Origin of the sequence: Ochrobactrum sp. P6BSIII (genome assembly GCF_014138065.1) — a bacterium.
GTDB lineage: Bacteria > Pseudomonadota > Alphaproteobacteria > Rhizobiales > Rhizobiaceae > Brucella.
Genome location: NZ_JACGXB010000005.1, coordinates 230,686 through 286,546, shown reverse-complemented (window position 1 = coordinate 286,546; position 55,861 = coordinate 230,686). Strand labels below are relative to the sequence as shown.

Here is a 55,861-nt window from a genome sequence, read left to right as displayed (position 1 = left end):
TTCATGGCTGCCAATAACGGTCCGGACCATTATGAAACCTTCCGCCCGAAGCTTGATGATCCGTTCGTTCCGGCCATCAAGAACGAAAAGGGTGAATATGTTGCCAATGAGGCCTATAAGAATGTGCCGGGCGCAGTGTTTGTGCAGGGCAACATCCCGAAGGACGAGGATACCGGCGTTCATGCGGTAGACGATATCGTTCTTCAGGCGACTGGTCCGGGCTCCGAAGGGCTGCGCGGCTATATGGAACAGAGCGACGTGTATCGCGCCCTTGCCGATGCCTTTGCTCTCGGCAAGCCGAAGTCCGAGTAAGCACGGTCTATCCTGAAACAGGGCAGGCGGCTTGCGCCGCTTGCCCGCAATTGATGGAGCGTCCGATGTCCAACCGGAACGATTTCAGCCGCCGACAGGTGATGCTTGGCGCACTTGCCATGCCGCTGGTGGCAGGTCTCCCGCAAGCGCGGGCTGCCGAGCAACTCGGCTTCAACAATCTCTATAAGAGCTTCGGCGTGCTGGGCCTTGAGTTTTCCGATCAGGTCAAGCAGTCGGCTGGCAAGCAAGTTGCCATCAGCGGCTTTATGGCGCCGCCCTTGAAGGCCGAAGCCAATTTCTTCGTGCTGACCGAAATACCAATGTCGATCTGCCCGTTCTGCTCGTCGGATTCCGACTGGCCAGACAATATCGTTGTGGTTTATCTCGCGGCGAAGCAGACTTTTGTGCAGTTCAACGCGCCGATCCTCACGCGGGGCACACTTGAATATGGTTCGTGGACTGATCCTGAAACGGGATTTGTTAGCCAGCTACGCATGCGCGATGCTTCATTCACAACGGTCTGACATGCTGACTGAACAACGGTCCGGCCTGTCGCTGGACATTTCTGCGCTGGAAGTCCGCTTTCCCGGCCTTCCAGAGCCTGCGCTCGCCATTGAGACGTTTCATCTGCCGCAAGGCGAACATCTGGCCGTCGCCGGTGCGTCGGGGTCCGGGAAAAGCACACTGATCAATGCGATCACCGGCCTTGAAGGTGTTCGAACGGGACATGTCTCCTGGAATGGCGAGGCCTTCAGCAGCCTGTCGGCTTTTCAGCGCGATGCGTTTCGAGCCCGCAATATCGGGCTGGTCATGCAGGATTTCCATCTCTTCCCGGGCCTTTCGGCCATTGCCAATGTTCTGCTACCTGCAAAACTGAGCCGGGCGGTGAAGCCGGTGCGGCGCGAGCGGGCGCTCGAACTTCTCACAACAGTGGGAATTGCAAGACCCGACCAGCATATCGAAACGCTGTCCCGCGGCGAGATGCAGCGGGTGGCTATCGCGCGTGCGCTTTTCCCCGCGCCGCGGGTCATCATTGCCGACGAGCCGACCGCCAGCCTCGATCAGAAAACCGGCGGGGAGATTGCCGAACTCCTGGTGCAGCTTGCCGGTGCGCAGGGGGCGACGCTGATTGCCGTCACGCATGATCCGCAATTGATGAAGCGACTGCGGCGGCAGATTTTTCTGGAAGGCGGACGCATAACGAAAGACACCACAGGACACGGCGCGACATGATCACATTCATTCTTGCCGATCTTCGCCGGTTCTGGAGCGGAGCCGTTGCGGTGATTATCCTGCTGGCGCTGTCCGTGGCCTTGAGCACGGTGGTGACATTACAGGAGCGGGCCGTGCGTCTTGGCACCGCGCGCGCATCGGAGAAATTCGATCTTGTGGTGGGTGCAGCCGGAAGCGACACGCAGCTGACCTTGTCCTCGGTGTTTCTACAGCCGTCGCCTTTGCCGCTGATGTCGGGTGCGATGCTTGGCAAGCTTACCGCCGACCCGCGCGTGGCCTTCGCCGCGCCGATTGGCTTTGGCGATAGCGCGATGGGCTTTCCCATCGTCGGGACAACGACCCAGCTGATCGCGGCCTTGTCGCCCGAACTGGCGGAAGGCAAAGTTTTTGCCCGGTTGGGCGAGGCGGTTATCGGATCAGCGGTGGATCTGCCGATAGGCAGCCGGGTCAATCCGATGCATGGCACCGTTGAAACCGGCGGTCATGCGCATACGGAGCTGAGCTATCATGTCAGCGGCAAGATGGCCCCGACGGGAACCGCGTGGGATCGCTCGATCCTTGTGCCCATTCGTGCGGTCTGGCAATTGCATGGCATGAAGGGTCATGACCACGATGACGCGGATGCGGATGCCCATGAGGAAGCGCCAAAGGCGCAAGGCTCGCTCGCGGTGATTGGACCGATCGATACACACGATCACAATGCCCGGATCGATGTCGATGCGCCGCTTGATGAGCATTTCGATGCCAGCAGCCCCGGAATTCCGGCGGTTCTGGTCAAGCCGAACACCATCGCCGATGCCTATCGGCTGCGGCAGGAATATCGCTCTGAAACGACATTGTCGATTTTCCCGGCGGAAGTGCTGACGCGGCTCTATTCCACGCTGGGCGATGCCCGCAAACTTTTGCTCGGTATCGCTGTCGGCACGCAGGTGATTGTCGTCTTCGCTTTGCTGCTGGTTGCCGTCATGCATATTGGCGCGCGCAAGCGCCAGATTGGTGCTTTGCGGGCCTTTGGTGCACCGGTCAGTGCGGTGATGACGATTGTCTGGGGTGAGCTGTTCTTCCTGCTGGTGCTTGGCATCCTGCTCGGCCTCGCCATTGGCTACGCAGCCGCCCATGTCATCACGGCATGGCTGACGGCGACAACGGCAGTGAGAATGCCCGTCGAGTTTTCGACGGATGATCTTTACGGCGCTGGCGGATTTATCCTTGTCGCGGCCATTGTGTCTCTGGTGCCAGCACTGCTCACATTGCGTATGAGCCCGGCGACGGCGCTGCGTTCCTAACGTTTGACTAAAAGAAAAGCCCCCATCCGGATCACCCGGATGGGGGCTTTTTTCGTTAGCGCTCGTGGATGATCTTACGAGCGGGGAGGCAGGATCGGCAGAGGCTCTGCACGTCCAACAATGAACGCGTAGGAGAATGCGCCGACGACAGCCATGATGGCGGCCATCAGGAAGGACGGCGTATAGCTGCCGTTGAACTGATCCAGCAGGAAGCCGAACAGGAACGGGCTGATGATGCCTGCAATGTTCGAAGCAAAGTTCTGGATGCCGCCAATCGATGCCACATGGCGCGAGCTTGGTGCAACGTCGGCTGGCAGGGACCAGATTGCGGTCGCTGCGATGGCAAGGCTGCTATAGGAAATCGCCAAGAAGAACAAAGCTGCATAGAGCGATTCAACCAGCGCTGCCGGAAGGATAGCTGCGCCGCCCAGCATGCCGCCGACCATGACGATCTTACGCACGGTGGTGACATTCGCGCCGCCGCGAATGGCGCGGTCGGCCAGAAGGCCGGCGATCCATGCGGTGACGACAGCGGCGATGCCCGGCAGCATACCATAAAGGCCGAGTTCTGCGAGGTTCAGGCCGCGTGCGGTCTTCAGATAGGTCGGGAACCAGGTCAGGAAGAAGTAGATGACGAAGTTCAGGCAGAAGAAGCCGAGCATCATGCCCCAGACGGTGCGGTAGCGGAACAGGTCTGCCCAACGGATCTTCTGTGCTTCTTCGCTGTCATTGTCGTCGGTGCGGGCGCCATTCTGGATGATGTACTGACGTTCCAGATCGTTGGCGCGCGGATGTTCCGACGGATCGCGATAGGTGACGTACCAGAAGAATGCCCAGACGAGGCCGACAGCACCCAGAATGACGAAGGAATAGTGCCAGGTCGCGAAAGCGATGATCGAGGTCACGATCGGCAGCGCCAGAACCGTGCCGACGCGCGAACCGGAATCGATCACTGCCGTTGCAAAGGCGCGTTCGCTTCTCGGGAACCAGCGCGAAGCCGCCTTGGTTGCTGCCGGATAGGCGGGTGCTTCACCAGCGCCGAGGAAGAAACGGACGGTGAAGAAAGACCAGAAGCTGTTGGCGAGCGGGGTGACGGCGGTGAATATCGACCACCAGATGGCGGCGAGCGAGAAGCTCTTGCGCGCACCCAGCTTGTCGGTGATCCAGCCCGCAAACAGCATCATGCCGTCATAGGCCCAGAAAAACGCGCCAAGGATGAGACCCTTCTGCGTGTTCGTCAGGTTCAGGCCCAGTTCGGAATCGATGAAGGGCAGTGCAACGCTCATATTGGCGCGATCGAGATAGTTGATCGCGATGCCGATAAAACACATGAAAAGTATGAAATACCGGAAGCGGCTGGCGCCGAAAGGCGCCTTGTTTGAAGTGTTCATTCCCAATGTCCTCCCGGGATATGTCTTCGCGGTTCGAATGGTAATCAGAGCGGCTGCATTGCTGTAACCGCTCTGACGGGTTGTTTATGCGTATGTGACCTGCAAGGTCAGGCGGGCAGGGCCACGCCGTATTTTTCTGCCATTTCACCGAATGACTGCCATGTTACTGGGTCGATGGTGACACCGGTCTGTTCGCGCTCTTCGGCAACGCGCCATTCGCGGTCGCCCGGAGCCATAACGGTGCAGCCTTCGCGCGCTGGTGAGTTGCGCAATGTTTCGAGATAACGGGTCATGCCTGCGTCGAAGACATCGCGCTCGATAAAGGCTTCCGGCTTGATCGCCAGAACGAAAGCGCCCATGCCGCGCGGCGTCGCAAAATCCGGGCCGCCCATCGGGGCGATATCGAAGCTGAGCTTCATGCCGGTCAGAACGGCACTGAGAATTTCCGCAACACCGGCAAGCGCTGCGCCCTTGAAGCCGAACTCGCCGCCCAGCGGCGCAAGCATTTCGACCGCTTCTGCGTCGCGCGTGTCCACACCGTTGAGATCGGAGGCAACGCCCTGCGGCAGCTCGACGCCGAGGCTGCGATAGAGCATGACGCGGTTATAGGGGATCGAGCTTGTGGCCATATCGAGTAGCCATGGATTTTCGTCGGTGGTCGGCACGCCGACCGAAATCGGATTGGTGCCGTGAAACCGCATTGCGCCATCATGAAGGCGCACGAAACTGTCGGAATTGCAGACGGCCACGCCGATCCGGCCCTGCCGCGCGGCTTCCAGTGCATAGGCACCGGCGGCGGCAAAATGCGAGCTGTTGCGAATGGCGACCGCGCCGATGCCGAACTGATCGGACAGGGCGACGGCACGATCCATGGCGGTATAAGCCGCCAGAGCGCCATGGGCATCGTCAGCATCGAGCGTTTCGATAGCGCCGAAGCTGCGGACGGCCTTGAGGTTGGGTGTCTTGTTGACGCGACCGCCAACGAGAGCCGTCACATAATGCGCGAGAAGTCGAACGCCGTGGCTGTCTACGCCGTAGCGGGTGCCGTGCATCATGGCGCGCGTTGCCGCATCGGCGGTCGCGGCATCTGCTCCACATGCTGAAAAAACCTCACGGCAGAACCGTTCTAGCGATGCGAGCGAGAACGTGGCCTGGTCAACTGCCTGTTGCACTATGAAACTCCTCCAGCCATAATGTATTGTGCATGCACTATACGAATTAATGGGGAGACGCAATCCGGGATGTATTAGCGGGCAGCGCTGGTAGGGAGGATTGGAAGAATTGGGGCCTTTTAGAGCATCCCTTCACCGTTCACGTAGATGAACCATCAATCCATAAACCATACTGGACTCAATGGGTTGCATATGAGCTTATCCGTCCCGACATAGGCGGGAGCATGCCTGTGGGTATCTGGGGGATATCGCGGGGCTGGCCGGACAAAATAACAAAAAGCCGGACGCATTCAGGGGAGGAAATCGACATTATGCGGAACATCGCACCCAAACTTTATCAGCGCGCACGTGACAGTCTGGCGGCTGATATTGCCAATGGCGCCATCCCGGCGACCAGGCGACTGACGGAAAGCTGGGTCGCGGAACTGTTCGGCATCAGCCGGGCACCAGCGCGCCAAGCCTTGGCGGAACTGGAACAGCGCGGTCTCATTCGCAAGGCGGATGGGCGCGGCTATGCGATTGCCGAGGAAGCGGCGAGAAACGGGCCTGGCCGTTCAAACGGTGACCCCCTCGTCAGGCAGAGCAAGGACAGCCGCATGCAATTCATGCCCAGCTGGCAGCTCATCTATACCGAAATCGAAAGCGAGATTTTCGCCCGCACATCGCTGGACGGTTGGCGCGTCAACGAGCTGGCCTTGGCAAAGCACTATGGTGTCAGCCGCACGGTGGCGCATGACGTCATGGCCCGGTTGCAGCAGCGCGGCGTTATCCAGAAGGATGCGCGTGGCCGCTGGTTGGCACCGGCGCTGACTGACAAGCACATCCACGACCTGTTCGAGTTGCGATGGGTGCTAGAGCCGCTCGCGCTTGAAAAGGCTCTGCCGCGTTTGCCCGAGGGACTTCTGGAAAGGGTCCGCCGGAATCTGGATGAAGCGGTCGCCTCTCCATTGGTCGCGGGCGAAACGCTGGATCGGCTGGAACAGGAACTGCATGTCGAGCTGCTTGGCCATTGCGACAGCGCCTCCCTGCTGGAGGCGGTGCGTCTGCCGCAGACCCTGCTCGTCGCGCACCATTTCCTGTATCAGTGGACGTCAGGACTTTTCGCGTCAGAACCATTTCTGCCGGAGCATGTTGAAATCGTCTCGTGTCTTCAGACCAACAATCTGGCCGGGGCACAGCGCGCGCTCGTGCATCATCTGCAAATCTCGCACGAACGCGCTATGCTGCGCATCAATACGCTGGCCAGCACAATCCGGCCGCGTGAACTGCCTTATCTCGAACGGCAGTCAGGGTGCTGATTTAGCCCTGAACCAGCGCCAGCGCCCGCACTGGCGATCCCGTACCAGCGACGAACTTCAACGGTGCGGCGATCAGGATCGCGCCTTTTGCCGGAAGCTGGTCGAGATTGCTCAGGCTTGCGAGGCCGTAGCGATTGGCTTCGTGCAGCAGATGATGGGCCGGGAAGGGCGGGGTCATGCCGCCTGCCGAACCGGCATCGGTGCCGATGGTTTCCTGACCCCAGCCGATGATCCCCTTGGACAGGAGGTAGCGGATCGCTTCCGCCGTTGGTCCGGGCGAATGCGGACCATTCTCGTCGGCATTCAGGAATGTTTCGGTCGAGCCATTGCGCTTGTACCAGTCGGTGCGCAGGATCACCCACGAGCCAGCTTCAATCTCGCCGTGCTCAGCTTCCCATTGCTGGATGCTTTCCATCGTGAGGAGATAATCCGGGTTGGCGGCTGCTTCCGAAGAGCGGTCGATCACATTGACCGGCGCAACGAAATTCTGCGGCGGGATGGTGTCGGTCGTGTTGTTGGAATGATCCTTGCCCGTGACCCAATGGCTCGGCGCGTCGAAATGGGTTCCCGTATGTTCACCCAGCTCGATCCAGTTCCAGGCCCAGAACGGACCGTCCTGATTATATTTGCTGATCTCGTGGATCTTCACATTCGGGGTGTTCTTGCCGAATTGCGGCGGAAGATAAAGCACCGGCGTGTCGGGTCCGAGCGGCGCGGTAATATCCACGACCTTGATCGATTGTGACACCAATGCGGATGCGAGACCGGTGAGAACGGATGTCTCTTTCATAGTTTCCCTCGTCTTTACCGCGCTCGACCCAGTGTGGGCGGAACTGCGGATTTGTGTAATGGCTTCTGTGAGCCTTGAGAGGAAAGCTATGCAATATCATATGACTTTGCAAGTAATTAAGCGGTCCGAAACGACTTTCCGTACAGGCTTATCGAGCCTGTAATCTCGCTTACTCGGACATTTTCTTGAATGCAGAAATCGCGGCTAGAACGAGAAATATATGCATTTAGAAATAAAATGCCGCTTGTGCTGCATTTCGTGCGGATGAAGGACAGTTTCCCTGTCCTCAATCGGCTGTCAGGTCAATTATTTAAGGCTTGAAATATTTTTCGGCAAACGCGAATCTTAAAGCACGGTGTGGCTCGATTCCTGAGCCTGACCAGCGTGCGGTTGAACAAAGGAAATTGGCGTGTCGGTGGATTTCGAGATCATAGTCAGCGAGGATCATGAAAGCGAAAAGCCGGAATTGCGCCTCTGGCTGCGCATGTTGTCCACGACCAAGCTGATCTCGCAGGAAATCAGGCGGCGTCTGCGCAACGAATTCGGCGCAACACTCCCACAATTCGATTTGCTGGCGCAGCTTTATCGCGAACCGGAGGGTTTGCGGCTGGGGGAATTGTCACGCCGCACGATGGTGACCAATGGCAATGTCACCGGGCTGGTGGAGCGACTGGAGACCGAAGGTCTGGTCAAGCGCGAAACGCCGGGTGCTGATCGCCGCGTCACGGTTGCCCGTCTCACGGATCAGGGTATTTCGGTTTTCAGCCAGATGGCCAGCGCCCATGAAGGCTGGTTGCGGGAAATGATGGCCGACGTCGATCACGATGTCATCCAGATCTTGCTGGCCGATCTCGATCCGCTGAAGAAGTCGGTGCGAAACCATCTTTCCGGAGCGGAAGACGAGTAAGCCGCCTTCCGCCTGCCGGTTTGTTACTTCGCCTGATCGCCTGTTGCGAACATTGTTGCAAACAGGGGGCCGCCCTTGATCGAGGGAAAGCCGTAGCCATTGACCAGAACAAGGTCAATGTCGTCGGAATGGCGCGCGATGCCTTCTTCAAGCAGCGCTTTTCCTTCATTCGCCATGGCGGCGAGCAGGCGTTTCATGATCGCTTCATCGCTGAAACGGCAAGGGACAATGGCGTTGCGTGCGCGGTAATCGTCGATCAGCGCGTGAACGTCCGGGTCGCTGGCGCGAACACCGTCCGCATAGCGATACCAGCCGAGACCGGCCTTGCGCCCGAAACGACCGGCTTCGCATAATTTGTCGGCAACATCGAAATAGGGCAGGTTGGGATCGCGGCTTGCCGCTGCTCTCTTGCGCCGCGCCCAGGCAATTTCCAGCCCGGCCATGTCGTAAACAGCGAAGAGTCCCATCGGAAAGCCATAGGCTTCCATGGCGCGGTCGATATCTTCGGGATAAGCGCCTTCGGCCAATATTTTCTCGGCCTCTGTACGATAGGCTGAAAACATCCGGTTGCCGATAAAGCCTTCGCAGACGCCGGTAACGATGGGCAGCTTCTTGATCTTGCGGGCGAAGGCGATGCCGGTTGCCAGCGTCTCGTCGGAGGTCTCCGCGCAGCGCACCACTTCCAGAAGCCGCATGATATTGGCTGGCGAGAAGAAATGCAGACCCAGCACCCGGTCGGCGCGGCTTGTCACGGCAGCCAGTTCATCCGAATTGAGATAGCTTGTATTGGTCGCGAGAATGGTTGTGGCAGGCAGCAACGCATCAAGCTCGCGGAACAGCGACGCCTTCACAGTGAAATCATCGAACACGGCCTCGATGACGAGATCGGCATCCGCCAGTGCAGCCATATTGGCACTGACAGTGAGCTTTGCACGTTGCGCGTCTGCGGCTTCGGTGGAAAGCCTGCCCGTATCGACGGCCTTCTGGATCATGTCGCTGATCCGCGCATGGCCCTTGGCGGCTGCTTCCGCAGTCGTTTCATAGCCGATGACCTTATAGCCAGCAGCAAGACAGGCGACGGCGATGCCCGACCCCATCAGGCCGGTCCCGGCAATGCCGATGGTGGAAAGCGCCCGAGGCTTCGCCTCAATACCTTCCACTTTTCCAGCGGCGCGTTCGGCGAAAAACAGATGCCGCAAGGCGGCCGCTTCCGCGCTGTCGCGCAGGCGAATGAAGGTTGTCCGTTCTTCGGCCAGACCTTCGGCAATCGCGGTTGTTGTCGAGAGTTGGACCAGCCGCGCCGCTTCACCGGGAGCGGTCGCGCCGCGCGCCTTTTTCAGGATTTTGGCCTTGGCCTGTTCAAAGGCGCTAGCATCGGGCGCGGTAATGGGCAGATCGCCGGTCCGGCGGAACGGCTTGCCGACCAGCGCATTGGCGAGCGCGATAGCGTCGGCCACGAGATCGCCGACCGATATCTGGTCGATGAGGCCCAATTGCAGCGCTTCATCCGGGGCAATCTGGCGTCCGGTGGCGATCATTTCGAGTGCTGCGAGCGGCCCGATTAGTCGGGGCAGGCGCTGCGTGCCGCCAGCGCCGGGCACGATCCCAAGCTTGACTTCCGGCAAGGCGAAGGAGGCGCTGGTCGATGCGACACGGGCATGCGCCGCAAGCGCAACTTCAAGCCCGCCGCCCAAAGCGGGGCCGTTGATCGCGGCCACCACCGGTTTGTCGGCGCTTTCGATGATCGTGATAACATCCGGCAATGTCGGTTCGACCGGCGGTTTGCCGAATTCGCGAATGTCCGCCCCGCCGATGAAGATCTTGCCTGCGCCGCTCAGCACGGTCGCGCGGATCGCTGCTTCGGCAGAAGCATGGCGAATGGCTGCGGCAAAGCCTTTGCGCACATCAGCGGATGTGGCGTTGACCGGCGGGTTGTTGACCGTGACGACAAGAATGCCGTCAACAACCGTGCCTGTCACAGCGGGGGAGAATTCGCCTCTATCGGCCATGGTTGCCTCAGTCCGGTATAACGGCAAAAGCCTGTATTTCGATCTTGGCCCGGTCTTCGACCAGCGCGACAACCTGCACTGCCGCCATTGCGGGGAAGTGCTTGCCGATCACATCGCGATAGGCGCGGCCGATGCCTTTCAGATTGGCGGTATATTCAACCTTGTCGGTGAAATACCAGGTCATGGAGGCGATATGTTCCGGCCTGCCGCCAGCTTCCGCCAGAATGGCGACAATGTTCTTCAATGTCTGCTCGGTCTGCTCGACGAAATCGTCGGTCTCGAACTGTTGCTGTTCGTTCCAGCCGATCTGGCCGCCGATATAGACGGTGCGCCCGCGGGCTTCAACGCCGTTGGCATATCCGATGGGGCGGGCCCAGCCTTGCGGCTGAAGGGTCTTATGCATGTTGTATCTCCAGAAAATGCGCGCGGTGGCGGGCTTTAATTTGCCTTCAGTAGTTCGCGCGCGATAATGAGTTTCTGCACTTCCGTTGCGCCCTCATAGATGCGAAGTGCGCGGATCTCGCGATAAAGCCGCTCGACGATTTCGCCGCTTTTCACACCGCGACCGCCAAACATCTGCACGGCCTTGTCGATGGTTTGCTGGGCGTTTTCCGTCGCCACCATCTTGGCCATTGCGGCTTCCTTGGTCGTGTTCAGCTTCTGAACGTCGCGCCGCCATGCTGCGCGATAGGTCAGAAGCGCAGCGGCATCGATATCGGTCGCCATGTCTCCAAGCGTGGCCTGCGTCAGCTGCAAGTCGGCCAATGCGCCGCCGAACATCGGACGCGACCGTGCATGGGACAGCGCCTCGCTGGCTGCACGGCGCGCAAAGCCAAGTGCTGCTGCCGCAACCGATGCGCGGAAAATATCGAGCGTGCGCATGGCGATCTTGAAGCCTTCGCCCGGCGCGCCGAGGCGACGCGAGGCCGGGATGCGGCAATTGTCGAAGCGGATCGTGGCCAGCGGATGCGGCGCGATCACATCGATGCGTTCTGCAATGGAAAAGCCGGGATCGGTAGCGAAAACCACAAAGGCCGAAATGCCCCGCGTGCCGGGCGCTTCACCCGTGCGGGCAAAGACGGTGTAGACATCGGCGATGCCGCCATTGGAAATCCAGGTCTTTTCACCGTCGAGCACATAGTCAGCGCCGTCGGCTCTGGCGGCGCAGCTCATCGCGGCCACATCGGACCCCGCCAGTTTTTCCGAAAGGGCAAAAGCCGAAATCCATTCGCCGCTTGCCACTTTCGGCAGCACGGCCTGCTTGAGTTCGTCCGACGCGGTCAGGCTGATCGCGCCGGTGCCGAGGCCCTGCATGGCAAAAGCGAAATCGGCCAGACCGTCATGATAGGCCAGTGTCTCGCGGGCAATGCACAGCTTGCGGGAATCGATCCCTTCGCCGCCCGTCAGGCTGACCGCCGCTTCCAGCAGCCCGGCTTGGCCCAGCGCTTTCACCAAAGCGCGGCAGGCATTGTCAGTATCGCTGTGATCGACATCGGCCAGCGCCGTGCTCGCTGCAAAGGCATCGAGCTTCGCGGCCCAGTCGGTGTGGTTTTTGTCAAAAAACGGCCAGTCGAGATGCTCCCGCGCGAGCGGTTTTGCTGCGGAACTATCCATCGTCAGTTCCCCTCGAAAACGGGCTTCTGCTTGGCTGCGAAAGCCTCGAAGGCGCGACGGAAATCCTGCGTCGCCATGCAAATGGCCTGGGCTTGTGCTTCCGATTCCACCAGCTCTTCAATGCCCATTGCCCATTCCTGATTGAGCATGGTTTTGGTCATGCCATGCGCGAACCATGGGCCATCGGCGATGTTGCGCGCCAGCGCTTCGGCCTTGCCGAGCAGATCGCCCTGCGGATGCAGCGCATTGAAGAAGCCCCAGCGCTCGCCTTCGTCAGCGCTCATGAAACGGCCGGTATAAAGCAGTTCCGATGCGCGGCCCTGACCGATCAGTCGCGGGAGAATACCGCAGGCACCCATATCGGCGCCTGCGAGACCGACGCGGGTGAAGAGGAAGGCCGTTTTCGCTTCCGGTGTTGCGATGCGCAAATCCGAGGCCATGGCCAGAATAGCGCCTGCGCCTGCGCAAATGCCGTCAACGGCGGCAATGATCTGCTGCGGGCATTTACGCATGGCCTTGACGACATCGCCAGTCATGCGCGTGAAAGCCAGAAGGTCAGGCATCGCCATCTTGGTCAGCGGTTCGATGATCTCGAACACATCGCCGCCCGACGAGAAGTTTCCGCCAGCGCCGGTCAGCACGATGGTGCGCACGTCGGAGGCATAGACGAGATTGCGAAACAGGTCGCGAAGCTCGGCATAGCTTTCGAATGTCAGCGGATTTTTGCGGTCCGGGCGGTTCAGGGTCAGCGTTGCAACGCGCCCGTCTTCGCTGGTCTGCCACAGAAAATGCTCGGCCTGATAATCCTTGAAAGGCTTCAGATTACTCGCCATCGAAATTGTGCCGTCGTTCATCCTGCCATTACCTCCCCACCGGCGATTGCTATCGCCTGTCCAGTTATCGATTGCGCGCCGGGCGATGTGAGCCACAGCACGGTTTCAGCCACTTCCTCCGGCTGTATCAGGCGTCCCTGCGGGTTCGCCTTGACGAATTCTGCCAGAACATCGTCCTCCGACCGCCCGGTCTTCGCGACAATGGCCTGGATCGAACGAGCGATAATCGGCGTATCGGTAAAGCCCGGGCACACGGCATTGACCGTCACGCCCTTACGGGCCAGTTCCAGCGCCAGTGCTCTGGTCAACCCGACGACCCCATGCTTTGCAGCGCAATAGGCCGAGACATAGGAATAACCGCTCAGGCCCGCCGTCGACGCGATATTGATGATGCGTCCGCCCTTGCCGCCCGCCTTGATGTCATCAAGGGTCGCCTGCGTCACATTGAAGACGCCGGTCAGATCGACGTCGAGAACGCGGCTCCACATGTCGAGACTGGTTTTCTCGAAAGGTGCGCTCGGCGCTTCCCCGGCATTATTAACAAGAATGCTGACAGGCCCGAATGCGGCGCGCGCGCCGTTCAGGCCGGTCTCAATGGCTTCGCGGTTTGTCACATCGAAACCATCGGCAATGAAGCATCGCTGCCAGTCCAACAGGGCGGCAGTTGCTTCCAGCGGCTCGCGGCGGCGGCCCGCCAGGGTCACATTCGCCCCGGCGCGCGCTAGACCGACCGCGATAGCGGCGCCGATGCCGCTACCGGCACCGGTAACCAGCGCATGTTTGCCGGAAAGGGCAAGGTCAACTGCCGGATCGTTCATCGCAATCTCTCCGTTATCTCACCGGCTCTATTTCGCGCCTTGCGGTGCTGCGGCTGCGCGGGCGAGATTGGCTTCATACTGATACTTGCTGGAGCGATATTGCTTCGGCCACGCGATGGAGTTGATGCCGATCTTTGCCGCTTCATGCAGCGCCCATGCCGGATCGGCAAGATGCGGGCGTGCCACAGCACAGAGATCGGCGCGTCCAGCGGCGATGATCGAATTCGCATGATCAGCTTCCGAAATCGCACCGACGGCAATCGTCGGAATGTGGATTTCGTTGCGGATCTTGTCGGAGAACGGGGTCTGGAACAGACGGCCATAAACCGGCTTTTCTTCCTTCCAGACCTGACCCGACGAACAGTCGATCAGATCGGCGCCTGCGGCTTTGAACATATCCGCGAAGATGGCTGCATCTTCCGGTGTGTTGCCGCCTTCAAACCAGTCGTGGCAGGAAAGACGAACCGAGATCGGCTTATCCTGCGGCCAGACTTCGCGGACTGCGTGGAAGACTTCCAGCGGATAGCGCGCACGGTTTTCATAACTGCCGCCATATTCGTCCTCGCGCCGGTTGGTGAGCGGCGACAGGAAGCTCGACAGAAGATAGCCATGGGCACAGTGCAGTTCGAGCCAATCGACGCCAGCTTCCGCCGCACGTTTGGTGGCGGCGACGAAATCCGCTTTCACCCGATCCATGTCGGCGCGGTCCATCGCCTTCGGCGTCTGGCTGTGCTTGAGGTAGGGGAGGGCGGAGGCAGACAGCAGCGGCCACGCGCCGTCGTCCAGCGGCTGGTCAATGCCTTCCCATGCAAGCTTGGTCGCGCCTTTGCGTCCGGCATGGCCGATCTGCATGGCAACCTTGGCATTGCTGTTGCCGTGCACGAAATCGACAACGCGCTTCCAGCCTTCGGCCTGTGCATCGTTCCAGATGCCGAGACAGCCGGGGGTGATCCGCGCATCGGGTGACACGCAGGTCATTTCGGCGAAGACCAGTCCCGCGCCGCCCATGGCGCGGCTGCCCAGATGCACCATATGGAAATCGTCGATCAGGCCATCGGTTGCGGAATACATGGCCATTGGCGACACGACGATGCGGTTTGGCAGCGTCACGCCGCGCAGCGTGTAGGGCGTAAACATTGGCGGCAGGCAACGCTCGTCTTCCGTCACGTTCAGCCCCTGCTTGCGGGCAAACCAGCGCTCGTAGCCTTCGAGCCAGTTCTTGTCGCGCAGACGCAGATTTTCGTGGCTGATGCGCTGCGAACGCGTCAGCATGGAATACATGAACTGTTCCGGCTCCAGCGTGTCGGCATAACGTTGGCCGACGACCTCGAACCATTCCATGGCGTTGCGCGCAGCGTTCTGAATGCGTGCAACATCGACCCGGCGGATCTCCTCATAGGCATGCAGCACTTCAGGAATGCCTTCCTTGCCGTGACCGAGCTTCTGGAACTGGTTGGCCAGTTCAATCGCGTCGTCGATGGCAAGTTTGGTGCCCGATCCGATGGCGAAATGCGCGGTATGGGCTGCGTCACCCATCAAAACCACATGGGAATTGCCGTTGAAGTGGCTCCATTTTCCGCAGATCAGGCGGTTGAAGTTCAGCCAGGCCGAGCCGCGCATATGGCGCGCATTGGTCATCAGCGGTACGCCTTCCAGCGTTTCCGCAAAAAGCTTTTCGCAGAAATCGATGGAGGCAGTCTGGTCCATCTGGTCCAGCCCGTGCGCCAGATAGGCTTCCTCGGTGGTTTCGATGATGAAGGTCGAGGTCTTGTCGTCGAACTTGTAGATATGCGCCTGGAACCAGCCGTGGTCGGTCTTGCGGAAATCGAAGGTAAAGGCGTCGAACAGCTTTTCCGTGCCAAGCCAGATATAGCGATTGGGCCGCACGATCAGATCGGGTTCGAACACGTCCTCATAGCGATTGCGAATGCGGGAGTTCAGGCCGTCCGAAGCGATAATGAGATCGGCATCGGGGAAATCGAGATCGCTTTCCACGTCGGTTTCAAACTGAAGCTTCACGCCCAGCGCTTCGCAGCGCAGCTGAAGAATGTTGAGCAGGCGCTTGCGGCCGATGCCGACAAAACCATGACCGCTGGTGCGCTGGCGCGTGCCCTTGAACAGCACCTCGATATCGTCCCAGTGATTGAAGGCATCCTGAATTTCGGCTGCACTTTCCGGGTCCCAGACCTTCATGGATTCCATGGTGGCGTCGGAAAACACCACCCCCCAGCCGAAGGTGTCATAGGGGCGGTTCCGCTCCACAACCGTAATGTCATGCTCAGGATGAAGCTTCTTCATCAGAAGGCCGAAATAAAGGCCGGCCGGACCTCCTCCAATACACACGATACGCATGTTGAGTTCCCTTTCCGATTTGCTGCCGAGCGATATTCGCCGAACGGAGCCGGTTAATTATTTTAAGCTTAAAATATAATTGGGGGTTCTCGCACGTCAAGCGAAAAAATCGTGGCCATTCTCACATTCCGTCATGGAGCGCGGAAAACGCTTCAAACAGAAATATGCAAATGCAATAATTATAATCGTTCTGAAAAGCGCTATTGACACAGTTTAGAATTAGAAAATATGCTGATGCAAATGAATTGATATTCCGGCAAACGGAAAAGGGGAATTGTCATGGCGGAGCGCTCATTCGCCCGTGAAGTCGAGGATCTGAAGCTCGGCGAAGGCGATATTTTCAGCGGTGAAGGCATTCTCGCCATCACCAAGGCGCTGCTGCAATCGGGCGTTTCCTATGTCGGCGGCTATCAGGGTTCGCCGATTTCCCACCTCATGGACGTTCTCGCCGATGCGAAGGACGTGATGGAAGATCTGGGCGTTCATTTCGAATCGTCCGCATCGGAAGCTGCGGCTGCGGCCATGCTTTCCGCTTCCGTGATGTATCCGGTGCGCGGTGCGGTCACCTGGAAATCGACGGCTGGCACCAATGTCGCCTCCGACGCCCTGTCCAATCTCGCTTCCGGCGGTGTAACCGGCGGCGCGCTGGTCATCATCGGTGAGGATTACGGTGAAGGCTCCTCCATCATGCAGGAGCGCAGCCATGCCTATGCGATGAAATCGCAAATGTGGCTTTTGACGCCACGGCCCAATCTGCCTTCGATCGTGGAAGCCGTTGAAAAAGGCTTTGAATTGTCCGAAGCCTCCAACACGCCGGTCATGTTGCAGGTTGGCATTCGCAGCTGCCATGTGCATGGTCAGTTTGTTGCGAAGGATAACAAGCGGCCTGCCCACACGCTGGCCGAAGCGCTGGAAAATCCGAGGCGCGACGTGAACCGCATCGTCCTGCCGCCCGCGTCTTTCCTGCACGAGAAGGAAAAGCTGGAGAAGCGCTGGCCTGCTGCCGTCGAGTTTGTCAAAGCCAATCGTCTCAATGAATATTTCGGCCCTCAGGAGGGCGATGTCGGCATCATCCTGCAAGGCGGCCTTTACAACAGCGCTATGCGCGCCTTGCAGCAAATGGGACTGGCCGATGTTTACGGCGAAAGCCGGGTTCCTCTCTATGTGATGAATGTCGCCTATCCGATGATAGACGAGGAAGTCATAGACTTCGTTGCCGGCAAGAAAGCCGTGGTGATGCTGGAGGAGGGCGCGCCTGAATATATCGAGCAGGCGCTGCATACGCTGCTGCGCCGCCGCGATATCCAGACAAAACTGTCCGGCAAGGATGTGCTGCCGCTGGGCGGCGAATACACAACGCCTGTGCTTCTGAAGGGCCTGACGGCATTCTTCGATGCGCATGCGCCGCAATTGCTTGGCAACCGTCCGCCGCTGCCCGATCCATCGCCGGTTCTGGCCGATGAACGCGTCAAGGCGCTGGCCGAAGTGGTGCCGCCGCGCCCTGCCGGTTTCTGCACCGGTTGCCCGGAACGCCCGATCTTCGCCGCCATGAAGCTGGTGGAAAAGGAGCTGGGCGAGCATCACGTTTCAGCCGATATCGGCTGCCACCTGTTCTCCATTCTGCCGCCGTTCAATCTCGGTGGCACGACCATGGGTTACGGCCTTGGTCCGGCCTCGGCTTCCGCTTTCAATGTGCCTGCGGGTAAGCGCTCCATTTCGATGATGGGCGATGGTGGTTTCTGGCACAATGGTCTTGCCACTTCGGTCGGCAATGCCGTCTTCAACAAGCAGGATGGCGTCATCCTCGTGGTCGACAATTACTATTCGTCGGCGACGGGCGGTCAGGACGTAATGTCCTCCAGGGCGATCAATCCGCGTCGCAAGACCAACAATTCCATCGTCGATGCGGTCAAGGGAATTGGTGCAGGCTGGGTTCGCCAGATCGATCACACCTACGACGTTGCAAAGATGCGCGACACGCTGAAGGAAGCGCTGACGACGGAAGAAAAAGGCCCGAAGATCATTGTGGCGTCGTCGGAATGCATGCTCAACAAGCAGCGTCGTGTGAAGCCGCAGTTCGCCAAGGCGGTTAAAGACGGCAAGCGAATGGTCAAGCAGCGTTTCGGTGTCGATGAGGATGTGTGCACCGGCGATCACGCCTGTATTCGTCTGTCGGGCTGCCCTTCGCTTTCGGTGAAGCACACCGACGATCCGCTGAAGGACGATCCGGTCGCGGCTATCGATAATTCCTGCGTTGGTTGCGGCAATTGCGGCGAGGTTTCGGAAGCGGCGGTTCTGTGCCCGTCTTTCTATCGCGCCGATGTCATCCACAATCCGACGGGTTGGGACAAGTTCGTGCATCGTCTGCGCTCCGGCGTCATTGGCTGGCTGCAAAAGCGCCGCCGCGCATCGCGCATTGTCTTTGCGGATTGAGGAACAGGCTATGTCTACACTGAATGCATCGCCGTCCGCTCTTCTTTCGCAGGACAAACCGCTATCGATTGCCATTCTCGCCATGGGCGGGCAGGGCGGCGGCGTGCTGGCCGACTGGGTTGTGGCGCTGGCGGAAAATAATGGCTGGGTTGCGCAGACCACCTCCGTGCCCGGCGTGGCGCAGAGAACCGGCGCGACGATCTATTATCTTGAGCTGTTGCGGGCCCGTGAAGGGGCGCATCCGATCCTGTCGCTGATGCCGACACCCGGCGACGTCGATATCGTCATTGCGGCTGAACTGATGGAAGCGGGGCGCTCGGTGCTGCGCGGCCTCGTGACGCCGGACAAGACCTTGCTCATCACCTCCACCCATCGCTCTTTCGCGGTGGGCGAAAAGGAAAAGCCGGGTGACGGCATCGGCAATCCGGTGGTCGTTGAGGACGCGACAGCCTTTGCTGCGCGCAAAACCATCGCTTTTGATATGGAAGCGCTGGCAACGAAAAGCGGCAGCGTGGTGTCTTCGGCTTTGTTCGGCGCGCTTGCTGCTTCCGGTGCTTTGCCTTTCGACAAAGCCGCCTTTGAAACGACTATCAAGTCCGGCGGTAAAGGCATCGAGGCAAGTCTGAGAGCTTTTGAGGCCGCCTATCAGCGCGCACTTGGCGGCGCGAATGACAAGCTGGCGGCAACGCCCGCAAAGCGGCTGGATCCTCTGCCAGAGCGGGCCGAGCATCCAGCACTGGACGGGCTTATCAAGCGCATCCGCAATGAGTTTCCGGGCGAATGTCATCCGATGCTTTTCGCGGGCATCAAGAAACTGACCGAGTTTCAGGACCCGGCCTATGCCGATGAATATCTGAACCGTTGCGCCGCGATGCTCAAGGCCGATCTTGCCAATGGCGGCACGGCGCATGGCTTTGCCTTCACCGTACAGGCGGCGAAATATGTCGCTGTCGCCATGGCCTATGACGATGTGGTCCGGGTGGCCGATATCAAGGTGCGCGGCTCGCGGTTCGAGCGGGTGCGCAAGGAAATCGGCCTCAAGAAAGATCAGATCGCCTATACGACCGAGTATATGCATCCGCGCATGGAAGAAGTGTGCGGCACATTGCCGAGAGGTATCGGCGCCTGGATCGAAAATCGCCCGAAGCTCTTTGTATGGCTCGACAAGCGTGTCAGCAAGGGTCGCAGGGTGAATACGGGAACGCTGTTCTGGTTCACCGGGCTTTATGTCGTGTCGGGCCTGCGTCGTTTCCGGCGCGGCAGCCTGCGCCATCAGCGCGAGATGGAACATTGCGAGGCCTGGCTGGCACAGGCGCTGGCCGCCTTGCCCAAGAACTATGATCTCGCGGTTGAGGTTCTTGGCTGTCGCCGTCTGGTCAAGGGTTATTCCGATACGCATTCGCGTGGCCTGTCGAAATTCGACCGCGTCATGTCTGCCTTGCCCGCTCTAAGCGAGCGGGACGATGGCGCAGCCTGGCTGCGGCGTCTGCGACAAGCGGCCCTGCTGGATGAACAGGGCATTGCGCTCGATGGCGCGCTGAAAACAATCGCGACGCTCTGATCAAAGGGCGCGCCTCGCCAATTCAAAATAAAAGGGGAAAGCTATGTCTCAAGCCCAGAGCATAGACGCGCCGGCTATTGCCGGAAAGGAAATATCGGCAGGCAAAAGTCTGCTCGTCGTTGGCCTGTGCTGGCTTGCGATTTTCGCGGAAGGCTATGATGTCGGCGTTATCGGGGCCATTCTGCCCGCCTTGTCCGTCGATCCGGTCTGGCAGCTGACGCCGATCGAGCTTGGCGCCATCGGCAGCTATACGGTGATCGGCATGCTGATCGGCGGTATTCTGGCAGGCACGCTGAGTGAGCTTCATGGACGCAAGCCGCTGTTCGTCGCCTGCATCACCGTGTTTTCGCTGTGCATGATTGTCAGTGCCATGGCACCGACACCCTTCATCTTCGGATTGAGCCGGTTCATTTCGGGCATTGGTCTTGGCGGAATTATTCCGGTCGCCGCAGCGCTGACGGTTGAATATTCCCCGGTCAGGAAGAAGAGCTTCAATTACGGGCTCATGTATTCGGGTTATTCGATGGGATTGCTCGCCGCCGCGCTCTGCGGTCGCGGTTTTCTTGAAGCCCATGGCTGGCGCACCATCGTTTTGATTGGCGCGGTGCCGTTGCTGTTCGTTCCGATCTTCCTCGCATTCCTGCCGGAAAGCGTGGAATCGCTGGTCCAGCGCGGCAAGCATGATGCGGCGCGCAAGACGGCGCAGCGCATGGGCGTCGGTGTTCCGGCGGCGATTGTCCGCAAGCATGGCAAGGTTGGCTGGCGCACCGTTTTCGGTGAAATCTTCTCGCCGAAAAAGGCGTTCGAAACCGCCTGCTTCTGGATCGCGCTCTTCATGGGGCTGCTGCTGGTCTATGGTCTCGCGCAATGGCTGCCGCAGATCATGCGCAAGAACGGCTATGATCTCGGCAATAGCCTGCTGTTCCTTGCTGTTTTCAGCCTTAGCTCGGCAATCGGCGGTATCGTATTGGGCACATGGGCGGATCGCTTCGGCGTGCGCCGCACGGTAGCCTGTTCCTATGCGCTGGGTGCGCTCGGCATTGTGGCGCTTGCCTTCAAGGGCTCGCTGCTGATGAACTATGTGTTCGTTGCAATTGCCGGTTTCGGCACCGTATCGGCGTCGCTGGTGCTGACAGGTTTTCTGGCGCAGCGGCTTGATTCCTCAATCCGTTCTGCCGGAACCGGATGGGCGCTGAGCTTCTCCCGCATTGGCGCGCTGTCGGGCCCGCTTCTGGGTGGTTTGATCGCAAGCCTCAATGTCGGCCCGCAATGGAACTTCTACATCTTTGCCATCGTCGCCGCACTGGCAGCCGTGGCGACCGCGCTGATCCCGTCGCGCTCGACGGACTAGAGCGGTTCCGGTTAAAACGGAATCGTGGAACCGCTCTATCTATTTGTTTTTACGCATTATCCTACGCAAAACCGCTACGCACTTTTGCTGGAAATGCTCTAAGCAACAAAAAAGCCGATCCGCTTTCAAAAGCGGATCGGCCTATGATTCAGCATAATCTCAAAGTTCATTTTTACGGATATTGCGCAGCATTTTCTGCAAGGTGCCGACAAAGGCGCGGTGCTCGTCCTCATCAATGCCCTCAAACAACTGCAACAGCAGGTCATACATAGTCGGCCATGCTTCGTTGAAGATGTTGCGCCCTTCTTCAGTCATCGAAATATCGCGGATGCGCATGTCTTCGGCGCGCGCCTGACGGCGAATGTAACCCTGTTCTTCAAGCGAATCGAGCGTGCGGCTCATCGTCGATTGTTCGGTCACGGTAAACACCGCAAGCTCGTTGATCGTGGCCGAAGGGGTCACACTCAGGACGGCGAGCGTGCGCAGCTTGACCGTCGTGATCTGGCGGCCCTTCAGCCCATCCGCGAGGTTAGCGTTATAGCGCGCCATCAGGCGGTTCATCAGGTAGGGCGCAAAACTGTTCAGGCCGATCTCGCCCAGCGAACGCGCGGGATTCTCTTCCAGATGCTCGGAAGCCAGAACCGTACCTGAGAAGCGTTCCTCCATGAATTCCCTCGCTTTAGATCATGGTTGCAACAGTCATGCGCCCGATGCGGTTCGGCATCAGGCGCAACAAGGCGCTCTCATCGGTGTTAATATCGGTTGCGGAAAGAAGCCAGAGAAAAAGGCGGATGCGACCTGTCATTCGCATCCGCCACATCCGCAAAGGTCCTGGATTAGGAACGGGAGGCCTCGCCCGAAATGCCGTTACCGCTGGCGGCAATGGCGACCTTGTCGTCGTTCAGGCTGAAGCTCTCGCGGGTGACCACCAGAATGATGGCCAGAATGATCGCTTCCATGATGGCGAAGGTCAGGAAGGCGCTGACAAAAGACCCACCCGAAAACTTGATGACCACGCCCATGACCCAGGGTGAAATGAAGGTCGCAAGGATGGCGAAAATCTCGGCATAGCCAACCGCTGCCGTCGCCAGTTCTTCCGGATATTTTTCGCTCAGAAAGGCGAAGATCGCACCGCCGCCGAAAAGCGCTACGCCGCTCAAAAGCGCCATCAGGATAAGCCAGCCAAAGCCAAGCGGTACCGCCATGCCGAGGGTGAACATTGCCGCGACCAGAACGGCAAGCACGGTTCCGAATTTGATCATCCCCGTTTTGTTCAGGCGGTCGGCGGCGTAACCGCCGATGACGAGAAACACGACCTGCGACAGCCCCATCAAGGTGCCGATCAGGGCCGCGTCTTCCACCGGCAGCTGATGCACGGCAATATATCCGGGAATGACCCATGTCGCGGTTCCGGCAATGGCCATCGTGCAGGCCGAAATGCCGAGGCTGCCGACGATGATCCATTTCGAGCGGAAGATGCTGGCCAGCGATGCCGTGGAGGTCTGCTGTTTTTCCGGTTCCCAGCGAAAATCCTTAAAGCCGATATGGGCGGGATTGTTGCGGGTGAAGAGCAGCACGCCAGCCGCCGTCACCAGCGTACCGATGGCAAGAATGGCGAAGAAGGTGCGCCAGCCATAGGTGATGGAAAGCGGAATGCCAATCGCGAAGTCTAGCGTGATTGCAAGACTATAGGCCGCGAGGATCAAGCCGATCATGCTGCCGCGACGCTTCTGCGGGAACCAGCCGATGATGAGTTTCATATTGCCGAGGAAAATTGCCGCGTCGAAGAAACCGATGAACAGGCGCAGCGCAATCAGCTGGGCGTAGGTCTGGACATAGACTTGCGCCACCATGCCGATGGCGGTGCAGAACAGACCGATCAGCAGCAGCGACCGCGCATTCATGCGACGGCTCAATTGCGACCAGACAATCATGCCGAGACCATAGGTCAGCGCGAATATCCCCTGCGCCAGACCGGCCTGCGCGGAATCGAGCTGAAGTGTTTCCGAAATGAACGGTATCACTGCCGCAAAGGCGTACCAGTCGGCGGCGAGAAACATCTCGTATAACAGCGCCAGCGCCAGCATGCCCCATTGCCAGCGCTTTATTCTGGATTGATCGAAGTCCGATAGGCTTTCCCATTGCATGGTCTGGTTCCCCTTATTTTTACCTGCAACTTCATAATGCTCCCAAGCGGGAGCGTGCGGTGCCCAATGCTTGAAAACGGACCTCAGACCGTCGACAGGAAATCGCGCACAAGTGTCGCCGCCGCCGGCGTCTCTTCAAACAGCAGATGGCCGGTTGCGCCGAGCTTCTCCAGCCGTGCGCCGGCGATCCCGCGCTGCCATTCTTCGGCATATTGCGCGGGGATAACCCGGTCTTCCTCGCCCCAGAGGATCAGGGTCGGCATGTTCAGCCGGTGCAGCCAATGGCCAAGCTTTTGATTGCCGCGGCCGTCGGTTGCGTGGACCCGCGCCAGCGCACCCATTTCGCGTCCCAGTGCTGCATCGAACCGGTTGTCGGGCGCAGATGGGAAATAGCGGAGCGCGACCGCTGGATCGTGCGCCAGATGCGCAGGGATATCGGCAGGCGCGACCTGAAACAGATCGGGAAGAGGGATTGCCGGAAGGTCAAGACCGGCGGGTGCTGCCAGAAACAGCGCGGAGAGCCTGTCCGGCTGTCTGATCGCATATTCGGCGGCGATCCAGCCGCCCAGCGAAAAGCCGCCGAGGCTGAACTGGTCCAGCCCCAGCGTATCGAAGAAATCCATGTAATGGAGCACATAGTCGCCCATCTGCACGATATCGGCATCATCGTCGCTTTCACCAAAATTCGGATGAAACGGAATGATCAGCCGGTTTCGCGAAGCAATATCGGCGAGGCTGTCGAAGCCGGGAAATGTTCCGGTTCCATGCAGGAAGACGACATCCTTGCCTTCACCTTTCACGAGATAGGTGATGGTTTTGCCCCGGATTTCGACCGTGCGTTTTTCAAAACTGTTCGAGTAATTCAACATCTTTCCACCTTATGCCGCTGGCTTGGTGTGACTGGACCAATTGCTTTCTCATCTGGTCGACGGCGCTGTCGATCCGCGCTTCGAGGGCCGGAGGCAAAAGCCCGTCCGGTTCCAGTTCCGCCGAACAGGCATAAATGCCGGTTGCGACGGTTCCCGCTTCGAAAAAGCCGAAGAGCGGACGCAGATGATGCTCGACGACCAGCGCGTGACGATGCCCGCCGCCCACCGCGCACAGCACGGTCGGGCGACCGCGCAGCGCCAATGGATGCACGAGATCGAACACATGCTTGAAAAGGCCGGGATAGCTGCCCTGATAGACCGGGCAGCCGACGATCAAGGCATCGCAATGCTCGATCTCCGAAATGAGGCTTTCGGATTGCCGGTCGAGCGCCTTGCGATTGACGGTAAACAGGTTCGGCCCGGCATGCGACAGGTCCAGATGCGTGACCGACACATCGTCTTCCGCTTCCAGCCTTGCGGCAATCGCCTGGGTTAGCCGGTGAACTTTCGTCGGGCGATCACACCCGACGAAGCTGACAATATTTCTCGTCATGGCCGGTCTCAGTTTTCGCTGATGCCGAAAACGGTCCACCGTGCATCGGGGCCGGGCAGGCCGAGCAGACCCTTGCCGCATTCCTCGACGATCTGGTCGGCAAGCAGAATATGCTGGGTGCCGGAATGAATGTCGCGATAGAAACGCTGCATGGCCGTGTTGTGCAGCGATGCGCCGCGCGCCGCACGATGCGCAAATGTCGCCACATCGGAAACGATGTCGTGCATATAGCGCAGCGAGAGCTTTACCATCGTCATCTGGTCGAGGGTTGGAACACCGCCAGATGCGGTGGTCTGCGAGACATCTTCCCATGTTTCCATGGCAAGCGCCCGCGCCGCCCGATAGCGGGCTTCGGCATTGGCAAACTGGAACCGCAGGCTGGCGCTATCCGCACTCTTGCCGAACGGGTCCTGCCGCTGGCGGATCACCTTGGCGAGTTCGTCGAGTATCCGGCGACCAACGCCGATGGCCCAGCTCGTATGGGTGAGGGCGCTGTAGCCCGCCAGTCCGAGATGGCCCTGCGACTGACCGCGTTTCGGTGCGGATTGCGTGAAACTATAGACCATGGAATCCGGTACGAAGAGGTCTTCATCGGTTGCAAGCGTATAGTCGAAGCTGCCGGTCGCGCGCAGGCCCAGCACATCCCAGTTGCCGAGCAGCTGGATCGTCGAGCGCGGGTGATGCGCGACGATGATCTGCGGTGCGCCAGTTTCGTCTTTCAGCAACGCCTTGCCGCTCGGGTCCTTGGGATCGAGCAGGAAACAGCCGGAATGAATCCATTCCGCGTGGAAGATGGAGCTTCCATAGGCCCAGTTGCCGCGGATCATGTAACCGCCATCGACCTTGCGGGCAAAGCCGCGTGGCACGCCGTTGCCTGCAATGGTGACATCGACGCCGTCCTTGAACACATTGGCAATCCCCTCGTCGTCGAGGTAGATCGCCATGGTCGTGCCTTCCATATTGTTGACCATGGTGCACCAGCCGGATGAGGCATGGGCATAGGAAAGCGCCGACATGATTTTCATGGCATCGATCGGGCGCAGTTCCGCGCCGCCGACTTCCTTCGGAAACAGCATCGTGTAGAAGCCGCCCTTGCGCATCGCATCCACGACGTCATCATGCATCCGCCCGAGTTGTTCCGCTTCTTCCGCCTTTTCTTCAATCAAAGGTAGAATGGCTTGCAGACGGTCGTTGAAGCCCTGAATGACTGCGGAATAGTTGTCGGCGGTGTGAGCCCGGTGCACGCTGGTATCCAAAACGGTTCCCCTTGATTTAGTCGTTGTAAGCGGGAATGATACGAACAAGAGCGGGAACAAACATTCCCCCCGAATGGGGGGCTTGGGAATTCGGGAGAGAGAATGCCCAGGGAAATACTATCGATAGACGAGCGGGTCTCTGCAGCACTTTCTGTTGCGGAGAGCCGTAATTATGACGATTTTACAATCGCTTGCGATTATTTTGCGGCGCATGTTCTGCGCGTGCGCTCGCTTGGGATTTATTTGCTGGAGAATAATCGTCCGCGCCTTTTTCACAGCATCAACACGCCCACCGGCTTTCTTCTCGAATATCAGAACGGGCTGGCGGATTCAGATCCGATGATTGCGGCAGTTGTGCAGAATGCCAGTGCGGTTGCGGGCTCGCGATTGCCCCAGAATGCAGCGGGCAATGTGCCGCTGATGCGAACGCTGCTCTATCGATGGAACTACAACGATAACTTGTGCTGTCCGGTTTATGTTGGCGGTAATATTCAGGCGCTGATTTATGCCGCCGGTTTCGAGATGCACGCAACACAGCTCGAAGAGCAGGTGTCACTGCTGTGCCGCTCGTCGGCGCTTGCCTTGCGCAATATTCAGGAAGGCCGTCCGGCGAAGACGCCCGGCGCCAATCTGACCAGTCTGCCGCCGCGTCTTTCAACCGTCGCCCGGTTGCTGGCTGCGGGCAATACCAACAAGCAGATCGCACGGCATCTGGAACTTTCGCCCCATACGGTGAAGGATTATGTCGACGATCTGATCAAGCGTTTCGGTGTGCATAACAGAACCGAAGTGGCCGTGATGATCAACCGCATGAGCGGCGGGACAAAAGCCGAGCCAGCGGGGTTTGCCCTGTCCGGACACGAGCGGCGCGGCCTTCCGATAGAACATTTCTGAAAACGCTTTCCGTCATAAGCGAAAAGCGTTTCGTTTTCTCGGCCTTACGGACAGAGAAATTTAACGGCGCGGCTTTCGGGATCGCACAGCGTGTCGATCACATTGCAATGATGCGTGCCGTCGATTTCCCAGGCGCTGGTCTCGGTCCCCAATCCGTACCAGATGTTTGCCAGCAACGCATTTTGCCGCCGGAATTCCATCAGTTCGTCACCGCCGACACAGCAATGCACGGCAATATCAGCGCGTGGGCGCTGTAGCATGGCGCTTTCTGCGACGGCTTCTTCCGCATCCATGTGGAAAATGTCGTTCATCGCGGTTTTGAGCAGCGGGCGCAAATCATGTAACCCGCTGATCGAAAGAACACGGCTGATCCGTTCCGCTGTTGCCGCCGCAATGGGTGCGTTCTCGCAAGCCATGCGGCTGACCAGATGGCCGCCTGCGGAATGGCCGGTCAGCGCAATGTCGCCGTCCACTTCCTGCGCCAGCCGGTCGACAAAGCGACCGATTTCCAGCGTGATGCCGGAAATCCGCGCTTCGGGGCACAGCGTATAGCTCGGCATGGCCACGCGATAACCGCGCGTGAGCGCTCCCTGCGCCAGATGCGACCAGAAGCTTTTGTCCAGCCCCTTCCAATAGCCGCCATGAACATAGACGAGCGTACCCTTGGCCGTGCTTTCCGGCAGGAAGAGATCGTAATGGTTGCGCGCACCCTCGGCATAAGCGATGTCAGGGATCAGGCGGCCCTGATCGCGCATTTTTGCGCGAAAGCCGGAGGCCAGTTCCGCCCAGCGGGGCGGATACGTGGCGGAATCGCTGATGGCTTTCATGTTGTCATAGGCGGTATCGAAATCTTGAAGCACTGAAGTCTCCTGCATGTTTCATGCGTGAAGCCGCGTCAGGCGCGGGCTTCGGTTGCCGCCTGCGCGCGCAGGGCGGATCGCTGCAATTTTCCGGATTCTGTCTTGGGCAGGCTGGAAACCCAGCATATCAGGCGCGGATATTTATAGGGTGCGAGTTCGCTTTTGACATGGCGTTGCAGTGTTTCCTGCAAGCTCGCATCGCCATTATAGCCCTCGTTCAGCACCACATAGGCTTTTACGATGCAGCCCCGTTCCTCATCCGGCGCTGCCACCACGCCGCATTCCGCCACAGCCGGATGCGCGAGCAGGCTGGCCTCGACCTCCGGTCCGGCAATATTGTATCCGGCGGAAACGATCATGTCGTCGTTGCGGGCCTGATACCAGAAGTAGCCGTCCTCATCCATGACATAGGTATCGCCGGTGATGTTCCAGCCGTTCTCGACATATTTGGTCTGGCGCGGATCGGCCAGATATTTGCAGCCGAGCGGCCCGCGAACGGCAAGGCGTCCGGGGGTGCCGGGCGCGCATTCCTGCCCGTTGTCATCGATGACGCGTGCTTCATAGCCGGGGATTGGCTTGCCGGTCGCGCCGGGACGAATGTCGTTTTCCGGCGCGGAAATGAAAATATGCAGCATTTCCGTTGCACCGATGCCGTCTGCCAGCGAAAGCCCGGTCGCGCGCTTCCACGCTTCGAAAGTGGGGAGCGGCAAGGCTTCACCGGCTGAAACGCATTTGCGCAGTGAAGACAGATCATATTGATCAATTTTCGAAAGCATGGCGCGATAGGCCGTCGGCGCGGTAAAACAGACAGTCGGCTTATATTCGCCGATGGCGAGCGCCAGATCATGGGGCGCGGTCTTTGCCGGAAGTGCTGTCGAAGCACCAATCCTGAATGGAAAGAGAACCAGTCCGCCAAGACCGAATGTGAAAGCCAGCGGCGGCGAGCCGATGAAGATATCGTCTTCCGTCGCGTCCAATATGTGGTGCGCATAGCAGTCGCAGATGATCAGCAGGTCGCGGTGAAAATGGATCGTCGCTTTCGGCAAGCCCGTGGTGCCGGATGTGAAGCCGAGCAGGCAGGGATCATCCGCCCGCGTTGCCACTGCATCGAAAGCGCTGGATGCATCGGCCAGCAATGCGCCAAGTTCACCGCCCGCATTGTCCTCCCAGGTCACCAGTGTCTTGACGAAGCTGGTCTGCGCCACGGCATTTTGCATTTCGCCGATCAGCGCGTGATCGCAAAAGGCGATGCTGATCTCGGCCTTGTCGATGATCTGGACCAGCTCCCGGGCGCGCAAAAGCGGCATGGTCGCCACGACGACACCACCTGCCTTGATGATCGCCAGATAAAGCGCAATCTTGGTCGGGTTATTGCCCGAGCGGATCATGACGCGGTTGCCGGTTTTCATGCCGAGCTTGTCGGTCAGCACATTGGCGATCTTGTTGATCATGGCGGCAAGATCGCGATAGGTCCAGCGCACGCCCGGCGCCTGCAAGGCGATGCGGTCGCCTTTGCCGTTTGCCAGATGCGCATCCACCAGTTCATAGGTCGCGTTCAGCTGTTCCGGGTAGCCGAGTTCGTCGAGGTTGATGATATCCGGTAGAAGTTCCGCAGCCGGGAGATTATCCAGAACGAATGTGTCCACATGAGCGCTGGGGTGCATGCTCTTCTCCTGTCAATGCCAGTTTACGTTCGGCTGCTAGAGCGGCATCAGTGGAGGCTGAACCGTTGTAGCCGTTCTAACTATTTGTTTTTACGGACATTTTGTCCGAAAGGCGCATCGCCTGTTTCGGGATGTTCTCCCGGTCAAACGTGCAAGTAACGTTCCTTTATGTCCGGGGTGTTCAACAGCGCGGCGTTGTCACCGCTCCACACCACACGACCTTTTTCGATAACCACGTGACGGTCTGCAAAGCGCGCCAGCGCATCGACATTCTTGTCGATGACGAGGATCGCTTCGCCCTCATCCTTGATGTTGCGCAGGCAGGACCAGATCTCTTCGCGCATCAGCGGCGACAATCCTTCCGTCGCCTCGTCCAGCACGACCATTTTCGGATTGGTCATCAGGGCGCGGCCAACGGCCAGCATCTGCTGCTCACCGCCGGAAAGCTGGTTGCCCATATTGCGCCGCCGTTCTTTCAGGCGCGGGAACATCCGGTAGATGCTCTCCAGCGTCCATTTGGACGAGCGGGCATCCGAGCGCCGGGTGGCCAACAGGTTTTCCTCAACGCTGAGCGTTGGAAATATCTGCCGCCCTTCCGGCACCAGCCCCAGCCCCTCGCGTGCAATCGCATGGGGCGGCTTGCCGGTAACATCCTGGCCATTGACGAAAACCTTGCCGCCCTTCGGTGGCAGCAAGCCGAAGATCGACTTGATGGTTGTGGTTTTGCCCATGCCGTTTCTGCCGAGGATCGTAACGACCTCTCCCGCTCCGACTTCAAAGTCGATGCCGAACAGAATGCGGGACTGGCCATAGGCGTTCTGGAGCCCTTCGACTTTCAGCATTATGCGGCCTCCTCTTCACCGAGATAGGCGGCGCGCACGTCCGGATCGGAGCGCACGGCGTCGGGTGTTCCGGATGCGATCACGCGCCCGTAGACAAGCACACTCACCTGATCAGCCAGCGAGAAAACGGCATCCATGTCATGCTCGATCAGAACCAGCGTATGGGTCTGGCGCAGTGAGCGCATCAACTCGACCAGCACCACGGATTCCTCGTGGCTGGTGCCAGCCAGTGGCTCGTCGAGCAACAGCATCTGCGCTTCGGTGGCGAGCGCGATGGCAATCTCAAGCTGGCGCTTTTCGCCATGAGAAAGCGCTCCGGCCCGGCGATGGGCGCGGTCGTCCAGCCGCACGCGGGCGAGTGCTGCCATGGCTTGCTCGTTGATCCCGGCTTCCTTGCTTGCCGCCTGAAAGAAGCGGAAGCTTGAGCCTGATCGCGCCTGAACGGCCAGCGCAACATTTTCCAGCACGCTGAAGCCCTCCAGAACCGAGGTGATCTGGAACGAGCGCGCAAGCCCCAGATGAACACGATCGGGCATGGCGAGACTGGAAATATCGCGGCCATTGAAAATCACCGAGCCACGGTCGCTTTTCAGATTGCCCGAAAGCTGGTGGATCAATGTGGTCTTGCCTGCGCCGTTCGGGCCGATCAGCGCGTAAATTTCGCCGCGTTTGACGGTGAGATTGACACCGTCCGTGACCTTGAGCGCGCCAAAGCTTTTGTGCAGGTCATGGACCTGAAGAAGTTCATCCGACATCGGAACCTCCACGCAGCTTGCGGATCAGTCCGCCAATACCGTCGCGGCTGAACAGCACGACGAGAACGAGGAAAAGGCCGAGGCCGAGTTTCCAGTGCTCGGAAAAGTGAGCCAGTACTTCTTCCAGCACGATGAAGGCCGTTGCGCCGAGGACCGGGCCGATCAGCGTGCCCATGCCGCCCAGCACGACCATGACGATCAGTTCGCCGGAGCGCTGCCAGCTCATGAAGGCAGGTGAAACGAACTGGATCTGGTTGGCCAGCAGAACACCTGCAATGGCCGCCGCCACACCGGCGATGACATAGGCGGTGAGCTGAAACGAGAAGGGCGAGAAGCCGATGGCGCGCATACGCACCGGATTATCCCGCGTTCCGCGCAGCACGCGACCGAACCTTGAATGCACCAGCATGCGGAAGGTGAGAAACGCCCCGACAAGCAGCGCCAGCACGAAATAGAATAGCACCAGATTGCCGGAAAGCAGCGTGTTGCCGAACAGCGTGGAACGCGACGACAGCGTCATTCCATCATCGCCGCCAAAGGCCGACAGGGACACCATGAAGAAGAAGGCCATCTGACCAAAGGCCAGCGTGATCATGATGAAATAGACGCCGCTGGTTCTCAGCGAAATATAGCCTGTGACGAAGGCGAAGATCGCTGCGGCGACAACAGCCGCGACCAGCTGAAGGATAAGATCATCGATGCCATAGCTGGACAGGATGCCGACCGCATAAGCGCCGATCCCGATATAGGCCGCATGACCAAACGAGACGAGCGCGCCGTAACCCATGATGAAGTTGAGCGAAAGCGCTGCCAGCGCAAAGATCATGATGCGGGTGACGATCACCAGAAGAAAGCTGTCGCCGAGAGCGGACGCAAGAAGCGGAACGATTGCAAAGGCGGCGAAGACCAGCCACGGGCCTGCATCCAGCAAAGGCGATGGTCGGTTTTTGACCTTTTCCGGCATAGCGGTATCGCGGGTGCTGTTATGGGTAATCTCGCTCATCGCGTTCCTCCCTGTGCCGGGAAGAGACCGGTCGGGCGGAAATAGAGCACGGCTGCCATCAGAATATAGGTGAGCATCGGCACCAGCGTGCGGCCCATCTGGGAAGCGGCGGCCGGATCGAGCAGATTGCGGAGCAGCATAGGCCCGAAGGTGCGGCCGAGCGTATCGACGAGGCCGACAGCGATGGCCGCAACAAAAGCGCCGCGCACCGAACCGACGCCGCCGATCACGATGACGACGAAGGTGAGGATCAGGATGGAATCGCCCATGCCCGGATCGACCGAGAGGATGGGGGAGACCATGCCGCCAGCAAAACCGGCAAGCATTGCGCCAAGTCCGAAGACCACCATGAACAGGCGACGGATATTGATGCCGAGCGCCGAGACCATATCGCCATTGGTTGCTCCGGCGCGCAGCAGCATGCCGATGCGCGTGTGATTGACAAGGACATAGAGACCTGCCGCCGTGAGAAGGCCAGCCGCAATGATCAGCAGGCGATAGACGGGATAGCGCAGGTTTCCAAAAAGCTGGATGGAGCCAGACAGGGATTCGGGCATCGGCACGCTGAGCGGCGCTGCGCCCCAGATGATCTTCACCAGTTCATTCACGATCAGGATCAGGCCGAAAGTCGCCAGAACCTGATCGAGATGGCTGCGTTCGTATAATCGTCGAAAGACCAGCACTTCCAGCACGATGCCGATGACAAGCGTGACGGGAAGGGCGATCAGGATGCCGTAGAAGAAACTGCCGGTCATGGCAGTGAAGGTCGCGGTCAGATAGGCGCCGACCATATAAAGAACGCCATGCGCCAGATTGATGAGGTCCATGACGCCGAAGATCAGCGTCAGCCCGGCGGCGACGAGAAAGAGCAAAATGCCAAACTGAATCCCGTTAAGGGACTGCAGCAGAAAAAGATTGAGCATGGGGGATGTCCGGAACTCGTTGTACTGAAGCCCGGTTCACGCCAGACGGGCTGGCGTGAACTGTTTCAGACTTGGAAATTGAGAAGACTGGGCTCATCGGAGCGCCCTTCTTCCACCGGGTTACATCTTGCATTCAGCTGCGTAGTTGTCCTTGTAGTCGTTGAAGACCGTTTCAACGTAGGACGTGGCGAACTGGCCGTCATCGCGCTTGACGACTTTGGTCAGGTAGAAATTCTGGATCGGAAAGTGGTTGTCGCCAAAGCTGAATTCACCGCGCGGCGAGGTGAATTTTGCGTCCTTCATGGCGGCCCGCAAGGCGTCCTTGTCGGCCAGATTGCCATTGACCTGTTTGACCGCCGCATCGATCAGCATGGCGGCATCATAGGCCTGTACGGCAAAGGTCGCCGGAATGCGCTTGAACTTGGCCTCATAGGCGGCGGCGAATTCCTTGGCGGGTGCGGAATCGAGATCCGGCGCCCAGTTCGAACCGGCGAAGAAGCCAACCGCTGCATCCTGCTGCGCAGGCAAGGTTGTCTCGTCCACGGTGAATGCCGAGAGGAACGGCGTGCCTTCAAGGCCGGCCTGACGATACTGCTTGACGAAATTCACGCCCATGCCGCCGGGCAGGAAAGCATAGACCGCGTCCGGCTGTTCAGCGGCGATCTGCGCCAGTTCCGCCGAATAATCCAGCTGGCCGAGCGGCACATAGATTTCCTGTGCGACCTGGTTCTTATAGGAGTGTTTGAAACCGGCGAGCGCGTCCTTGCCGGCCTGATAGTTCGGGGCGATCAGGAACACGCGCTGGTAATTCTGCTTTTCGGCATATTTGCCGGAAACTTCATGCATCTGGTCGTTCTGATAGGACGTCACGAACAGATTGGGATTGCAGTCCTTGCCGGCCAGATTGGACGTGCCTGCATTGGTCGAGATCAGGAATGCACCGGATTCAGTTGCCGGCTTGACGATTGCGTTCAGGACATTGGAGAAAATCGGCCCGATGACGAAATCCACCTTGTCGCGCTGGATCATCTGCTGGACCTTGTTGACGCCGATATCCGGCTTCTGCTCATCGTCCTGAACGATGATTTCAGCATCGAGGCCGCCGAGCTTGTTGCCCAGCTTGTCCATGGCGAGCAGAAAACCGTCGCGGGACTGTTCGCCCAGCAAGGCCGATGGCCCGCTTAGCGTATAGATCAAACCGATCTTGATCTTGCCGTCTTCGGCCTGCGCGGTTCCGTTCAACATGGTTGCGGCGAGCAGCGCCAGGGCTGCTTTCGTCGAAATTTTCATTGTTCCACCTCGATTGCAGATTTTTGCTTTGTTTTCTTTTTCTTTCGCATTGTCCGACACAAAAGTGCGAAGCGCTTTTGCTCGAAATGCTTAATACCCGGCAGATGTACTCCCATACATCTGCCGGGCGGATGCATTATTCTGCTGGCGCGGGCAAAAATTCAACCTCATGAGCCGGTGCAACGCGAACTATTTCAGCTGGATCACCGACATTGTTGATGCGAACGAACAGGTCCCAGAGTTTTGCGGTTGGCGAAACCCAGAAAACGCACTTCACCGGCTGTTCGGATTTGTTGAAAATGCCGTGCGATATGTTGCGCGGCAGGCAGACGAGATCGCCAGCTTCGGCAACCGCGTCCTTGCCGTCGAGCAGCAGGTCGAGTCGGCCTTCCAGCACATAGATGAATTCTTCCTGCGTGGTGTGGATATGCGGCGGAACGAAGGTGCCGGGAGGGAAGGTTGCATGCCACGACATGGAGCTTTCGCAGACATGCTTGGGCACATAGGTCTGGCCCAGAATGTGCCAGACAACACCGTCCACAGAGGAACCGGATTTGGTCACGCCAGCTGGAAGATCAGTCACTTGGATTCCCTTTCATGTGAGCGCATCCCGAAAAGTGTGAAACGGTTTTCGGAAAAGATGCGCGTTTAGAAACTATTCAGACGCAAGCTTTCAGGCCGTCGCCCGGGTTACTTCCCGGTTGACCTGCTGTGTTGAAAAGCCTGCCTTTGCGGCATAGCCGCGAACAATCGCCTCGCGTTCGGCAAAGCTGATGACGCCATCCAGATCGGCAACACCGGATGGTGCGCGCCGTTCGACCTCATCGATGACGCCTTCCGGACCGCCCAGCCGGTTAAGCCGGACGATTTCCGCCGTCGCGGGCAGCCGGATGGCCTGATAGGCGGCAAGCGCTGCGCGACCGTGTTCGGCGGCGGCCAGATGATCGGCAAGCGTGCGTGCGTCGATGATGGCCTGGCTCGCGCCGTTGGACCCGACCGGATACATCGGATGGGCGGCATCGCCGATCAGCGCCACGCGGCCATCGGTCCACCAGCGGGCTGGATCGCGGTCGCACATGGGATATTCGAAGAATGTATCGGTTGCCCGCACCAGCGCGGCGAGATCCACCACATTGATGCCGAATTTCTCGACATGCGGCATCAGCTCTTCATGCGTGCCACGACGGCTCCAATCCTCGCGCTTCGGCGCAGGCGAACCGTCGGCGCCCGGACGATAGGTGACGACCCAGTTATTGAGGATTTTGCCGGGCGTCGAGCCCTTGGCAATTGGGTAAAGCACCAGCTTATAGGTGAAGCCGCCCGCGACGATCATTGTGCGACCGTCAAGGAACGGGTCGCTTTCAACCGCGCCGCGCCACATCATGACGCCGTTCCATTTAAGCCCCGCTTCGTTCGGGAACATCTGATGCCGGATGACGGAGTGAATACCATCCGCGCCGATGACAATGTCGCCAGTTGCAGAAGCGATCTTCGACCCTTCGGCGAAATGCACTGTCGCCGAACCTTCGCTCTGGGCATAGCCGACACAGCGCTGGTTGGCGACGATGGCGTCTGGGCCGAGACGTTCAATCACGGCATCATAGAGCAGTTTCTGCAAATAGCCGCGATGAATGGAAAACTGCGGCACATCATAGCCTGCATCCACGCCGCGCGGTTCGCGCCAGATTTCCTGGCCCTGCCGTGTGGCGTAAATCAGCTCGCGCGTGCGGATGCCGGTGGCGTCGAGTGCTGGCAGAAGACCGATCTCAGCCAGTTCGCGGATGGCGTGCGGAAGGACGTTGATACCAACGCCCAATTCGCGGACTTCAGGTGCTGCTTCGAAAATCTGGCAATCAATGCCCCGTGTATGCAGCATCAGTGCCATGGTGAGGCCGCCGATGCCTCCTCCGACGATAATCGCTTTCATTCGCGGTTCCTTTTCGTGGCTGCTCTCTGGCGCCTGGGACCAACGATAAAAGCGGGAATGGTGCTGTCTATCACCAAATCGCCATCCCTAACAGGAAACCGCCAGAAACGCGTTTTCCGGCAAAATTTTCACGGTGCTTGCGCTCTCGCTACGGCATGATACTTTAATCTTAAAATAAAATGCTCTCTAAATGAGATACGGGGAATATCGTGATGCTGACTACGAGCTATATGCACCGGCTTTCGCCGTCCATCGATTCGTTCCAGGACACCATGTCCGGGCTGCTCCGGCCTTGCCGCATCTCGAAAAAATCCAGCCGGACCTATCGCACGGAAGTCGCCCACGGGCGCATGCGGCCCTTCGGCCTGACGGCGATCCGCATTGGCGGCCACGCCCGCATCGAAGTTGAAGCGCATAACGATATGACTTTGTTGCAGGTTCCGTTGCAGGGCATCTTCGTTTCGCGCGACCGGCGCGGTGACGAGCTGCTGTATCAGTCGGGCATGAATGCCCAGCTGGTCGACGCGCATTCGGCAATCGACCTTGAGTTTCACCCGTCCACGCGCATGCTGATCTTCAGCCTGAACGATACCCAGATCGATATTCTGGGCGGCAAGGAATTCATCGAGCAGTTCACCCATAACAAGCGGGTTGTCTCGTTTGACACCCCGGTTGGCCATGCCTTCTATCAGCTGGCGCATTTCGTCATGAACGAGATCGAGAAGGACAAGGAAGCCTTCTTCCATGGCGGTCTGTCGGAGCGGCTGGAAGACAGCTTGATGGCGTCGCTTGCGGCGGCGCTGGATACACAGCCACGCGCGAGACCGATGATGAGCGCGGTGCCGAGCTATGTCCAGCGCGCTGAAAAATTCATGCTCGACAATCTCGACAAGCAACTGACCTTGCAGGAGCTTGTCGACGCAACGGGCACCAGTGCCCGTACCTTGCACCGCACCTTCCGCAGTGTCCGGGGCAACACGCCGCTCGGCGTGTTCAAGAATATGCGGCTGGACAAGGTGCATGCAGAGCTTGCCCGTGGATATGCCGGGCCCGGCGATATTACACGCATCGCCATGGCCTGGGCGTTCAACCATATGGGCCTGTTTTCGGCCGATTACCGCCAGCGTTTCGGCTATCTTCCGTCTGAAACCGTGCGCCGCGCGCAGTAAAGCTTCTAGCCGCTATCTGCGATTTGCCAGCGCCTGATTGGGCTGGCGCAGGCTCGGATCGAACGGGCTGATCTTGTGGGAAATGATCGCCGCTTCCCGGCGCAGCAGTTCCACGACGGTTTGCAGCCGCTGTTCGGTCAGGCGTGAGGCCAGCGTGCCGACGCTGAAGGCTGCCACGGCTTCGCCGCTATGGTCGAGAATGGGCACGCCGACGCCGGCCATGCCGTCGATCATATTGAAGTTGAAGGTTGCAGCACCTGTCTTGCGCACGTCATCGATCAGGATACGCAGATCAACTTCGTCGATGGTGGACTTGTCCAGAATGCGGGGCATGTTGAAGCGGATGATCGCTTCGCGCTCTTCTTCCGGCAGGAAGGCGAGAATGGCGAGACTGCCCTGGCCGATGCCAAGCGGAACCTTGCCGCCAATATCACCGGTATAGGAGCGGATCGGAAATGGTCCCTCGACACGATCAAGACACACAGCATCGAAATTGCTGCGCACCAGCAGGAAAACCGTATCGTTGAACGTGGTCGACAGCCGCAGCAGCGACGGGCGCGCAATATTCAGTATTCCGTCGCGTTGCCGGGCCTGCGCTGCCATGGCGAAAAACTCCAGCGACAGGCGATAGGCCTTCTTGTCAGCGATCTGCTCGACAAGGTTTTCGGCAATCAATGTCTTCAGCAGACGATGGGTGGATGGCTGGCTCAATTCGAGATCGCGGGCCAGATCGATCAGCCGCACGCCGTCCTCGGCGCTGACGGCCAGACCTTTCAAAATATGGATTGCCTTCACCAGACTTGAGTTGAGAGCAGCGCCAGATTTCGAATTCTCTGATATATCATCCATAAAATTGCTTCCAAATTCTGTATTTTAAAAGATGTATATAATTTCTTCCGGATTTGAAAATTATAATTTGTAATCGCAGAATTTTTTCTGCCATCTGAAAGCGTCGCCAATGGGAAGGTCCGGCAAGGCACCGAAAAGGTGCTGCAAACGGATCGGCGGTTTTGCTTCAGGCGTTGTTCAGGGAACGATGCAGCCGCGAAAGCGGCTGGCCAATAAAGTGTTGCTGCGCAACCGAGCATGAATGACCGCCCCGCCAGCCAGCCCTGTAAAGAGGCGACGTGAGACAACATCACGGCGCTTCCGCTCCCCCGCACATTTCTGCGGAAGTCAGGCCGAGAGGGAGACGCAATGAGCTTTTTGACCCTTTCCGGAATTTCCCGCCACTACGGCAAGTTCGCGGCTGTCGATAAATTCAATCTGACGATTGAAAAGGGCGAGTTCATTTCGCTGCTCGGCCCTTCCGGCTGCGGCAAGACCACCACCTTGCAGATGATCGCCGGACTGGTGCCGCCAACCGCCGGTTCGATCACGCTTGATGGTCGCGATATTACCCGGCTGGCCCCGGCCAAGCGCGAACTCGGCGTCGTCTTCCAGAGCTATGCGCTGTTTCCGCATATGACGGTGGCGCAGAATGTCAGTTTCGGTCTTGAAATGCGCAATGTGGCCAAGGCCGAGCGCGAAAAGCGTGTGCGCGAGGTGCTGGAACTTGTGCATCTTGGCGCTCTGGCGGATCGCTATCCGCGCGAGATGTCGGGCGGTCAGCGCCAGCGTGTTGCGATTGCCCGCGCGCTGGTCATCAATCCGCCCGTGCTGCTCTTGGACGAGCCGCTCTCCAATCTTGACGCGCAGCTGCGCGAAGAAATGCAGTTCGAGCTGCGCCGCATTCAGCGCACCGTCGGCATCACCACCATCATGGTGACCCATGATCAGGCCGAAGCGCTGTCGATCAGCGACCGCATTGTGGTCATGGAAAAGGGTCTCATCACGCAGGTCGATGCGCCGTACAAGCTCTACGAGCATCCGCACAACCATTTCATTTCCAATTTTGTCGGCAAGTCCAACTTCCTCAAGGCGCGCGCCGAGGGCGAGATGATCGCGCTTGCGGGCACGGCCATCCGCTTCCCGGCGGGCGAAACCAAGCTTTCCGGCGATGTTTCGGTGTTTATCCGTCCGGAAAAAGTGCAGCTCGTGAATGACGGCGAGGGCCATATCGCCGGTGAAGTCGCAACGCGCTATTTCATGGGTAGCCAGTGGTTGCTCGGGGTCAATACGGCAGCAGGCCCGCTTTCGGTGGCACTGCCCAATCTCGGCAATCCGCCGCCAGCCGAAGGCACGCAGGTCGGCCTCAACTGGAACCATGAAGACTGCCGTATCCTCACCGCAGGGGTGAACTGAGCATGGCTTCCGTGATCTCAGAGGATACATCCGCAGCCCCGAAGGAAGCGCGCAATCTGATGCCGCTTTTCCTGGCCGGGCCGTCGACGCTGCTTTTCTTCGCGCTGGTGCTTTTGCCGCTGGGGCTGACGATCCTGCTGTCGTTCAATAGCTACAGCTATGACAAGGGCATCGAGAACGTCTATTCGCTCGCCAATTACGTGCAGGTTCTCAAAGACCCTTATTACCTGTCGATCTTCTGGCGGACGCTCAAGCTGGCGCTCATAACAACCGTCATCACGGTGCTGATTGGCGTGCCGGAAGCCTATATTCTCTCCAATATGCGCAAGCCATGGCGCTCCATCTTCCTGCTGGTGATCATCGGACCGCTTCTGGTTTCGGTCGTGGTGCGCACCTTCGGCTGGAGCATGCTTCTCGGACGCAACGGTCTGGTGAACAGCCTGCTGCAGCTGGTCGGCCTGCCGACGACGCAGATCCTTTATAGCGAGACCGCCATTGTGATCGGTCTGGTGCATATCATGCTGCCCTTCATGGTGATCCCGGTCTGGACCGTGCTGCAAAAGCTCGACCCGTCGGTGGAAGCGGCTGCGCTTACGCTTGGTGCATCGCGCCTGACAGCATTGCGCCGCGTGGTGTTCCCGCAGGCCGTGCTGGGCATTCTTTCGGGCAGCCTCATCGTCTTCGCCCTGTCGGCAAGTTCGTTTGCCATTCCGGGCCTGCTCGGCGGACGCCGTCTCAAGATGGCGGCTACCGTTGTCTATGACGAATTCCTGATCGAGCTGAACTGGCCGCTGGGTGCAGCCATCGCCATCATCGTTCTGGTGGCCAATCTCATCATCATGATCGCCTATAATCGCCTGCTCGAAGGGCAGGCCAAGAAGAAACTGGGGTAAGCACCATGGTCAAGAACGGTCCTTTCGCCCTTTTCTTCCACACACTGGTCGTCATCTTCATGCTGGCGCCGATGCTGGTGGTGTGTCTGGTGGCTTTCACCCCGGAAAACACGCTGACCATGCCATGGAACGGCCTTTCGCTTCGCTGGTTCAAGGCTGTGTTCGAGCATAACGACTTTATGACGTCGTTCTATAACAGCGTGAAGCTCGCCTTCTTCTCGGCCACGATTTCCACATTGCTGGCGGTGCCGTCCGGGCTTGCCATTGCGCAATATAATTTCCGTGGCCGCGATGCGCTCAATGCGCTGTTTCTGTCGCCGCTGATCATTCCGCATCTGGTGCTGGGCGTCGCATTCCTGCGCCTGTTCTCCCTGATGGGCTTCACGGGTTCATTCGTCTGGCTGGTTGCCGCGCATTCCATTGTGATTACGCCTTATGCGCTGCGCCTCATACTCGCTTCGCTCGGCAGCATGGACCGCAATGCAGAAAATGCCGCACGGACACTCGGCGCGGGCGAATGGACAGTGTTCCGCCGCATCACCTTGCCGCTTTTGCTGCCGGGTCTGTCGGGCGGCTGGCTGCTTGCCTTCATCAATTCCTTTGATGAGTTGACCATGTCGATCTTCGTCACGTCGCCCTCGACGGTCACGCTGCCGGTCCGCATGTATATGTATGCAAGCGAATCCATCGATCCGATGATGGCTGCGGTCTCCGCCTTGATGATCCTCGTCGCGACCGTCACCATGATCATCATTGACCGCATGTTCGGCCTCGATCGTCTTCTGGTAGGCAAGGGCTGATCCGATCATGACGATCCCGGTTTCACCTTCGGCGGCCCAGTTCCGCAGACGGTATCGGCTGGCCGAACAGCCGCTCAGCTTCTCGCTTGACGGCGTGCCCTGCGAAGGACGCCGTGGCGACACCGTGCTGACCGCCATTCTGTCGGTGCAGGGAAAGCTGCGTCATACCGAATTCACCGGCGAACCGCGCGCAGGTTTCTGCCTGATCGGCGCTTGTCAGGACTGCCATGTCATGACGGCGGAAGGTCGCCGGTTGCGCGCCTGCACAACATTGCTGGAAGAAGGCATGGCGTTTGTGACGGAGCCTTCGATATGAGCGCTGTTGCGTCCCCTCTCCTGGCACCCGTCATTGTCGGCGCAGGGCCTGCGGGCATTCGCGCCGCTGAAATTCTCGTCAAGGCTGGTCTTCGGCCTGTCGTGTTGGACGAAGGCATGCGCTCCGGCGGGCAGATTTATCGCCGCCCGCCGATTGATGACGGGCGCAGCTATCGCAGCCGTTATGGTTCCGAGGCTCCCAAGGCCGAAGCGCTGCACACGACATTCGACACGTTGCGCGGCTCTATCGATTATCGCCCGGAAACGCTGGTCTGGAATATTTCGCGCAACGATGGGGATCATCTCGATCTCCTGACGGATGGCGTGCATGGTCAGCTGTCCTATAGCCATCTCATTCTTGCAACCGGCGCAACGGATCGTGTGCTTCCCTTCAAGGGCTGGACAAAGCCCGGCGTCTATACGCTTGGCGCATCGCAGACTGCGCTCAAGGCGCAAGGCTGCACCGTTGGTGAACGCGTCGTGTTCATGGGTTCCGGCCCACTGCTTTATCTGGTGGCTTGGCAGTATCACCATGCAGGCGCCAAAGTGGCGGCTGTTCTGGATACGGCGCCCTTTGCTGCCAAGTTTCATCTCGCGCATCTGGCGCTGCACGCGCCGCGCATCGTGGCGCTTGGGGCCTATTACGGCCTGCGTCTGAAACTGGCGGGCGTTCCGATCCACTATGATGTTCGGCCCGATTGCGTGCTGGGCGACGACCATGTCGAAGGTGTGCGTTATCGCACGGGCAAGAGCGAGCACGAAGTGGCCTGCGATGCGCTGGCCTATGGTTTTGCGCTCCGCCCGGAAACGCAGCTTGCCGATCTTGCCGGTTGTGATTTCCGCTTCGAGGACCGCGACCGCGCCTGGTTGCCGATGACGGACAAGCATGGCCGCACCAGCCGCATCGGCGTCTATGTCGCCGGTGATGGTGCTGGTATCGCCGGTGCAGATGCCGCCGAAATTCGTGGTCAGCTGGCCGCTATCGCGCTTCTTCGCGATCTTGGATTGCCATTCGATAACGGGACCGAACAGCGTCTCATTCGCAAACTCGATGGCATTTATCGCGAACGTCTGATTGTCGAAAAGGCATTTCCATTTCCGCTCGACTGGTTCCAGACGGTGGCAGGCGATGTCACGCTTTGCCGTTGCGAAGAGATCAGCCTTGGCGCAGCGCGGGATGTGATCGGCGCAGGCGACACGCAGGAAATCAATCGCCTCAAGGCCTTGAGTCGGGTTGGCATGGGGCGCTGTCAGGGCCGTATGTGTTCGGCAGCGGCAGCGGAACTTCTGGCTTCCATGCGCGACACGTCACCCGCTGATGGCGGACGCATCCGCGCCCAGGCACCGGTCAAGCCGATCCCGCTCGGTTTTGGCGCTGCGGCCAGAGAGGACGTTGCGTCATGAGCCAGCGTCTTCAGGCCGATGCGGTCATTATTGGCGGCGGCATCGTCGGTGGTTCCGCAGCGCTTTTCATGCGTCAGGCTGGCCTGTCGGTTATCCTGCTCGACAAGGGCTTTTGCGGCGCGCAGGCAAGCGGCGTCAACTATGGCGGTGTGCGCAGGCAGGGCCGTGCGCCCGAGCAGATCGCTTTGTCCCAGCGCGCGCATGAAATATGGGCGCGGCTGCCGGAGCTGATTGGCATCGACGGTGAATATATCCGCAGCGGCCATTTGAAACTGGCGCGCACCGAGGAGCATTTTGCAAGTCTGGAAGCCTATGCGGCGACTGTTCGCCCATTGGGCCTTGCGGTGGAACTAATCGGCGGCAATGCGGTCAAGGATCGGTTTCCATGGCTGCCCGGTAATGTGGCTGGTGCCTCGCTTTGTGCTGATGACGGCCACGCCAATCCGCGCCTTGTGTCGCCTGCTTTTGCACGCGCTGCCAAGGCTGCGGGCGCAACGGTTCTGGAAAATACGCCAGTGCATGACGTGCAGACGACCGGCGACGGCTTTGCCATTCTGGCGGGAGACGATCTTGCGGGTGAACGGATCGAGATCCGCTCGCGTCTGCTCTTCAATTGCGCCGGTGCATGGTCTGACCGTTTTGCGGCTTCGTTCGGTGAGCCTGTTCCGTTGAAACGCGTTTATCCATCCATGGTCGTGACCGAGCCGATGCGGCTTCGCCTGCCGATGAGCCTTGGCGAAGAAGGTGGCGGCTTTTACGGACGTCAGGTGACGCGTGGAAATTATGTGATGGGCGGCGGGCGCGGCACACCGCTTGAGAACCCGGATTTTTCGCGTCCGTCGGTCAATGCGGCGTCATCGGTGATGTTGCGCGCCATCGAACTCTTTCCGCACCTGAAAAATGCCCAGGTTATCCGCTTCTGGTCTGGCACCGAGGCCGAAATGCCGGATGGAAATCCGGTGATCGGGCCAAGCAGCCGGGTCAAAAATCTCTATCACGCCTTCGGTTTCTGCGGCGCCGGTTTTCAAACCGGGCCGGGGGTCGGAGCCGTGCTGGCCGATTTCGCCGTGAGCGGAGAAACGAAAACGCCGATCGGCGCTTTCGCCATCGACCGTTTTGCGCCCGAAAACAATCCAACCTCAAACCACAAAGGGGAGTAGCATGAACACCAACCGGATTACGAAAACCGTTGCAGCCGCGCTTGGCCTGTCGGTCGCTTTCGCTTCCGCCGCATCGGCAGAAACGAAGACGCTCTATATCGGCATGAATGGCGGCAATATGGAAAAGGCTTATACCGAGCACGTCCTGCCGGAATTCGAAAAAGCCAATGACGTGAAAGTCGTGGTCGTGCCGGGCACGTCGGCTGACATTCTCGCCAAGGCCACCGCCCAGAAGGACAATCCGCAGATGCATGTCATGCTGCTTGACGATGGCGTGATGGTTCGCGCAATCAATGGCGGCCTGTGCCAGAAAATCTCCGGCGATCCGGTTCTGGCCGATATCCAGCCCGCCGCCCGCATCAAGGATGATATGGCCATCGGCGTCGATATGGGCATGACCGGCATTGCCTATAACAAGAAGCTTTTCGACGAAAAGGGTTGGGCTGCGCCGACCTCGTGGATGGACTTCGCTGACGAAAAATATGCCAATGCCGTCGTGTTCCAGTCGGCTTCGGCCTCGACTTTCGGTCTGCATGCATTCCTGATGTTCAACCGCATTCAGGGCGGCGACGACAAGAACCTCGAGCCGGGCTTCGAGAAGTTCCCCGACATGATCGGCAAGAATGTTTTGGAGTATATCCCGTCGTCGGCCAAGATTTCGGAAATGGTCCAGACCGGTGAAGCCGCAATCTTCCCGCTGACGCCAACCGGCGTGAACAACCTGAAGGACAAGGGCATTCCGGTTGAATATGCACAGCCGAAGGAAGGTTCGGTCGTTCTCGCCGTGACAGAATGCGTGCTGGCAGGCAACAGCGAGCCTGAACTGAGCCAGAAGCTGGCGCATTATCTGCTGTCTGCCGATGCGCAGAGCAAAGCGCTCGATCATGGCAATGTCATCCCGTCGAACGAGAAGGCCAAGGCCGGTACGCCGGAAGCACAGGCCAAACTTGATGCGTTCCGCGGTTATATGCAAACCGCAAACACGCTCGATTGGGACGCCGTCAATGAAGGCCGCCAGCAGCTCAACAGCCGCTGGAACCGCACCATCGAAAAGTAAGATTCAATCGTTGATTGAAAACCCGCCCCGCGAAATCGGGGCGGGCCTTTTACGCCCTGTTTCGAATTGCAAATCGATCAGGTCGCGATTGCTACAGGCCCCCCTACCGATAACAAAATGTTGCGCAATTGCGCCGGTCGGTGGAAACAGGTCGTGCTTGCCGTTGTGGGATCAAGCCCCTTAAAATTGGGGTTCGAAACTGCTTCGGGAATGAACGAATGACACGACAGTTACACCTTACCGCCTTCATGCGCCCCGTCAGTCTGCACACCGGCGCATGGCGATATCCGGGAGCCTATCCCGACGCCAATTTCAATTTCTACCATCTGAAGTCTTTTGCGCTGAAGCTTGAAGCCGCCAAGTTCGATGCTTTCTTCATGGCCGACCATCTGGCCGTGCTCAACATGCCGGAAGAGGCGCTGAAGCGCAGCCACACCGTCACGTCTTTTGAACCGTTCACCCTGCTGTCAGCGCTGGCGGCTGTGACAGACAAGATCGGTCTGGCCGCAACGGCGTCCACAACCTTCGACGAGCCTTACCATATCGCCCGGCGCTTTGCCTCGCTCGATCATATCAGTCAGGGGCGGGCGGCGTGGAACATCGTCACGACCTCCAACCCGGATGCGGCGCTCAATTTTGGCAAAGAGGAGCATCTCGTTCACGATGAACGCTACAAGCGCGCGCGTGAATTCTTCGATGTCGTGACGGGATTGTGGGACAGCTTTGCCGATGACGCATTCCTGCGTGATCAGCAATCCGGCATCTATTTCGACCCGTCGCGGATGCATGTCCTTGACCACAAGGGCGACGATTTCAACGTGCGCGGGCCGCTCAATATTGCGCGCCCGGTGCAAGGCTGGCCGGTGATCGTGCAGGCGGGGCAGTCGGAACCGGGACGGCAGCTGGCCGCCGAGACAGCCGAGGTTGTTTTCTGCGCGCCGCGTGGATTGTCCGATGCCAAGAAACTCTATGCCGACCTGAAGAGCCGCGTTGCTGCTGTCGGGCGAAATCCGGACCACCTCAAAATATTGCCTGCCGCCTTTATCGTCATTGGTGAGACGGTTGCCGACGCAAAGGAAAAACGCGCAAAGCTCGACAGTCTGGTTCATTACCACAGCGCCATTGCGTCGCTGTCGATTGCCATCGGGCACGATGTGTCCGGTCTCGATCCGGATTCCTATCTGCCGGAACTTCCTGACACCAATGCCAGCAAGTCGAGCCAGGAACAGGTGTTGAAGCTGGCACGCGAAGAAAACCTGACGGTGCGCCAGCTTGCCCAACGTTATGGCGGCTATTCGGGTCTCGCTTTCGTGGGAACGCCCGAAAGTGTCGCCGACGAGATGCAGCAATGGCTGGACGAGGCCGGTTGTGATGGCTTTACGGTGGTGTTTCCATTCGTGCCGCAAGGGCTGGACGATGTGGTGGAAAAGCTGGTGCCGGAATTGCAGCGGCGCAATATTTTCCGTAGCGACTATGAGGGTTCTACCCTGCGCGATCATCTCGGACTGCCGCGGCCGCGGAACCAGTTTTTCGACTGAAAAACCTGAAATGAAAGCACCGCAACCGGTCAGTTCTGATCGGTTGCGGTGTTTTGGATAGAGGGCTCAGATCAGTTTGCTGCGGCAAAGACGCTGTAACAGTTGCGTCCCTTGCCCTTCGCCTCGTAAAGCGCGATGTCGGCATTGCGCGCCAGATCCTGCGGCGTGAGGCCGTCGCGTGGCGCGACAACAGCGCCGATACTGGCGGAGACATCCAGAACAATGCCGTTAATGATGAAGGGCTCGCGGAAGGCTGCCACGATCTTTGCCGCGACGGCTTCAATTTCGTTTTGGCCGTTTGCATTGGGCAGAACAACCGCGAATTCATCGCCGCCGACCCGTACCGGCAGATCGTCGGCCCCAAGGGCAGAGCGCAGACGCCGCGCGGCCTCGATCAGCAGTGCGTCGCCCATAATATGTCCATGTGTGTCGTTCACGGCCTTGAAGCGGTCGAGATCGATCAACAGCGCCCCAACCGATCTGCCGTTCTTCAGCGCATCCTCGATCATCGGGATTGCCAGCTCGTAAAGCGCGCCGCGATTGTAGAGTTTGGTCAACCGGTCGGTCAGGGCCAGACGCTTGAGCGCAATGGAATCGTCATTGAGGAACTTGTTGGTCTTTTGCAGGCGCAGAAGGCCGCTCGCAACGCGTGCAAAGTCTTCAAGCTTGGCCAGATCGCTCTGGGAAATATGCCGGGGTTTGTTGTCGAGAATGCAAAGCGAGCCAACCGTCAGGCCCGCATCGACCGAAACCGGCGCGCCGGCATAGAACCGGAAAAGCGGTTCGCCGGTGACATAGGGCATGGTGCAGAAGAAGCGGTCTTCAACCATGTCTTCGACCACAAAGCTCTTGCCGCTTTCAACCACGAATGTGCAAGCGGTCATCTCGCGCGGGCAGCTGCTGACTTGCTGCCCGGCATTGGCCGCGACGCGTTGCCAGTCCTGATCGACGATGTTGAGGGCGGATGTGCTCGCGCCAAACGCGTCCTTGACGAGACCGACAAGCGTGTCGAGTTCAGGCAAACCGATGCTCGAAAGGGAGACAAGGCTGCGAACGCTTTCGAGCCGTTCGACTTCATTGGCCGGAACGGAAAAGTTTCGCTCTGGATTTGAGAAGCCCTGGACGTTTGTATTCATCATCTTCACCATCATGCATGCATCGACCCGCCCCGGTTATAGATAGGGAATACGACAGCAACAGCAAGCAAAGCATGCCGATGGCGAAGACGTTTGAACAAATTTTGTAATGTTTTTAGGCGGCCTCGATATCGCGAACCGGCGGATTGCCATAGAGGCGGCTATATTCACGGCTGAATTGCGAAGGACTTTGATAGCCCACGCGGTGTCCAGCCGTGCCGGCATCCAGTCTCTCGACCAGCATCAGCCGGCGCGCTTCGCTCAGGCGCAGCTGCTTTTGATACTGGATCGGCGTCATGGCCGTGATCGACTTGAAATGGTGGTGAAATGACGACGGGCTCATATTCACATGCTCGGCCAACTGTTCGATGCGCAAAGGCAGCGCAAAATGCTGGCGCAGCCATCCGATGGCGCGCGCGATCCGGTTGGCCTGACTGTCCACTGTGGCGATATTGATCAGACGGTCGCCGCTTGGGCCTGTCAGCAGGCGATAGAGAATTTCCTGTTCGATCAGCGGCGCCATCACGGGAATATCTTCCGGGCTGTCAAGGAGGCGCAAAAGCCTGATCACCGCATCGACCAGCCCGGCAGGCGCAGTATTGACGCTGATGCCCCACTGGTTTTCCGAGAGAGCAATGCCGCGGCGAATGTCGCTGCGACCGAGAAGATCAACCAGCTTTTCACTGTCGATGGCGAGCGACAGGCAAAGATGCGGTGCTTCGGCGCTTGCTTCTACCACGCGCCAGGTCACCGGCAGGTCGAGCGAAGTGACCAGATATTCCCCGGTTGCGTAGTTGATCGTGGCCGAGCCAAGGCGCAGGGATTTCGCGCCTTGAAGAACCATGGCCAGACACGGGCGATAGCTGCCATGGCAGGGCACGCTCGGCGTCGAACGTCTGCTTATCGACAGGCCGTCAATCGCGGTTTTGCGCTCGCCATCGGTCTCGATGAAGCGCTCGGCAAGCGACGCCAGTTCCCTATATGCATCGATGGGTAAGTTCATGGGCACCTTGCTTTGTCAACGATCCGACACGGTCCTTATTTATCCTTTTCGGAAATCGAAACCAAGGGACAGGGTTGATCGAGAACGTCAGATTTGCAGGATTGTGCAAGAAGCTTGCAGGATCGGTCTACCCTGTTTTCCCGGTTCGGAGCATAGTCAATCATCTCATCCTCCCCCAATTTTCCCCTGAAAAACGGAGTTTATTATGGCTATTGCAAGAGGTTATGCCGCCACCGATGCGGATCAGCCGCTGGTGCCGTTCACGTTTGAACGTCGCGAACCCAATGCCGACGATGTGGTCATCTCGATCCAGTATTGCGGCGTGTGCCATTCCGACATTCACACGGTTCGCAACGAGTGGAAAAATGCCGTTTATCCAATCGTTCCCGGTCATGAAATTGCGGGCATTGTCACGGCTGTCGGCGACAAGGTGACGAAGTTCAAGGTTGGCGACAAGGTTGGCGTCGGCTGCTTCGTGGATTCCTGTGTCGGCTGTGCGACGCGCGACGTCGACAACGAACAATATCTGCCGGGCCTGATCCAGACCTATAACTGCGATGACGCCGAAGGAAAGGCGCGCACACAGGGCGGCTATTCCGACCAGATCGTCGTCAAGGAAGGCTATGTGCTTTCCATTCCGGACAATCTGCCGCTTAACGCTTCGGCACCGCTGCTTTGTGCTGGCATCACGCTTTATTCGCCGCTTCGTCACTGGAACGCCGGTCCCGGCAAGCGCGTGGCCATCGTCGGCATGGGCGGGCTCGGCCATATGGGCGTCAAGCTTGCCAATGCGATGGGCGCGCATGTCACGGTGCTCAGCCAGTCGCTTTCGAAAAAGGATGACGGTCTCAAGCTTGGTGCGAAGGAATATTACGCTACCAGCGATGCCTCGACCTTTGAAAAACTGGCGGGCAGCTTCGATCTGATCATCTGCACAGTGGGCGTTGCCATCGACTGGAATGCCTATCTGGGCCTGCTCAAGGTCAATGGAACCATGGTGAATGTCGGCGCGCCGGAACATATGGTGCCGGTCCATGCCTTCTCGCTGATCCCGGGCCGCAAGAGCCTGTCCGGTTCGATGATCGGCTCGATCAAGGAAACCCAGGAAATGCTGGACTTCTGCGGCGAGCACAACATCGTCTCGGAAATCGAGATGATCAAAATTCAGGATATCAATGAAGCTTACGAGCGCGTTTTGAAAAGCGACGTGCGCTATCGCTTCGTGATCGATATCGCCTCGCTGGCAGCCTGATAAAACAAAAGGCGGGACTATTCAGTCCCGCCTTTTTCATAAAGCCGCAGCTTCAGAACTGGAGCATCTGGCTGAGCACAATAATCGTGCCGACAGCGCACGAGCAGGCAAATAGCGCCAGTTCCGATGCCGTAAGCCGGTCGATCCAGATCGGTCGCTTCAATTGTCCATTCGTTTTTAATTGTGTGCTGGCGGGCAATTTCGCTTTCGCCCCGCTATCCCTTTTTATTGAACCGCTGCGCATTTTTCATTTTCTCCCCCATCCAACGCTAACTGCGTTGGGTCGCCGCGAGACCGGCGCAATTAACTGAACATTAACCAATCTTTAACCGTCGGGAAACAGCAAAAACGGACGAACCGACAAACCGGTCTGACGAATGAACATCGTGATCCCCTTGCGCGATGAGCTTGCCTGTATGGTTGCAATCCCGGCCGGGTTCTGGTCAAAGCCTGCAAGGCTTTTCAGAAATGTCGGAACCAAGCCGAAAACAGGCCAGAAGCAGGCCAGAAGCAGGATTGTTGAACCATGCCCGATAATGGCGCATCTGCACCATTCATTGCTGTCGACGGCGTCGGTTATGCCATAGCCGGGCGACCGATCCTGCATGGTGTTTCGCTTCATTCTACAGCGCGCAGAATGGGTATTGTCGGCAGAAACGGCTCTGGCAAGAGCACGCTTGCGCGGCTTCTGGCTGGTCTGCTGAAACCCTCGGAAGGCGCGATCCGTATTGCGGGCCAGGACCTTTACGAAGACCGCAAGGCGGCGCTTTCGACGGTCGGTATCCTGTTTCAAAACCCCGAACACCAGATCATCTTTCCAACTGTCATTGAGGAAATTGCTTTCGGCCTGCGCCAGCAAGGTGCAACCAAAGCCGATGCGCGGACGATGGCGACAAAGGTGCTGGGCGATTTCGGCAAGGAACATTGGGCCGATGCCGCAATCCAGTCTTTGTCACAAGGGCAGAAGCATCTCGTCTGCATGATGGCGGTGGTCGCCATGCGCCCGGCACTCATCATTCTCGACGAGCCTTTTGCCGGGCTCGATATTCCGACGCGGCATCAGCTGTCGCGCTATCTGAATGCCGGTGAGGCGCGTCTTCTCCACATTTCCCACCATCCGGAAGACTTGCACGGCTATGACGAAGTGTTCTGGATCGATCAGGGCCAGATCCGGGAAACCGGGGATGCGCAAACGGTTCTGACCCGCTATGTTGAAGAAATGATCCTTCAGGGCAAGAGCGATGATCTCTCTCACCTCTCCCGTTAAAACACGCGCCCATCAATGGCCGGTGGCGGCCAAGGTCGCCGCGCTTTGCATTGCGACCACGACGCTTTTCATGGTCCAGTCGGTCTGGTTCCAGCTCGGCGCATTCGTGTTATGCTTTGTGCTCTACGTGCTTCCGGGGTGGGTATTCTTTCGCGCTGGCTTGCAGGCCATGCGCCCGGTTCTGCCTTTTGCTGCGGTTATTTTTCTCTGGCATCTGGCTTTCTACACCGCGCTTGAAGGGGTGGAGATCACGGTACGGGTCGTCACGATGATCGCTTTGGCCAATCTGGTGACGATGACCACCCCGCTTGAAGATTTTGTGCATCTGCTGCGGTTTCTGAATGCGCCTTTGCGTCGCCTCGGCCTGCCGACGCAAATTCTCGAAACGGCCATTCCGCTGGTGATACGCTTTTCGCCGGTGCTCATTGCCAAGGCCGGACAGCTTGTTGAAGCATGGCGCGCCCGGTCGCGCAGGCGTCCGGGCTGGCAACTGGTGCTGCCGCTGTCACTGGCCGCGCTTGACGATGCCGATCATGTTGCCGAAGCATTGCGTGCTCGCGGCGGAACTCTCAAATAAAGGCTTCCCGAATGGAAAGAAATGTCGCCCATGTGGCCCTGTTTGCAGCGCTGATCTGCGCATTGGGATTTTTGCCGGCTGTCACGCTCGGCTTCGGCGTGCCGATTACCGCGCAAAATCTCGGCGTGATGCTTGCCGGGGCCGTTCTGGGGCCGAAACGCGGTGTCGCCGCCGTCGCGCTGGTCATCCTGCTGGTGGCGATCGGATTGCCGGTTCTCGCGGTTGGACGCGGCGGTCTTGGCGTGTTCTCCGGCCCGACGGTTGGCTTTCTGCTCGGCTGGATTCCGGCGGTTTACGTCACTGGCCTTTTCATCGAGCGCGCGCCCATCGCCAATCTCGGCGTGTCGACCTTTATCGGCGCGGTTCTGGGCTGCATCGTGGTGCTCTATCTGTTCGGCGCAATCGGCATGTCGTTGATCCTCGCAAAGCCTTTCCTTGAAGCGGTCAAGCTCCTGGCCATTTTCATTCCGGGCGATGTGGTCAAGGCTGTCATCACCGGTGTTCTGGTGTCTGCACTTGCCAAAATCAGGCCGCAGGATATTCATCGCGGTCAAACCATACGCTGAAAAGCTGTGCGTTCACGGTAACTTGTATCGCACCGCGCAGCAGATCGGTATTCCTGATGCTTTCTCCAATCGGAGAGATTACGGTAATTTTTCATAGCGAATCGATGTCCAGATTGGGAGACATTGCATGGCAGCAGAGACCGGTGCGGCGCGTACCATTCGGACCATTGTCGAAACCATTCGACCGCAGTTGAATGTCAAACTGTGGGACGGCACCCAGATCGGCGCCTTTGACGGGCCGACACTGGCGATCAAGGACCCGTCGGTCGTGCGTCAGGTGGTGCTGAAGCCGAATTACGATACGCTCATCAGCCTCTGGACCTCCGGCGCGGTCGACATCGAAAACGGAACCATCTTCGATGTCGCCGAAACAAAGATCGACGGTCATCTCAAGGACCGGATCAAGGCGCTGCCGAAATGGCAGTTGCTGAAAGGCATTCCATCGCTGCTCTTTGCCGGAAAGGCAAAGGACCAGGAAAATATCGACGGAAAGTCTCCCTTCGTCAGCGGCTCGAACAAGGAAGCGATCACCCATCACTACGATGTGTCGAACGAGTTTTATCAGCTGTTTCTCGATGAACGCATGGTCTACACCTGCGCCTATTTCACCGACTGGCAGAACAGTTTGGATCAGGCACAGCACGACAAGCTGGATCTGATTTGCCGCAAGCTGCGTCTGAAGCCGGGCGACCGCTTTCTGGATATCGGCTGCGGCTGGGGCGCGCTTTTGATCCATGCCGTGCAAAATTATGGCGTGATTGGAACCGGCGTTTCGCTGTCAGAAGCACAGACCGCGCTGGCCCGACAAAGGATCAAGGCTGCCGGGCTGGAAGACAAGATCACCATCCACATCAAGTCCTATACCGAGCTTGATCAGGCGTTCGACAAGATTTCTTCCATTGGCATGTTCGAACATGTCGGCATTGCCAATTACGACACCTATTTCAAATCGGTACGGCGTTTGCTGCGGCCCGGCGGCCTCTATATGCATCACGCCATTACCCGCCGGATGAAGAAGAACAAGAAGAGCTTCAACCGCAAGAGTGCGGAACATCTGGCGCTGGTGAAATACATTTTCCCGGGCGGTGAACTGGACCATCTGGGCATGACGGTCGAGAATCTCGAAGGCCATGGCTTTGAGGTACATGACGTGGAAAATCTCCGCGAGCACTATGGGCGCACCTGCCGCATGTGGGCGGACCGGCTTCATGCCAATTTCGACAAGGCCGTTGCCGAGGTTGGTTATCCGCGGGCGCGCCTCTGGATATTGTATCTCGCAGGATGCGCATTGGCGTTTGAGCGCGGAACGGTTCAGATCAACCAGACGCTTGCCTCAAAGCGCAAACGTGGCATTTCGGCTGTGCCGCAAACACGCGCTGATATTTATCAGGGCTAGAGCATGTCTCCCGAAAGCGGAAACGGGTTTCGGGACAAAGACATTCGTGAAAACAAAAGCTTAAAGCAATATGGTGGGCAGGCGAAGCGCGAGCTTCCGCTTGCCGCTTGATTTATGCCTATCTGACTTCGCGGTCGATATCGCGCCGCAGCACGAAAGCGGTGGTGATGTCGTCGACGATATCATGGGCGGCAACGAGGTCGCGCACGCGGTTCAGATCGTCGATCGTCGCCGCTTCCAGCTCGACAACCAGATCAAGCTGTCCGCTGACTGACGAGACGCGGCGGACTTCCGCATGCTGCGCCAATATGTCGAGAAGCGCCAGAGCGGGCGTGCGTTTCAGGCTTACGAGCAAAATGGCGCGGATGAAATTGGTATCGATCTCGCCGATATCCGCGCGATAGCCGCGAATAACGCCGCTGCGTTCCAGATTCGTGACACGTTCGCTGGTCGCGCTGCGGGACAAGCCGATACGACCGGCCAGTGTCTTCAGCGCGATGCGCGCTTCCTTGGACAGAATTGCCAGTATTTCGCGATCTTTCGCATCAAGTTCCCGCATCGTTACCCTATACGCATGACCGGACATATGCCGGTCTATTCCGACAAAGTGCCGGTTCTTCCGACAGGATACTTGATGCCCGAAAACGCATTGCGTGCCAAGCTTCTGATAAGAAATGTAAACTGGAAACGCACCGTCTATGACCGATCTCTCCCATCCGAACCCGCAGTTTTCCGCAGCCGATGCCGAGAAACTAGCCATTGAAGTCTTTGGCGTCACCGCGACGGCATCACCGCTCGACAGCGAACGAGATCGCAATTTTCGCCTGGAAACCGGAACGGACGCCGACTGGATTTTGAAGATCGTCAATGCCAGCGAGCCGCACGTCGAAAGCGAATTCCAGACCGCACTTCTGCACCATCTTTCCAACGCGGATGCAAAGCTTGCCGTTCCGCAGCTGAAGCCGAGCCTTTCCGGCGATGTGCTTGCATCGGCTGTGGCTACCGGCGGCGAGCGCCACGCCATGAGACTGGTGGGGTGGCTTCCGGGCGTTCCGCTCGCGGAAGTCAAGCGCACATTCGAACTGATGCGTAATCTGGGCCGCTCGCTTGGTGAACTGGATCATGCCTTGCAGGGCTTTATTCATCCGGGCGCCGTGCGCGAACTCGATTGGGATCTGCGCCATGCAGGCCGGGCGCGGACCCGCCTGCATTTCGTCCATGATGCCGACAGGCGTGCGCTGCTTGAACGCTTCATCGTGCGTTTTGAAAACCATGTCGCGCCGAAATTGTCGCGCTTGCGCGCGCAGGTCATCCATAATGACGCGAATGACTGGAATGTGCTGGTCAGCAAGGGCGACCATGAACAGATTGCCGGACTGATCGATTTTGGCGATGCGGTGCACACCGTTCTGATCGCCGAAGTCGCCATTGCCTGCGCCTATTCCATCCTCGATATGGAAGATCCAATCGGCGCGGCGGCAGCACTGGCTGCTGGCTTCCATGAAAAATACCCGCTCAAGACGGAAGAAATCGACCTGCTGTTCGATCTCATCGCCATGCGTCTCGTCACCAGCGTCACTTTCTCGGCTTCGCGCCACGACAAAACGGATGACAATCCATATCTCGCGATCAGCGAGGCACCGGCCTGGCGTCTTCTGGAAAAGATGGACGCGATGAACCCGCGCTTTGCCACTGCTATTTTGCGCAAGGCCTGCGGCTTCGACGCCATTGAAGGCGCGGG

At 58.7% G+C, this 55,861-nt stretch carries 55 protein-coding genes (2 of these 55 running past the window's edge); 25 read left to right on the top strand and 30 right to left on the bottom strand.

What is annotated here, in order from left to right; genetic code table 11:
• From FHW00_RS09475 to FHW00_RS09460, 4 genes are all read left to right on the top strand, one after another.
• Positions 1–312, top strand: partial view of an alkaline phosphatase gene (locus FHW00_RS09475; protein ID WP_078338181.1) — the end only. The gene continues 1,446 nt to the left of window position 1, outside the view; 312 of the gene's 1,758 nt are visible here — the last part of the coding sequence; its start codon lies off the left edge, out of view; it ends in the stop codon at positions 310–312.
• A 65-nt stretch (positions 313–377) separates the two neighbouring features.
• Positions 378–836, top strand: coding sequence for a hypothetical protein (locus tag FHW00_RS09470; protein WP_113534368.1), 459 nt, complete (start codon positions 378–380; stop codon positions 834–836).
• 1 nt (position 837) lies between these two features.
• Positions 838–1,545 (top strand): ABC transporter ATP-binding protein, encoded by a 708-nt coding sequence (locus tag FHW00_RS09465; protein ID WP_113534326.1) that lies wholly within the window; start codon positions 838–840, stop codon positions 1,543–1,545.
• Complete coding sequence (locus FHW00_RS09460) at positions 1,542–2,831, top strand: FtsX-like permease family protein (protein WP_078338184.1); 1,290 nt, start codon at positions 1,542–1,544, stop codon at positions 2,829–2,831. Before FHW00_RS09465 ends, FHW00_RS09460 begins: the two co-directional genes overlap by 4 nt.
• A 74-nt stretch (positions 2,832–2,905) precedes the next feature.
• Here FHW00_RS09460 and FHW00_RS09455 read toward each other — a convergent pair whose 3' ends face one another.
• Both FHW00_RS09455 and FHW00_RS09450 read right to left on the bottom strand, forming a co-directional pair.
• Complete coding sequence (locus tag FHW00_RS09455; protein ID WP_078338185.1) at positions 2,906–4,222, bottom strand: MFS transporter; 1,317 nt, start codon at positions 4,220–4,222, stop codon at positions 2,906–2,908.
• Between the two features lie 107 nt (positions 4,223–4,329).
• On the bottom strand, positions 4,330–5,394 hold the full coding sequence (locus tag FHW00_RS09450; protein WP_078338186.1) for an Ldh family oxidoreductase: 1,065 nt from the start codon (positions 5,392–5,394) through the stop codon (positions 4,330–4,332).
• A gap of 311 nt (positions 5,395–5,705) precedes the next feature.
• On the opposite strand from FHW00_RS09450, the gene FHW00_RS09445 reads away from it, so the two are divergent.
• Complete coding sequence (locus FHW00_RS09445; RefSeq protein ID WP_078338187.1) at positions 5,706–6,692, top strand: GntR family transcriptional regulator; 987 nt, start codon at positions 5,706–5,708, stop codon at positions 6,690–6,692.
• 1 nt (position 6,693) lies between these two features.
• Here the strand turns inward: FHW00_RS09445 and FHW00_RS09440 are convergent, their stop codons facing one another.
• Complete coding sequence (locus tag FHW00_RS09440) at positions 6,694–7,482, bottom strand: cyclase family protein (RefSeq protein ID WP_078338188.1); 789 nt, start codon at positions 7,480–7,482, stop codon at positions 6,694–6,696.
• A gap of 415 nt (positions 7,483–7,897) precedes the next feature.
• On the opposite strand from FHW00_RS09440, the gene FHW00_RS09435 reads away from it, so the two are divergent.
• The gene (locus tag FHW00_RS09435) at positions 7,898–8,389 is read left to right on the top strand and encodes a MarR family winged helix-turn-helix transcriptional regulator (RefSeq protein WP_280993573.1); all 492 of its coding nucleotides are present in this window, start codon (positions 7,898–7,900) and stop codon (positions 8,387–8,389) included.
• Positions 8,390–8,412: 23 nt separating this feature from the next.
• Here FHW00_RS09435 and FHW00_RS09430 read toward each other — a convergent pair whose 3' ends face one another.
• From FHW00_RS09430 to FHW00_RS09405, 6 genes are read right to left on the bottom strand one after another with little or no spacing between them, the layout of a single operon-like run.
• Complete coding sequence (locus FHW00_RS09430) at positions 8,413–10,398, bottom strand: 3-hydroxyacyl-CoA dehydrogenase NAD-binding domain-containing protein (protein WP_078338189.1); 1,986 nt, start codon at positions 10,396–10,398, stop codon at positions 8,413–8,415.
• A 7-nt stretch (positions 10,399–10,405) separates the two neighbouring features.
• The gene (locus FHW00_RS09425) at positions 10,406–10,801 is read right to left on the bottom strand and encodes a RidA family protein (RefSeq protein WP_078338190.1); all 396 of its coding nucleotides are present in this window, start codon (positions 10,799–10,801) and stop codon (positions 10,406–10,408) included.
• A gap of 35 nt (positions 10,802–10,836) precedes the next feature.
• On the bottom strand, positions 10,837–12,012 hold the full coding sequence (locus FHW00_RS09420; protein WP_078338191.1) for an acyl-CoA dehydrogenase family protein: 1,176 nt from the start codon (positions 12,010–12,012) through the stop codon (positions 10,837–10,839).
• 2 nt (positions 12,013–12,014) lie between these two features.
• The gene (locus FHW00_RS09415) at positions 12,015–12,866 is read right to left on the bottom strand and encodes an enoyl-CoA hydratase family protein (RefSeq protein ID WP_078338192.1); all 852 of its coding nucleotides are present in this window, start codon (positions 12,864–12,866) and stop codon (positions 12,015–12,017) included.
• The gene (locus FHW00_RS09410; protein ID WP_078338193.1) at positions 12,863–13,663 is read right to left on the bottom strand and encodes an SDR family NAD(P)-dependent oxidoreductase; all 801 of its coding nucleotides are present in this window, start codon (positions 13,661–13,663) and stop codon (positions 12,863–12,865) included. The genes FHW00_RS09415 and FHW00_RS09410 overlap by 4 nt, the downstream gene beginning before the upstream one ends.
• Positions 13,664–13,690: 27 nt before the next feature.
• Entirely contained in the window at positions 13,691–16,015 is a 2,325-nt protein-coding gene (locus FHW00_RS09405) for a bifunctional salicylyl-CoA 5-hydroxylase/oxidoreductase (RefSeq protein ID WP_078338194.1), read from the bottom strand.
• Positions 16,016–16,294: 279 nt separating this feature from the next.
• Between FHW00_RS09405 and FHW00_RS09400 the strand changes: the two genes are divergently transcribed.
• The 3 genes from FHW00_RS09400 to FHW00_RS09390 are packed head-to-tail and all read left to right on the top strand — an operon-like array spanning position 16,295 to position 21,360.
• Positions 16,295–18,448: an indolepyruvate ferredoxin oxidoreductase subunit alpha gene (locus tag FHW00_RS09400; RefSeq protein WP_078338195.1), complete on the top strand. Its 2,154-nt coding sequence runs from the start codon at positions 16,295–16,297 to the stop codon at positions 18,446–18,448.
• Between the two features lie 10 nt (positions 18,449–18,458).
• Entirely contained in the window at positions 18,459–20,009 is a 1,551-nt protein-coding gene (locus FHW00_RS09395; protein WP_078338196.1) for an indolepyruvate oxidoreductase subunit beta family protein, read from the top strand.
• A 43-nt stretch (positions 20,010–20,052) separates the two neighbouring features.
• Positions 20,053–21,360, top strand: coding sequence for an MFS transporter (locus tag FHW00_RS09390; RefSeq protein WP_078338197.1), 1,308 nt, complete (start codon positions 20,053–20,055; stop codon positions 21,358–21,360).
• 159 nt (positions 21,361–21,519) lie between these two features.
• On the opposite strand, the gene FHW00_RS09385 is transcribed toward FHW00_RS09390, so the two are convergent.
• From FHW00_RS09385 to FHW00_RS09365, 6 genes are all read right to left on the bottom strand, one after another.
• Positions 21,520–22,026, bottom strand: coding sequence for a MarR family winged helix-turn-helix transcriptional regulator (locus tag FHW00_RS09385; RefSeq protein ID WP_078338198.1), 507 nt, complete (start codon positions 22,024–22,026; stop codon positions 21,520–21,522).
• Positions 22,027–22,039: 13 nt separating this feature from the next.
• On the bottom strand, positions 22,040–22,165 hold the full coding sequence (locus FHW00_RS24525) for a hypothetical protein (protein WP_280993381.1): 126 nt from the start codon (positions 22,163–22,165) through the stop codon (positions 22,040–22,042).
• A gap of 31 nt (positions 22,166–22,196) precedes the next feature.
• Positions 22,197–23,507 carry an MFS transporter gene (locus FHW00_RS09380; protein ID WP_078338199.1) on the bottom strand — a complete coding sequence of 437 codons (1,311 nt, stop codon included), beginning with the start codon at positions 23,505–23,507 and terminating at the stop codon, positions 22,197–22,199.
• A gap of 83 nt (positions 23,508–23,590) precedes the next feature.
• Positions 23,591–24,376, bottom strand: coding sequence for an alpha/beta fold hydrolase (locus FHW00_RS09375; protein WP_078338200.1), 786 nt, complete (start codon positions 24,374–24,376; stop codon positions 23,591–23,593).
• On the bottom strand, positions 24,351–24,929 hold the full coding sequence (locus tag FHW00_RS09370) for an NAD(P)H-dependent oxidoreductase (protein ID WP_078338201.1): 579 nt from the start codon (positions 24,927–24,929) through the stop codon (positions 24,351–24,353). The genes FHW00_RS09375 and FHW00_RS09370 overlap by 26 nt, the downstream gene beginning before the upstream one ends.
• Before the next feature lie 8 nt (positions 24,930–24,937).
• Entirely contained in the window at positions 24,938–26,173 is a 1,236-nt protein-coding gene (locus tag FHW00_RS09365) for an acyl-CoA dehydrogenase family protein (protein WP_445557905.1), read from the bottom strand.
• A 114-nt stretch (positions 26,174–26,287) separates the two neighbouring features.
• On the opposite strand from FHW00_RS09365, the gene FHW00_RS09360 reads away from it, so the two are divergent.
• Complete coding sequence (locus tag FHW00_RS09360; protein ID WP_210276490.1) at positions 26,288–27,079, top strand: LuxR C-terminal-related transcriptional regulator; 792 nt, start codon at positions 26,288–26,290, stop codon at positions 27,077–27,079.
• Between the two features lie 44 nt (positions 27,080–27,123).
• Here the strand turns inward: FHW00_RS09360 and FHW00_RS09355 are convergent, their stop codons facing one another.
• The 9 genes from FHW00_RS09355 to FHW00_RS09315 all read right to left on the bottom strand — a co-directional run bounded on the left by FHW00_RS09355 (position 27,124) and on the right by FHW00_RS09315 (position 36,343).
• Complete coding sequence (locus FHW00_RS09355) at positions 27,124–27,939, bottom strand: alpha/beta hydrolase (protein ID WP_078338203.1); 816 nt, start codon at positions 27,937–27,939, stop codon at positions 27,124–27,126.
• A 35-nt stretch (positions 27,940–27,974) separates the two neighbouring features.
• On the bottom strand, positions 27,975–29,603 hold the full coding sequence (locus FHW00_RS09350) for a benzoate-CoA ligase family protein (protein WP_078338204.1): 1,629 nt from the start codon (positions 29,601–29,603) through the stop codon (positions 27,975–27,977).
• Positions 29,604–29,746: 143 nt separating this feature from the next.
• Positions 29,747–30,445 carry an ABC transporter ATP-binding protein gene (locus tag FHW00_RS09345; protein ID WP_078338205.1) on the bottom strand — a complete coding sequence of 233 codons (699 nt, stop codon included), beginning with the start codon at positions 30,443–30,445 and terminating at the stop codon, positions 29,747–29,749.
• Positions 30,445–31,200, bottom strand: coding sequence for an ABC transporter ATP-binding protein (locus FHW00_RS09340; protein WP_078338206.1), 756 nt, complete (start codon positions 31,198–31,200; stop codon positions 30,445–30,447). Before FHW00_RS09340 ends, FHW00_RS09345 begins: the two co-directional genes overlap by 1 nt.
• Positions 31,190–32,203, bottom strand: coding sequence for a branched-chain amino acid ABC transporter permease (locus tag FHW00_RS09335; protein ID WP_078338207.1), 1,014 nt, complete (start codon positions 32,201–32,203; stop codon positions 31,190–31,192). The genes FHW00_RS09340 and FHW00_RS09335 overlap by 11 nt, the downstream gene beginning before the upstream one ends.
• Positions 32,200–33,126 carry a branched-chain amino acid ABC transporter permease gene (locus tag FHW00_RS09330; RefSeq protein ID WP_078338208.1) on the bottom strand — a complete coding sequence of 309 codons (927 nt, stop codon included), beginning with the start codon at positions 33,124–33,126 and terminating at the stop codon, positions 32,200–32,202. Before FHW00_RS09330 ends, FHW00_RS09335 begins: the two co-directional genes overlap by 4 nt.
• Positions 33,127–33,246: 120 nt before the next feature.
• Positions 33,247–34,416 carry an ABC transporter substrate-binding protein gene (locus tag FHW00_RS09325; RefSeq protein ID WP_078338408.1) on the bottom strand — a complete coding sequence of 390 codons (1,170 nt, stop codon included), beginning with the start codon at positions 34,414–34,416 and terminating at the stop codon, positions 33,247–33,249.
• 136 nt (positions 34,417–34,552) lie between these two features.
• Entirely contained in the window at positions 34,553–34,999 is a 447-nt protein-coding gene (locus FHW00_RS09320) for a cupin domain-containing protein (protein ID WP_078338209.1), read from the bottom strand.
• 90 nt (positions 35,000–35,089) lie between these two features.
• On the bottom strand, positions 35,090–36,343 hold the full coding sequence (locus FHW00_RS09315) for a flavin-dependent oxidoreductase (protein WP_113534329.1): 1,254 nt from the start codon (positions 36,341–36,343) through the stop codon (positions 35,090–35,092).
• A 212-nt stretch (positions 36,344–36,555) separates the two neighbouring features.
• Between FHW00_RS09315 and FHW00_RS09310 the strand changes: the two genes are divergently transcribed.
• Positions 36,556–37,512, top strand: a complete 957-nt coding sequence (locus tag FHW00_RS09310; protein WP_078338210.1) for an AraC family transcriptional regulator — start codon at positions 36,556–36,558, stop codon at positions 37,510–37,512.
• A gap of 12 nt (positions 37,513–37,524) precedes the next feature.
• Here the strand turns inward: FHW00_RS09310 and FHW00_RS09305 are convergent, their stop codons facing one another.
• Entirely contained in the window at positions 37,525–38,361 is an 837-nt protein-coding gene (locus FHW00_RS09305; protein ID WP_078338211.1) for an IclR family transcriptional regulator, read from the bottom strand.
• 348 nt (positions 38,362–38,709) lie between these two features.
• Here FHW00_RS09305 and FHW00_RS09300 point away from each other — a divergent pair, with 348 nt between their 5' ends.
• The 8 genes from FHW00_RS09300 to FHW00_RS09265 all read left to right on the top strand — a co-directional run bounded on the left by FHW00_RS09300 (position 38,710) and on the right by FHW00_RS09265 (position 46,923).
• On the top strand, positions 38,710–39,756 hold the full coding sequence (locus FHW00_RS09300) for an ABC transporter ATP-binding protein (RefSeq protein WP_078338212.1): 1,047 nt from the start codon (positions 38,710–38,712) through the stop codon (positions 39,754–39,756).
• A gap of 2 nt (positions 39,757–39,758) precedes the next feature.
• Positions 39,759–40,649, top strand: coding sequence for an ABC transporter permease (locus FHW00_RS09295; protein ID WP_078338213.1), 891 nt, complete (start codon positions 39,759–39,761; stop codon positions 40,647–40,649).
• Positions 40,650–40,654: 5 nt separating this feature from the next.
• Positions 40,655–41,449 (top strand): ABC transporter permease, encoded by a 795-nt coding sequence (locus FHW00_RS09290; RefSeq protein ID WP_078338214.1) that lies wholly within the window; start codon positions 40,655–40,657, stop codon positions 41,447–41,449.
• Between the two features lie 7 nt (positions 41,450–41,456).
• The gene (locus FHW00_RS09285) at positions 41,457–41,765 is read left to right on the top strand and encodes a (2Fe-2S)-binding protein (protein ID WP_078338215.1); all 309 of its coding nucleotides are present in this window, start codon (positions 41,457–41,459) and stop codon (positions 41,763–41,765) included.
• Positions 41,762–43,168: an FAD/NAD(P)-dependent oxidoreductase gene (locus tag FHW00_RS09280; RefSeq protein WP_078338216.1), complete on the top strand. Its 1,407-nt coding sequence runs from the start codon at positions 41,762–41,764 to the stop codon at positions 43,166–43,168. Before FHW00_RS09285 ends, FHW00_RS09280 begins: the two co-directional genes overlap by 4 nt.
• Positions 43,165–44,328, top strand: a complete 1,164-nt coding sequence (locus FHW00_RS09275) for an NAD(P)/FAD-dependent oxidoreductase (RefSeq protein ID WP_078338217.1) — start codon at positions 43,165–43,167, stop codon at positions 44,326–44,328. Before FHW00_RS09280 ends, FHW00_RS09275 begins: the two co-directional genes overlap by 4 nt.
• A 1-nt stretch (position 44,329) precedes the next feature.
• Positions 44,330–45,385: an ABC transporter substrate-binding protein gene (locus FHW00_RS09270; protein WP_078338218.1), complete on the top strand. Its 1,056-nt coding sequence runs from the start codon at positions 44,330–44,332 to the stop codon at positions 45,383–45,385.
• A gap of 218 nt (positions 45,386–45,603) precedes the next feature.
• Complete coding sequence (locus FHW00_RS09265) at positions 45,604–46,923, top strand: LLM class flavin-dependent oxidoreductase (RefSeq protein WP_182514645.1); 1,320 nt, start codon at positions 45,604–45,606, stop codon at positions 46,921–46,923.
• A 71-nt stretch (positions 46,924–46,994) separates the two neighbouring features.
• On the opposite strand, the gene FHW00_RS09260 is transcribed toward FHW00_RS09265, so the two are convergent.
• Positions 46,995–48,062: a diguanylate cyclase domain-containing protein gene (locus FHW00_RS09260; RefSeq protein ID WP_445558201.1), complete on the bottom strand. Its 1,068-nt coding sequence runs from the start codon at positions 48,060–48,062 to the stop codon at positions 46,995–46,997.
• Positions 48,063–48,174: 112 nt separating this feature from the next.
• The gene (locus tag FHW00_RS09255; RefSeq protein WP_078338220.1) at positions 48,175–49,062 is read right to left on the bottom strand and encodes an AraC family transcriptional regulator; all 888 of its coding nucleotides are present in this window, start codon (positions 49,060–49,062) and stop codon (positions 48,175–48,177) included.
• A gap of 205 nt (positions 49,063–49,267) precedes the next feature.
• On the opposite strand from FHW00_RS09255, the gene FHW00_RS09250 reads away from it, so the two are divergent.
• Positions 49,268–50,314: an NAD(P)-dependent alcohol dehydrogenase gene (locus FHW00_RS09250; protein WP_113534332.1), complete on the top strand. Its 1,047-nt coding sequence runs from the start codon at positions 49,268–49,270 to the stop codon at positions 50,312–50,314.
• 52 nt (positions 50,315–50,366) lie between these two features.
• Here FHW00_RS09250 and FHW00_RS09245 read toward each other — a convergent pair whose 3' ends face one another.
• Positions 50,367–50,558, bottom strand: a complete 192-nt coding sequence (locus FHW00_RS09245; protein ID WP_078338221.1) for a hypothetical protein — start codon at positions 50,556–50,558, stop codon at positions 50,367–50,369.
• Positions 50,559–50,639: 81 nt separating this feature from the next.
• Positions 50,640–50,936 carry a hypothetical protein gene (locus FHW00_RS09240; protein WP_162762662.1) on the bottom strand — a complete coding sequence of 99 codons (297 nt, stop codon included), beginning with the start codon at positions 50,934–50,936 and terminating at the stop codon, positions 50,640–50,642.
• Positions 50,937–50,951: 15 nt separating this feature from the next.
• Here FHW00_RS09240 and FHW00_RS09235 point away from each other — a divergent pair, with 15 nt between their 5' ends.
• The 4 genes from FHW00_RS09235 (at position 50,952) to FHW00_RS09220 (ending at position 54,120) form a co-directional block, all read left to right on the top strand.
• Positions 50,952–51,581 carry an ABC transporter ATP-binding protein gene (locus FHW00_RS09235; RefSeq protein ID WP_210189476.1) on the top strand — a complete coding sequence of 210 codons (630 nt, stop codon included), beginning with the start codon at positions 50,952–50,954 and terminating at the stop codon, positions 51,579–51,581.
• Positions 51,556–52,158, top strand: a complete 603-nt coding sequence (locus tag FHW00_RS09230; protein ID WP_078338223.1) for an energy-coupling factor transporter transmembrane component T family protein — start codon at positions 51,556–51,558, stop codon at positions 52,156–52,158. Before FHW00_RS09235 ends, FHW00_RS09230 begins: the two co-directional genes overlap by 26 nt.
• Positions 52,159–52,169: 11 nt before the next feature.
• Positions 52,170–52,724, top strand: coding sequence for a biotin transporter BioY (locus FHW00_RS09225; RefSeq protein ID WP_078338224.1), 555 nt, complete (start codon positions 52,170–52,172; stop codon positions 52,722–52,724).
• Positions 52,725–52,851: 127 nt separating this feature from the next.
• Entirely contained in the window at positions 52,852–54,120 is a 1,269-nt protein-coding gene (locus FHW00_RS09220) for an SAM-dependent methyltransferase (protein WP_078338225.1), read from the top strand.
• 118 nt (positions 54,121–54,238) lie between these two features.
• Here the strand turns inward: FHW00_RS09220 and FHW00_RS09215 are convergent, their stop codons facing one another.
• Positions 54,239–54,679, bottom strand: coding sequence for an Lrp/AsnC family transcriptional regulator (locus FHW00_RS09215; RefSeq protein ID WP_078338226.1), 441 nt, complete (start codon positions 54,677–54,679; stop codon positions 54,239–54,241).
• A gap of 139 nt (positions 54,680–54,818) precedes the next feature.
• On the opposite strand from FHW00_RS09215, the gene FHW00_RS09210 reads away from it, so the two are divergent.
• Positions 54,819–55,861, top strand: the 5' end (the start) of a protein-coding gene (locus FHW00_RS09210; protein WP_078338227.1) for an aminotransferase class III-fold pyridoxal phosphate-dependent enzyme. Its footprint extends 2,005 nt past the window's final position; only the first 1,043 of its 3,048 coding nucleotides appear in the window; it begins with the start codon at positions 54,819–54,821; the stop codon falls past the right edge of the window.

What these genes read in the sequence shown, in the direction of transcription:
- FHW00_RS09470 (WP_113534368.1), top strand. Translation starts at nt 378, where the DNA reads ATGTCCAACCGGAACGATTTCAGCCGCCGACAGGTGATGCTTGGCGCA.
- FHW00_RS09465 (WP_113534326.1), top strand. Translation starts at nt 838, where the DNA reads ATGCTGACTGAACAACGGTCCGGCCTGTCGCTGGACATTTCTGCGCTG.
- FHW00_RS09460 (WP_078338184.1), top strand. Translation starts at nt 1,542, where the DNA reads ATGATCACATTCATTCTTGCCGATCTTCGCCGGTTCTGGAGCGGAGCC.
- FHW00_RS09455 (WP_078338185.1), bottom strand. Translation starts at nt 4,222, where the DNA reads ATGAACACTTCAAACAAGGCGCCTTTCGGCGCCAGCCGCTTCCGGTAT.
- FHW00_RS09445 (WP_078338187.1), top strand. Translation starts at nt 5,706, where the DNA reads ATGCGGAACATCGCACCCAAACTTTATCAGCGCGCACGTGACAGTCTG.
- FHW00_RS09440 (WP_078338188.1), bottom strand. Translation starts at nt 7,482, where the DNA reads ATGAAAGAGACATCCGTTCTCACCGGTCTCGCATCCGCATTGGTGTCA.
- FHW00_RS09430 (WP_078338189.1), bottom strand. Translation starts at nt 10,398, where the DNA reads ATGGCCGATAGAGGCGAATTCTCCCCCGCTGTGACAGGCACGGTTGTT.
- FHW00_RS09425 (WP_078338190.1), bottom strand. Translation starts at nt 10,801, where the DNA reads ATGCATAAGACCCTTCAGCCGCAAGGCTGGGCCCGCCCCATCGGATAT.
- FHW00_RS09420 (WP_078338191.1), bottom strand. Translation starts at nt 12,012, where the DNA reads ATGGATAGTTCCGCAGCAAAACCGCTCGCGCGGGAGCATCTCGACTGG.
- FHW00_RS09415 (WP_078338192.1), bottom strand. Translation starts at nt 12,866, where the DNA reads ATGAACGACGGCACAATTTCGATGGCGAGTAATCTGAAGCCTTTCAAG.
- FHW00_RS09410 (WP_078338193.1), bottom strand. Translation starts at nt 13,663, where the DNA reads ATGAACGATCCGGCAGTTGACCTTGCCCTTTCCGGCAAACATGCGCTG.
- FHW00_RS09405 (WP_078338194.1), bottom strand. Translation starts at nt 16,015, where the DNA reads ATGCGTATCGTGTGTATTGGAGGAGGTCCGGCCGGCCTTTATTTCGGC.
- FHW00_RS09400 (WP_078338195.1), top strand. Translation starts at nt 16,295, where the DNA reads ATGGCGGAGCGCTCATTCGCCCGTGAAGTCGAGGATCTGAAGCTCGGC.
- FHW00_RS09395 (WP_078338196.1), top strand. Translation starts at nt 18,459, where the DNA reads ATGTCTACACTGAATGCATCGCCGTCCGCTCTTCTTTCGCAGGACAAA.
- FHW00_RS09390 (WP_078338197.1), top strand. Translation starts at nt 20,053, where the DNA reads ATGTCTCAAGCCCAGAGCATAGACGCGCCGGCTATTGCCGGAAAGGAA.
- FHW00_RS09385 (WP_078338198.1), bottom strand. Translation starts at nt 22,026, where the DNA reads ATGGAGGAACGCTTCTCAGGTACGGTTCTGGCTTCCGAGCATCTGGAA.
- FHW00_RS24525 (WP_280993381.1), bottom strand. Translation starts at nt 22,165, where the DNA reads ATGACAGGTCGCATCCGCCTTTTTCTCTGGCTTCTTTCCGCAACCGAT.
- FHW00_RS09380 (WP_078338199.1), bottom strand. Translation starts at nt 23,507, where the DNA reads ATGCAATGGGAAAGCCTATCGGACTTCGATCAATCCAGAATAAAGCGC.
- FHW00_RS09375 (WP_078338200.1), bottom strand. Translation starts at nt 24,376, where the DNA reads ATGTTGAATTACTCGAACAGTTTTGAAAAACGCACGGTCGAAATCCGG.
- FHW00_RS09370 (WP_078338201.1), bottom strand. Translation starts at nt 24,929, where the DNA reads ATGACGAGAAATATTGTCAGCTTCGTCGGGTGTGATCGCCCGACGAAA.
- FHW00_RS09360 (WP_210276490.1), top strand. Translation starts at nt 26,288, where the DNA reads ATGCCCAGGGAAATACTATCGATAGACGAGCGGGTCTCTGCAGCACTT.
- FHW00_RS09350 (WP_078338204.1), bottom strand. Translation starts at nt 29,603, where the DNA reads ATGCACCCCAGCGCTCATGTGGACACATTCGTTCTGGATAATCTCCCG.
- FHW00_RS09345 (WP_078338205.1), bottom strand. Translation starts at nt 30,445, where the DNA reads ATGCTGAAAGTCGAAGGGCTCCAGAACGCCTATGGCCAGTCCCGCATT.
- FHW00_RS09340 (WP_078338206.1), bottom strand. Translation starts at nt 31,200, where the DNA reads ATGTCGGATGAACTTCTTCAGGTCCATGACCTGCACAAAAGCTTTGGC.
- FHW00_RS09335 (WP_078338207.1), bottom strand. Translation starts at nt 32,203, where the DNA reads ATGAGCGAGATTACCCATAACAGCACCCGCGATACCGCTATGCCGGAA.
- FHW00_RS09330 (WP_078338208.1), bottom strand. Translation starts at nt 33,126, where the DNA reads ATGCTCAATCTTTTTCTGCTGCAGTCCCTTAACGGGATTCAGTTTGGC.
- FHW00_RS09325 (WP_078338408.1), bottom strand. Translation starts at nt 34,416, where the DNA reads ATGAAAATTTCGACGAAAGCAGCCCTGGCGCTGCTCGCCGCAACCATG.
- FHW00_RS09315 (WP_113534329.1), bottom strand. Translation starts at nt 36,343, where the DNA reads ATGAAAGCGATTATCGTCGGAGGAGGCATCGGCGGCCTCACCATGGCA.
- FHW00_RS09310 (WP_078338210.1), top strand. Translation starts at nt 36,556, where the DNA reads ATGCTGACTACGAGCTATATGCACCGGCTTTCGCCGTCCATCGATTCG.
- FHW00_RS09305 (WP_078338211.1), bottom strand. Translation starts at nt 38,361, where the DNA reads ATGGATGATATATCAGAGAATTCGAAATCTGGCGCTGCTCTCAACTCA.
- FHW00_RS09300 (WP_078338212.1), top strand. Translation starts at nt 38,710, where the DNA reads ATGAGCTTTTTGACCCTTTCCGGAATTTCCCGCCACTACGGCAAGTTC.
- FHW00_RS09295 (WP_078338213.1), top strand. Translation starts at nt 39,759, where the DNA reads ATGGCTTCCGTGATCTCAGAGGATACATCCGCAGCCCCGAAGGAAGCG.
- FHW00_RS09290 (WP_078338214.1), top strand. Translation starts at nt 40,655, where the DNA reads ATGGTCAAGAACGGTCCTTTCGCCCTTTTCTTCCACACACTGGTCGTC.
- FHW00_RS09285 (WP_078338215.1), top strand. Translation starts at nt 41,457, where the DNA reads ATGACGATCCCGGTTTCACCTTCGGCGGCCCAGTTCCGCAGACGGTAT.
- FHW00_RS09280 (WP_078338216.1), top strand. Translation starts at nt 41,762, where the DNA reads ATGAGCGCTGTTGCGTCCCCTCTCCTGGCACCCGTCATTGTCGGCGCA.
- FHW00_RS09275 (WP_078338217.1), top strand. Translation starts at nt 43,165, where the DNA reads ATGAGCCAGCGTCTTCAGGCCGATGCGGTCATTATTGGCGGCGGCATC.
- FHW00_RS09270 (WP_078338218.1), top strand. Translation starts at nt 44,330, where the DNA reads ATGAACACCAACCGGATTACGAAAACCGTTGCAGCCGCGCTTGGCCTG.
- FHW00_RS09265 (WP_182514645.1), top strand. Translation starts at nt 45,604, where the DNA reads ATGACACGACAGTTACACCTTACCGCCTTCATGCGCCCCGTCAGTCTG.
- FHW00_RS09260 (WP_445558201.1), bottom strand. Translation starts at nt 48,062, where the DNA reads ATGATGAATACAAACGTCCAGGGCTTCTCAAATCCAGAGCGAAACTTT.
- FHW00_RS09255 (WP_078338220.1), bottom strand. Translation starts at nt 49,062, where the DNA reads ATGAACTTACCCATCGATGCATATAGGGAACTGGCGTCGCTTGCCGAG.
- FHW00_RS09250 (WP_113534332.1), top strand. Translation starts at nt 49,268, where the DNA reads ATGGCTATTGCAAGAGGTTATGCCGCCACCGATGCGGATCAGCCGCTG.
- FHW00_RS09245 (WP_078338221.1), bottom strand. Translation starts at nt 50,558, where the DNA reads ATGCGCAGCGGTTCAATAAAAAGGGATAGCGGGGCGAAAGCGAAATTG.
- FHW00_RS09240 (WP_162762662.1), bottom strand. Translation starts at nt 50,936, where the DNA reads ATGAAGCGAAACACCATGCAGGATCGGTCGCCCGGCTATGGCATAACC.
- FHW00_RS09235 (WP_210189476.1), top strand. Translation starts at nt 50,952, where the DNA reads ATGGGTATTGTCGGCAGAAACGGCTCTGGCAAGAGCACGCTTGCGCGG.
- FHW00_RS09230 (WP_078338223.1), top strand. Translation starts at nt 51,556, where the DNA reads ATGATCTCTCTCACCTCTCCCGTTAAAACACGCGCCCATCAATGGCCG.
- FHW00_RS09225 (WP_078338224.1), top strand. Translation starts at nt 52,170, where the DNA reads ATGGAAAGAAATGTCGCCCATGTGGCCCTGTTTGCAGCGCTGATCTGC.
- FHW00_RS09220 (WP_078338225.1), top strand. Translation starts at nt 52,852, where the DNA reads ATGGCAGCAGAGACCGGTGCGGCGCGTACCATTCGGACCATTGTCGAA.
- FHW00_RS09215 (WP_078338226.1), bottom strand. Translation starts at nt 54,679, where the DNA reads ATGCGGGAACTTGATGCGAAAGATCGCGAAATACTGGCAATTCTGTCC.